The 56,697-nt window shown below is 61.9% G+C and carries 51 protein-coding genes and 1 pseudogene (2 of these 52 cut by a window edge); 35 read left to right on the forward strand and 17 right to left on the reverse strand.

Annotation, left to right across the window (positions count from 1 at the left end):
* A protein-coding gene (locus QQL85_RS17720; protein WP_284354587.1) for an ABC transporter ATP-binding protein crosses the window boundary here: on the reverse strand, nt 1–312 show its 5' portion. Its footprint begins 708 nt before the window's first position; 312 of the gene's 1,020 nt are visible here — the first part of the coding sequence; the start codon lies at nt 310–312; its stop codon lies beyond the left edge, outside the window.
* A 249-nt stretch (nt 313–561) separates the two neighbouring features.
* Here QQL85_RS17720 and QQL85_RS17725 point away from each other — a divergent pair, with 249 nt between their 5' ends.
* Nucleotides 562–1,389 (forward strand): IclR family transcriptional regulator, encoded by an 828-nt coding sequence (locus QQL85_RS17725; RefSeq protein ID WP_025753220.1) that lies wholly within the window; start codon nt 562–564, stop codon nt 1,387–1,389.
* A 3-nt stretch (nt 1,390–1,392) separates the two neighbouring features.
* Here the strand turns inward: QQL85_RS17725 and QQL85_RS17730 are convergent, their stop codons facing one another.
* Nucleotides 1,393–3,246, reverse strand: a complete 1,854-nt coding sequence (locus QQL85_RS17730) for an ABC transporter ATP-binding protein (protein ID WP_284354586.1) — start codon at nt 3,244–3,246, stop codon at nt 1,393–1,395.
* Nucleotides 3,247–3,983: 737 nt separating this feature from the next.
* On the opposite strand from QQL85_RS17730, the gene QQL85_RS17735 reads away from it, so the two are divergent.
* From QQL85_RS17735 to QQL85_RS17765, 7 genes are all read left to right on the forward strand, one after another.
* Complete coding sequence (locus QQL85_RS17735) at nt 3,984–5,315, forward strand: MFS transporter (protein ID WP_284354585.1); 1,332 nt, start codon at nt 3,984–3,986, stop codon at nt 5,313–5,315.
* 364 nt (nt 5,316–5,679) lie between these two features.
* Complete coding sequence (gene dapA, locus QQL85_RS17740) at nt 5,680–6,546, forward strand: 4-hydroxy-tetrahydrodipicolinate synthase (RefSeq protein WP_284354584.1); 867 nt, start codon at nt 5,680–5,682, stop codon at nt 6,544–6,546.
* A gap of 186 nt (nt 6,547–6,732) precedes the next feature.
* Nucleotides 6,733–7,776, forward strand: a complete 1,044-nt coding sequence (locus QQL85_RS17745; protein WP_110742469.1) for an aliphatic amidase — start codon at nt 6,733–6,735, stop codon at nt 7,774–7,776.
* Between the two features lie 54 nt (nt 7,777–7,830).
* Nucleotides 7,831–8,952 (forward strand): AAA family ATPase, encoded by a 1,122-nt coding sequence (locus QQL85_RS17750; protein WP_284354583.1) that lies wholly within the window; start codon nt 7,831–7,833, stop codon nt 8,950–8,952.
* A gap of 21 nt (nt 8,953–8,973) precedes the next feature.
* Complete coding sequence (locus QQL85_RS17755; protein WP_284354582.1) at nt 8,974–10,131, forward strand: transporter substrate-binding domain-containing protein; 1,158 nt, start codon at nt 8,974–8,976, stop codon at nt 10,129–10,131.
* On the forward strand, nt 10,128–10,712 hold the full coding sequence (locus tag QQL85_RS17760) for an ANTAR domain-containing response regulator (protein ID WP_284354581.1): 585 nt from the start codon (nt 10,128–10,130) through the stop codon (nt 10,710–10,712). Before QQL85_RS17755 ends, QQL85_RS17760 begins: the two co-directional genes overlap by 4 nt.
* Before the next feature lie 12 nt (nt 10,713–10,724).
* On the forward strand, nt 10,725–11,237 hold the full coding sequence (locus tag QQL85_RS17765; protein ID WP_284354580.1) for an AmiS/UreI family transporter: 513 nt from the start codon (nt 10,725–10,727) through the stop codon (nt 11,235–11,237).
* Nucleotides 11,238–11,312: 75 nt separating this feature from the next.
* On the opposite strand, the gene QQL85_RS17770 is transcribed toward QQL85_RS17765, so the two are convergent.
* Nucleotides 11,313–11,546 carry a hypothetical protein gene (locus tag QQL85_RS17770; RefSeq protein WP_284354579.1) on the reverse strand — a complete coding sequence of 78 codons (234 nt, stop codon included), beginning with the start codon at nt 11,544–11,546 and terminating at the stop codon, nt 11,313–11,315.
* A 325-nt stretch (nt 11,547–11,871) separates the two neighbouring features.
* Between QQL85_RS17770 and QQL85_RS17775 the strand changes: the two genes are divergently transcribed.
* Nucleotides 11,872–13,830, forward strand: a complete 1,959-nt coding sequence (locus QQL85_RS17775) for an ATP-binding response regulator (RefSeq protein ID WP_284354578.1) — start codon at nt 11,872–11,874, stop codon at nt 13,828–13,830.
* Here QQL85_RS17775 and QQL85_RS17780 read toward each other — a convergent pair.
* On the reverse strand, nt 13,758–14,528 hold the full coding sequence (locus QQL85_RS17780) for a response regulator transcription factor (protein ID WP_284354577.1): 771 nt from the start codon (nt 14,526–14,528) through the stop codon (nt 13,758–13,760). The two genes, QQL85_RS17775 and QQL85_RS17780, sit on opposite strands and share 73 nt — an antisense overlap.
* Nucleotides 14,529–14,760: 232 nt before the next feature.
* Here QQL85_RS17780 and QQL85_RS17785 point away from each other — a divergent pair, with 232 nt between their 5' ends.
* From QQL85_RS17785 to QQL85_RS17795, 3 genes are all read left to right on the forward strand, one after another.
* The gene (locus QQL85_RS17785; protein ID WP_284354576.1) at nt 14,761–15,297 is read left to right on the forward strand and encodes a sigma-70 family RNA polymerase sigma factor; all 537 of its coding nucleotides are present in this window, start codon (nt 14,761–14,763) and stop codon (nt 15,295–15,297) included.
* A complete protein-coding gene (locus QQL85_RS17790; protein WP_284354575.1) occupies nt 15,294–16,235 on the forward strand; it encodes a FecR domain-containing protein in 942 nt (313 codons plus the stop codon). Before QQL85_RS17785 ends, QQL85_RS17790 begins: the two co-directional genes overlap by 4 nt.
* Nucleotides 16,236–16,329: 94 nt before the next feature.
* The gene (locus QQL85_RS17795) at nt 16,330–18,864 is read left to right on the forward strand and encodes a TonB-dependent siderophore receptor (protein WP_284354574.1); all 2,535 of its coding nucleotides are present in this window, start codon (nt 16,330–16,332) and stop codon (nt 18,862–18,864) included.
* 109 nt (nt 18,865–18,973) lie between these two features.
* Here QQL85_RS17795 and QQL85_RS17800 read toward each other — a convergent pair whose 3' ends face one another.
* On the reverse strand, nt 18,974–19,873 hold the full coding sequence (locus QQL85_RS17800) for a LysR family transcriptional regulator (RefSeq protein ID WP_284354573.1): 900 nt from the start codon (nt 19,871–19,873) through the stop codon (nt 18,974–18,976).
* Nucleotides 19,874–20,013: 140 nt separating this feature from the next.
* Between QQL85_RS17800 and QQL85_RS17805 the strand changes: the two genes are divergently transcribed.
* Complete coding sequence (locus QQL85_RS17805) at nt 20,014–21,003, forward strand: zinc-dependent alcohol dehydrogenase family protein (RefSeq protein WP_284354572.1); 990 nt, start codon at nt 20,014–20,016, stop codon at nt 21,001–21,003.
* A gap of 207 nt (nt 21,004–21,210) precedes the next feature.
* On the opposite strand, the gene QQL85_RS17810 is transcribed toward QQL85_RS17805, so the two are convergent.
* Nucleotides 21,211–21,609, reverse strand: a complete 399-nt coding sequence (locus QQL85_RS17810) for a hypothetical protein (protein ID WP_284354571.1) — start codon at nt 21,607–21,609, stop codon at nt 21,211–21,213.
* A 550-nt stretch (nt 21,610–22,159) separates the two neighbouring features.
* Between QQL85_RS17810 and QQL85_RS17815 the strand changes: the two genes are divergently transcribed.
* Complete coding sequence (locus tag QQL85_RS17815; protein WP_284354570.1) at nt 22,160–23,149, forward strand: alpha/beta hydrolase; 990 nt, start codon at nt 22,160–22,162, stop codon at nt 23,147–23,149.
* Between the two features lie 239 nt (nt 23,150–23,388).
* Here QQL85_RS17815 and QQL85_RS17820 read toward each other — a convergent pair whose 3' ends face one another.
* Nucleotides 23,389–24,309: a LysR substrate-binding domain-containing protein gene (locus QQL85_RS17820; protein WP_284354569.1), complete on the reverse strand. Its 921-nt coding sequence runs from the start codon at nt 24,307–24,309 to the stop codon at nt 23,389–23,391.
* A gap of 135 nt (nt 24,310–24,444) precedes the next feature.
* On the opposite strand from QQL85_RS17820, the gene QQL85_RS17825 reads away from it, so the two are divergent.
* Together QQL85_RS17825 and QQL85_RS17830 are read left to right on the forward strand one after the other, a co-directional pair.
* Entirely contained in the window at nt 24,445–25,746 is a 1,302-nt protein-coding gene (locus tag QQL85_RS17825) for an NAD(P)/FAD-dependent oxidoreductase (protein ID WP_284354568.1), read from the forward strand.
* Between the two features lie 41 nt (nt 25,747–25,787).
* Nucleotides 25,788–26,876: a polyamine ABC transporter substrate-binding protein gene (locus tag QQL85_RS17830; RefSeq protein ID WP_284354567.1), complete on the forward strand. Its 1,089-nt coding sequence runs from the start codon at nt 25,788–25,790 to the stop codon at nt 26,874–26,876.
* Between the two features lie 203 nt (nt 26,877–27,079).
* Here the strand turns inward: QQL85_RS17830 and QQL85_RS17835 are convergent, their stop codons facing one another.
* Complete coding sequence (locus QQL85_RS17835; protein ID WP_284354566.1) at nt 27,080–28,768, reverse strand: NAD(P)H dependent flavin oxidoreductase family protein; 1,689 nt, start codon at nt 28,766–28,768, stop codon at nt 27,080–27,082.
* A gap of 78 nt (nt 28,769–28,846) precedes the next feature.
* Here QQL85_RS17835 and QQL85_RS17840 point away from each other — a divergent pair, with 78 nt between their 5' ends.
* Nucleotides 28,847–30,334, forward strand: a complete 1,488-nt coding sequence (locus tag QQL85_RS17840; protein ID WP_284354565.1) for a PLP-dependent aminotransferase family protein — start codon at nt 28,847–28,849, stop codon at nt 30,332–30,334.
* A gap of 82 nt (nt 30,335–30,416) precedes the next feature.
* Here the strand turns inward: QQL85_RS17840 and QQL85_RS17845 are convergent, their stop codons facing one another.
* Both QQL85_RS17845 and QQL85_RS17850 read right to left on the reverse strand, forming a co-directional pair.
* Nucleotides 30,417–31,658, reverse strand: a complete 1,242-nt coding sequence (locus tag QQL85_RS17845; protein WP_284354564.1) for a DUF1835 domain-containing protein — start codon at nt 31,656–31,658, stop codon at nt 30,417–30,419.
* Between the two features lie 241 nt (nt 31,659–31,899).
* On the reverse strand, nt 31,900–32,298 hold the full coding sequence (locus QQL85_RS17850; protein ID WP_284354563.1) for a tetratricopeptide repeat protein: 399 nt from the start codon (nt 32,296–32,298) through the stop codon (nt 31,900–31,902).
* A 258-nt stretch (nt 32,299–32,556) separates the two neighbouring features.
* Between QQL85_RS17850 and QQL85_RS17855 the strand changes: the two genes are divergently transcribed.
* Complete coding sequence (locus tag QQL85_RS17855; protein ID WP_284354562.1) at nt 32,557–34,182, forward strand: methyl-accepting chemotaxis protein; 1,626 nt, start codon at nt 32,557–32,559, stop codon at nt 34,180–34,182.
* A gap of 78 nt (nt 34,183–34,260) precedes the next feature.
* Here the strand turns inward: QQL85_RS17855 and QQL85_RS17860 are convergent, their stop codons facing one another.
* From QQL85_RS17860 to QQL85_RS17880, 5 genes are all read right to left on the reverse strand, one after another.
* The gene (locus QQL85_RS17860; protein ID WP_284354821.1) at nt 34,261–35,487 is read right to left on the reverse strand and encodes an MFS transporter; all 1,227 of its coding nucleotides are present in this window, start codon (nt 35,485–35,487) and stop codon (nt 34,261–34,263) included.
* Between the two features lie 153 nt (nt 35,488–35,640).
* The gene (locus QQL85_RS17865; protein WP_284354561.1) at nt 35,641–36,351 is read right to left on the reverse strand and encodes a TetR/AcrR family transcriptional regulator; all 711 of its coding nucleotides are present in this window, start codon (nt 36,349–36,351) and stop codon (nt 35,641–35,643) included.
* A gap of 89 nt (nt 36,352–36,440) precedes the next feature.
* Nucleotides 36,441–37,316 carry a universal stress protein gene (locus QQL85_RS17870; RefSeq protein ID WP_284354560.1) on the reverse strand — a complete coding sequence of 292 codons (876 nt, stop codon included), beginning with the start codon at nt 37,314–37,316 and terminating at the stop codon, nt 36,441–36,443.
* A 159-nt stretch (nt 37,317–37,475) separates the two neighbouring features.
* Nucleotides 37,476–37,778 carry an AzlD family protein gene (locus QQL85_RS17875; protein WP_284354559.1) on the reverse strand — a complete coding sequence of 101 codons (303 nt, stop codon included), beginning with the start codon at nt 37,776–37,778 and terminating at the stop codon, nt 37,476–37,478.
* A complete protein-coding gene (locus QQL85_RS17880; protein WP_284354558.1) occupies nt 37,775–38,494 on the reverse strand; it encodes an AzlC family ABC transporter permease in 720 nt (239 codons plus the stop codon). Before QQL85_RS17880 ends, QQL85_RS17875 begins: the two co-directional genes overlap by 4 nt.
* Before the next feature lie 119 nt (nt 38,495–38,613).
* Between QQL85_RS17880 and QQL85_RS17885 the strand changes: the two genes are divergently transcribed.
* Nucleotides 38,614–39,078, forward strand: a complete 465-nt coding sequence (locus QQL85_RS17885; RefSeq protein WP_284354557.1) for an Lrp/AsnC family transcriptional regulator — start codon at nt 38,614–38,616, stop codon at nt 39,076–39,078.
* An 18-nt stretch (nt 39,079–39,096) separates the two neighbouring features.
* On the opposite strand, the gene QQL85_RS17890 is transcribed toward QQL85_RS17885, so the two are convergent.
* Nucleotides 39,097–39,948, reverse strand: a complete 852-nt coding sequence (locus QQL85_RS17890; protein WP_284354556.1) for a LysR substrate-binding domain-containing protein — start codon at nt 39,946–39,948, stop codon at nt 39,097–39,099.
* A gap of 275 nt (nt 39,949–40,223) precedes the next feature.
* Between QQL85_RS17890 and QQL85_RS17895 the strand changes: the two genes are divergently transcribed.
* From QQL85_RS17895 to QQL85_RS17925, 7 genes are all read left to right on the forward strand, one after another.
* On the forward strand, nt 40,224–41,063 hold the full coding sequence (locus QQL85_RS17895) for a transporter substrate-binding domain-containing protein (RefSeq protein WP_284354555.1): 840 nt from the start codon (nt 40,224–40,226) through the stop codon (nt 41,061–41,063).
* Nucleotides 41,063–41,797, forward strand: coding sequence for an amino acid ABC transporter permease (locus QQL85_RS17900; protein ID WP_284354554.1), 735 nt, complete (start codon nt 41,063–41,065; stop codon nt 41,795–41,797). The genes QQL85_RS17895 and QQL85_RS17900 overlap by 1 nt, the downstream gene beginning before the upstream one ends.
* A complete protein-coding gene (locus QQL85_RS17905; RefSeq protein ID WP_284354553.1) occupies nt 41,787–42,467 on the forward strand; it encodes an amino acid ABC transporter permease in 681 nt (226 codons plus the stop codon). Before QQL85_RS17900 ends, QQL85_RS17905 begins: the two co-directional genes overlap by 11 nt.
* Nucleotides 42,457–43,275, forward strand: a complete 819-nt coding sequence (locus QQL85_RS17910) for an amino acid ABC transporter ATP-binding protein (RefSeq protein WP_284354552.1) — start codon at nt 42,457–42,459, stop codon at nt 43,273–43,275. The genes QQL85_RS17905 and QQL85_RS17910 overlap by 11 nt, the downstream gene beginning before the upstream one ends.
* A 29-nt stretch (nt 43,276–43,304) precedes the next feature.
* Nucleotides 43,305–43,895 (forward strand): cysteine dioxygenase family protein, encoded by a 591-nt coding sequence (locus QQL85_RS17915; protein ID WP_284354551.1) that lies wholly within the window; start codon nt 43,305–43,307, stop codon nt 43,893–43,895.
* A gap of 160 nt (nt 43,896–44,055) precedes the next feature.
* On the forward strand, nt 44,056–46,746 hold the full coding sequence (gene metC, locus QQL85_RS17920; protein WP_284354550.1) for a cystathionine beta-lyase: 2,691 nt from the start codon (nt 44,056–44,058) through the stop codon (nt 46,744–46,746).
* Between the two features lie 167 nt (nt 46,747–46,913).
* Nucleotides 46,914–47,699 carry a 2-keto-4-pentenoate hydratase gene (locus QQL85_RS17925; protein ID WP_284354549.1) on the forward strand — a complete coding sequence of 262 codons (786 nt, stop codon included), beginning with the start codon at nt 46,914–46,916 and terminating at the stop codon, nt 47,697–47,699.
* Here the strand turns inward: QQL85_RS17925 and QQL85_RS17930 are convergent.
* Nucleotides 47,689–48,348, reverse strand: a pseudogene (locus tag QQL85_RS17930) (helix-turn-helix domain-containing protein); the annotation flags it as partial. The gene QQL85_RS17925 and the pseudogene QQL85_RS17930 overlap by 11 nt on opposite strands.
* Before the next feature lie 169 nt (nt 48,349–48,517).
* On the opposite strand from QQL85_RS17930, the gene QQL85_RS17935 reads away from it, so the two are divergent.
* From QQL85_RS17935 to nosP, 9 genes are all read left to right on the forward strand, one after another.
* The gene (locus tag QQL85_RS17935) at nt 48,518–48,751 is read left to right on the forward strand and encodes a hypothetical protein (protein ID WP_284354547.1); all 234 of its coding nucleotides are present in this window, start codon (nt 48,518–48,520) and stop codon (nt 48,749–48,751) included.
* Nucleotides 48,752–48,891: 140 nt separating this feature from the next.
* A complete protein-coding gene (gene pstS / locus QQL85_RS17940) occupies nt 48,892–49,923 on the forward strand; it encodes a phosphate ABC transporter substrate-binding protein PstS (protein ID WP_284354546.1) in 1,032 nt (343 codons plus the stop codon).
* Between the two features lie 70 nt (nt 49,924–49,993).
* The gene (pstC, locus tag QQL85_RS17945) at nt 49,994–50,962 is read left to right on the forward strand and encodes a phosphate ABC transporter permease subunit PstC (RefSeq protein WP_284354545.1); all 969 of its coding nucleotides are present in this window, start codon (nt 49,994–49,996) and stop codon (nt 50,960–50,962) included.
* Nucleotides 50,959–51,852, forward strand: coding sequence for a phosphate ABC transporter permease PstA (pstA, locus tag QQL85_RS17950; RefSeq protein ID WP_284354544.1), 894 nt, complete (start codon nt 50,959–50,961; stop codon nt 51,850–51,852). Before pstC ends, pstA begins: the two co-directional genes overlap by 4 nt.
* Nucleotides 51,853–51,927: 75 nt before the next feature.
* Nucleotides 51,928–52,689: a phosphate ABC transporter ATP-binding protein PstB gene (gene pstB / locus QQL85_RS17955; protein WP_017148287.1), complete on the forward strand. Its 762-nt coding sequence runs from the start codon at nt 51,928–51,930 to the stop codon at nt 52,687–52,689.
* A gap of 94 nt (nt 52,690–52,783) precedes the next feature.
* On the forward strand, nt 52,784–53,482 hold the full coding sequence (locus tag QQL85_RS17960; protein ID WP_284354543.1) for a hypothetical protein: 699 nt from the start codon (nt 52,784–52,786) through the stop codon (nt 53,480–53,482).
* The gene (locus QQL85_RS17965) at nt 53,482–54,081 is read left to right on the forward strand and encodes a hypothetical protein (RefSeq protein WP_284354542.1); all 600 of its coding nucleotides are present in this window, start codon (nt 53,482–53,484) and stop codon (nt 54,079–54,081) included. The genes QQL85_RS17960 and QQL85_RS17965 overlap by 1 nt, the downstream gene beginning before the upstream one ends.
* Before the next feature lie 356 nt (nt 54,082–54,437).
* Complete coding sequence (locus QQL85_RS17970) at nt 54,438–55,625, forward strand: porin (RefSeq protein ID WP_284354541.1); 1,188 nt, start codon at nt 54,438–54,440, stop codon at nt 55,623–55,625.
* A gap of 141 nt (nt 55,626–55,766) precedes the next feature.
* On the forward strand, nt 55,767–56,697 hold the 5' portion of the coding sequence (gene nosP, locus QQL85_RS17975; protein WP_284354540.1) for a nitric oxide-sensing protein NosP. 233 nt of this gene lie beyond the right edge of the window; only the first 931 of its 1,164 coding nucleotides appear in the window; it begins with the start codon at nt 55,767–55,769; its stop codon lies off the right edge, out of view.

Consider the following 56,697-nt stretch of genomic DNA (forward strand, 5'->3'; position numbering starts at 1 on the left):
CTTGCGCATGCGCAGGCCGAAGGCAACGTTGTCGCGTACGGTCATGTGCGGGAACAGCGCGTAGCTCTGGAATACCACGCCCAGTCCGCGGCTGGCTGGTTTGGCGTGGGTGATGTCGCGGCCATCGAGCACGATGCGGCCACTGGTGACCTCGACGAAGCCCGCGATCATCTGCAGGGTGGTGGTCTTGCCGCAGCCGGAAGGGCCGAGCAGGGAGACAAACTCGCCTTTTTCGATGGCCAGTGACGAACTGGCCACGGCCTCCGTGGCGCCATAGCGCTTGCAGAGTTTGTCGATCAACAGAAAGGTCATGGCTGTGCTCCATCGCAAACGGAACCGGGGTAAACCGGCAGTTTCAGGGTGGGCAGAGCGCCAGCGGCGAAAAGCAATGCTTTTACGGACGTTGGCGCTCGCTTCTGTGGCGGCGGCCGATGTTGTGATATCGCCCTATGGACCGGAGAGTAGGGCAATGATTAGGATGGCGACAAAGAGTAATTTCACTGAGTGACAGCTATTTTGAAATTATTCCACTCAATGAAATTTTTAAGGGTTTAGCGAAAAATGGATTCCGATAAACGAAATGAGCAGGCCAGGGAAGTGGGCGTCAGTGCAGTGTCCCGTTTGTTCGCCGTATTGCGTGCGCTGGGCGACTGCGGTGGCGAAGGCGAGAAGGTCAGCCAGTTGGCGCAGCGGGTTGGGCTGGCGCAGCCCACCACTCACCGCCTACTGCGCAGCCTGATCGAAGAGGGCATGGTCGACCAGTGTGCGACCAGCAAGCGCTACCGCCTGAGCCTGGATTTTTTTGCTCTGGCAGCCAAAGCCGGGCAGGCTGGCAACCTGCGCGATGTGGTGCGCCCGAGCCTGTTGCGGCTGTCGGCATCGTTGGGTGATTCGCTGTTTCTACTGGCGCGTTCGGGGTTTGATGCCGTGTGCCTGGACCGCAGCGAAGGGCCTTACCCGATCCGCACCTTTACCGGCGACATCGGCGGCCGTGTGGCCTTGGGCGTGGGGCAGGGCAGCCTGGCTATTCTGGCCTTCCTGCCTGAGGAAGAGCGTGACGAGGTGATCCGTTACAACCTGCCGCGGCTCAAGGACTTTCACCACTACGACGAAGTGCTGTTGCGTGCCGAAATCGACAACGTGCGCAGCCTGGGTTATGCCGGGCGCAACACCGGGGTACTCGATGGCATGGCCGGCCTGGCAGTGCCGATCCTGGACCGTAACGGCCATGCGGTGGCGGCCTTGAGCGTGGCGACCATCAGTGACCGCCTTGGGCCTAACCGCATGCCGACCGTGGTGGCCTTGCTCAAGCGCGAGGCGGCGGCGATCGGCGAACGGGTCAACCCGTTCGACCCGGTGCTGCGCCGGCCTTCGCATGTGTTTGGCTAAGGCCTATTCCACCGCCTCGGCCACGCCTTGGTCTTCACCCAGGAACCCACCACTCTGGTGCTGCCAAAGCCGTGCATAGGTACCGTTCTTCGCCAACAGTTCGGCGTGGGTACCTTGCTCGATGATGCGCCCTTCATCCATCACGATCAGCCGGTCCATGGCCGCGATCGTCGACAGCCGGTGGGCGATGGCGATGACGGTCTTGCCTTGCATCATTTCATCCAGGCTTTCCTGAATGGCCACTTCCACCTCCGAGTCCAGCGCACTGGTGGCTTCGTCCAGCAGCAGGATCGGCGCATTCTTCAGCATCACCCGGGCAATGGCGATGCGCTGGCGTTGGCCGCCGGATAGCTTGATGCCGCGTTCACCCACCAATGTGTCGTAGCCGCTGCGGCCTTGGCGGTCACTGAGCTGGCTGATGAACCCATCGGCTTGAGCATTGGCCGCCGCAGCGCGTATCTGCGCCTCGGTGGCGTCCGGGCGGCCATAGGCGATGTTGTCGCGGATGGACCGGTGTAGCAGCGAGGTGTCCTGGGTGACCATGCCGATGGCGCTGCGCAGGCTGTCCTGGGTGACCTTGGCGACGTCCTGCCCATCAATGCGGATGACACCGCTGTCCACGTCGTAGAAGCGCAGCAGCAGGTTGATCAACGTGGACTTGCCGGCGCCGGAGCGGCCGACCAACCCGACCTTTTCACCAGGGCGAATGTGCAGGCTCAGGTCGTTCAGCACCTGGCGCTCGCCGTTGTAGTTGAAGCTGACCTTGTCGAACGTTACTGCGCCGCCCTGAGTCGCCAGTTCGCCTGCATCGGTTGCATCCTGCACCTTGGGGCCGCGGGTGAGGGTGGCCATGCCGTCCTGCACGGTGCCGATGCTCTCGAATAACGAGGTCATCTGCCACATGATCCAGTGCGACATCCCGTTGATACGCAGGGCCATGGCGGTGATTGCCGCGACTGCACCGGTGCCGACCTGGCCTTGGTGCCATAGCCACAGCGCATAGCCGCCGGCGCCAAAGATCAAGCCCACCACCAGCGCCTGGTTGACGATTTCGAACTGGCTGACCAGGCGCATCTGGCGAAAGCCTGTCTGCTTGAAGTCCTCCATGGCCGCGCGGGCGAAGTGCGCTTCGCGCCTGGAATGCGAGAACAGCTTTACCGTAGTGATGTTGGTGTAGGCATCGGAAACGCGCCCGGTCATCGACGACCGCGCATTGGCCTGTTCCTGCCCGACCTTGCCCAGGCGTGGCACGAAATACAGCATGGCCAGCCCGAACAGTGTGAGCCAGGCAATGAACGGCAGCATCAGCTTCAGGGCAAAACCACCCGCCAGGGCGATGATCGCAATGAAGTACACGCCGATACCGGGCAGTATTTCGATGACGGTGAACAGCACTTCGCGTACCGCCAAGGCTGTCTGCATCACCTTGGTGGTGACCCGACCCGAAAACTCGTCAGAGAAGAACGACAAGCTCTGGCGCAGCATCAGCCGGTGAAAGTCCCAGCGCAACCGCAGCGGCAGGTTGATCGCCAGCACTTGGTGCTGAACCATGGTGCGCATTGCCACCAGCCCGATGCTGGCCACCAGGACGATACCGATGCCCCACAACACACGGCTTTCCTCAGCACCTACGGTTCCCCCGGCCTGCCAGTTTGAGAGCAGGTCGACCACCTGGCCGAGGAAGGCAAACAGCCAGGCTTCGTAAACCGACACCCCGGCACTGAGCAGGGCAAGGGCAAGGATGTAGCCGCGGGCGCCCCGGGTGCAGGCCCACATGAAACGCAGCAGGCCCACCGGTGGTGGCGGCACTTCGTCAGGGGGGAAGGGGTCGAGCCAGCGTTCAAAAACACGAAACATGTGGGTCTCCGCAAATCAGGTTTTGCTTACCGGGTAACCATACCGCACATCCAGGCATTCGCATGCCGGCATAATCTTTTCTCATCAAGTCATCGCCCGATGAGGTCGCGACATGCGCGGTGAACGAAAGTTCAGGCTTTTGCACAGAGCCGGCTAACGCCCAGGCGGTCAGCCTCTTGTATGCGAGTCGTAAACAGGCATTAAAACGCACTTTTAAGACAGGCGCGTGGCGCCGCCATGCCAATGCTGACTTTCGACGACACTTGCTGCTGAAAAAACGACAGCAACACACAAAATAAAGAGTGACGCCGGCATGAATAAGTTGGCGTTTCAGAACCCTCCACCCGCGCCGGTAAACGGCCTGATCACGACATGGGCCAAGCCGGTTTCTGATCTTTTTTTCATATTCAGGCGTACGGGATACTTGACACGGATAAAGGATGTTTTAGCGCGCGTGTCAGCCGCATCAGGAACTGTCAGGCACATGCCCCGGCAGCGTTGACCACCGTTCAATCCCTCGCCTATGCTGTGTCTACACATAGTAGACAATAGATCGTTGCGCCGTTTTCATCTGCGCAGCGGGCCTGCAAACGTGCGCGTCAATCACCACCAGCGGATGGCGTCAGTCAGCCTGCCGGTAGGTTTCCGCCGATCTATTACTGCAATGGCTTGCTAATAAGCGAGTGCCAAACGTCTTAAGTATCCAACAATAATTAATACCACAGGGGACACGCGCGGTGACGAGCAGTACTGTTTCAATCGAAGATGTACCATTGAACCGATTCCACCAACTCATGACCTTGCGCGCCGGCGGTGGCTGGATTCTCGACGGTTATATCCTGAGTATTATCGGGGTGGTGATCGTGCAGTTTTCCGATTACCTGAAACTGGACTCATTCTGGCAGGGCCTGGTGGCCGCGTCGGCCATGCTGGGGACCTTCTGCAGTGGCTTCCTGGGTGGCTGGCTGACCGACAAGGTCGGGCGTCGTCGCCTGTTCTTCGTCGGGCCCATCCTGTTCATCGTTGGTTCGGTCGGCACCTTCTGGGTGGAGTCGGGCTTTGCGCTGTTCGTGCTGCGCTTCCTGGTGGGCGTTGGCGTGGGCCTTGAATACCCTGTCGCGGGTTCGTTGCTTACCGAATTCCTGCCGCAAAAGCACCGTGGCCGTCGCTTGGCCGGGCTGACCATCCTGTGGTTCGCGGGTGCTGCACTGTCCTACATGGTGGGCAATTTCATTCTGGCGCGTGGCGGCGATGATGCCTGGCGCTGGGTGCTGGCAAGCGCCGGGGTGCTCGGCGTGTTGCTGTTCATCATCCGCCTGAAGACGCCTGAATCGCCACGTTGGCTGATGAGCAAGGGGCGCTTCGACGAAGCGGATCGCATCATCAAGCAGGTCTACGGGCCGTCATTCTCGCTCGCCAACATGCCTGAGCAAGCGACGGAGCAAAAGGTGTCGCTGAGCGCGCTGATGCGCTCGGGCTACGGCAAACGCATGTTGTTTGTCGCGGTGTTCTGGAGTGCCGCAGTGGTGCCGATGTTTGCGGTGTACTCCTTCGCCCCGGTGGTGCTGCAGGCACTGAACCTGAAAGGCGATTGGGCCTCGTACGGCTCAGTGCTGATTACGCTGTTGTTCGTGGTCGGCTGCATTGTGGCCACCCGCATGATCGACACCCTTGGGCGTCGCCCGCTGATCATCCACAGCTTCTTGTGGTCCACCCTCGCACTGCTGGGGCTGGGCGTATTCTCCAACGGTTCGGAGGTGCTGGTACTGGTGCTGTTCGGTGCCTATGCGCTGTTTATCGGCGGGGCGCAAGTGCTGGAACTGGTGTACCCCAATGAACTCTTCCCCACCGAAATTCGTGCGTTTGCGGTGGGCATGGGGTCGTCCATGTCGCGTATCGGCTCTGCCGCTGGTACATGGCTGGTGCCCGTTTCGTTGCAGAGCATCGGGATCGGCAACACCATGCTGGTCGCGGCACTGGTTTCGCTCGCCGGGTTGATCGTGTCGGTGTGGTTGGCACCTGAAACGCGTGGCATGAGCCTGGAGGCAGCTTCTTCGCTTGAGCGTTGAGACTGTCCTGTGCTGCAAAGACGCCCCCGCAGGCTTGCCTGTGGGGGCTTCGAGCGTTGCGATGCTTCAGCAAGGTCGAGGGTTGACACCTCGCGTGTCGCTCCACCATTATCCAGCCTAATCCACGCAACGGGCTTCCCCTATGTCCCTGTCCAACCACGCCATCTTCGCTTCGGGCTTCATCGCCCAGGCAGGCGCGTGCGTTGCCGTTGCCAAGAAATCCAAGAAACAGCCGCTCATCTGACCGAGGCGCGCTGTCTCGTCAGGTGGGCTGACGAGACAGAAGGCGCCAGGTATCCCTGCCAGACCACTTCGACTCTTCACCCTCTGACGCTGACTTTCGGTCAACATCAGGAGTTTTTGCATGTCGAATTTCCGTGGTATCTGGATCGCCCTCGTCACGCCAATGCGCGCCAATGAAATCGACTTTGCCGCCTTGGAAAAGCTGGTGAAGAAGCTGCTTGAAGACGGCGTGGCCGGTTTTGTGGTGTGCGGTACCACGGGGGAGGCGGCGGCGCTGTCCAAGGCCGAGCAGCTGGCGGTGCTGGATGCGGTGCTGGCCTGGGTGGAACCGGCCAGGGTGGTGATGGGCTTGTCGGGTTACAACCTGCGTGAGCTGCTGGCCTTCCAGGCTGAAATTCAGCAGCGTGACATTGGCGGGCTGCTGGTCCCCGCACCTTGCTACATCCGCCCTTCGCAAGCCGGCCTGGAAGCCTTCTTCGCCACGGTGGCAGGTGCTGCCAGCGTGCCAGTGATCGTCTACGACATCCCCTATCGCACTGGCGTGCGCATCGAGCGTGAAACCCTGCGCCGTATCGTGCGCCACCCGCGCATTGCGGCTGTCAAGGATTGCAGCGGCGACAGCGAGACCACCATGGCCCTGATCGAGGATGGCCATGCCCAGGTGCTGGCTGGTGAAGACCTGCAGATCTTCAACAACTTGTGCCTGGGTGGCGCTGGGGCCATCTCAGCCTCCGCACATGTGCGCGCCGACCTGTATGTGCGCATGCTGCAGCAGGTCGACAGCGGCGATTGGGTGGCCGCGCGTGGCACGTTCTACCAGTTGTTGCCCTGGATCAAGGTGGCTTTTGCCGAGCCCAACCCGGCAGTGGTGAAGGCGGCGTTGCAGTTGCAAAACCTGATTGCAGACGAGCTGCGCGAGCCGATGCAAGCGTGCACGGACACGACCCGAGGCACGCTGCAACGCGTGCTGGGCTCACTCGGCGCCTGAAGCGGCAACGGCTGTTGGCGGGTTGACAAGCCGCCACACCCGGCATATACCGTTGGTTGTCAGGAGCTGCGCATCAATGGCGATGCCGCTGCCTCCACCCCGAACCCCAAAGAGCAAATGAGCTCTCTCCGCCTGCGGAGAGGGCTTTTTGTCGTCCCTGAAAAATAACAACAAGAGGTGTTCAACATGCGTCATGGTGATATTTCCAGCAGCAACGACACCGTCGGCGTGGCCGTGGTCAACTACAAGATGCCGCGCCTGCATACCCGCGATGAAGTGCTCGAAAACGCCAGGAAGATCGCCGACATCATTGTCGGCATGAAGCAAGGGTTGCCGGGCATGGACCTGGTGATTTTTCCGGAGTACAGCCTGCAGGGCATCATGTACGACCCGGCGGAAATGATGGAAACCGCCGTGGCCGTGCCCGGCGTGGAAACCGAAGTGTTCGCCCAGGCCTGCCGCAAGGCCAATGTCTGGGGCGTGTTCTCGCTGACCGGCGAGCGCCATGAGGAGCACCCGCGCAAGTCGCCCTACAACACCCTGGTACTGATCGACAACAACGGCGAGATCGTGCAGAAATACCGCAAGATCATCCCGTGGTGCCCGATCGAAGGCTGGTACCCGGGCGGCCAGACCTATGTTGCCGATGGCCCCAAGGGCCTGAAGATCAGCATGATCATCTGCGATGACGGCAACTACCCGGAAATCTGGCGCGATTGCGCCATGAAAGGCGCTGAGCTGATCGTGCGTTGCCAGGGCTACATGTACCCGGCCAAGGACCAGCAGGTGCTGATGGCCAAGGCCATGGCCTGGGCCAACAACTGCTATGTGGCGGTGGCCAACGCCGCCGGATTCGATGGTGTGTATTCCTACTTCGGTCACTCGGCGATCATCGGTTTCGATGGCCGTACCCTGGGCGAGTGCGGTGAAGAGGAGATGGGCATTCAGTACGCTCAGCTGTCGATTTCGCAGATTCGCGATGCGCGGCAGAACGACCAGTCACAAAACCACCTGTACAAGATCCTGCACCGCGGCTACAGCGGCATGCATTTGTCCGGCGAGGGTGACCGCGGCATCGCTGAATGCCCGTTCGAGTTCTACCGCACCTGGGTGCTGGATGCCGAGAAGGCCCGCGAAAATGTCGAGGCCATTACCCGACGCACCTCGGGAGTGGCGCAGTGCCCGGTTGGCAGCCTTCCCTACGACGCCAAGGAAAAGGAAGCCCGCTAAAGGGCGTGCCCAGCGTGCCTGCGGGCACGCTGTTTCACCGTTGAGGGGAAGACCATGCCGTTCTTGAACGACCTGCTGGAGCAGACGCGCCGCGATGCATCCTCCAGCGCTGCACTGAATGCCGAAAACTGCCACACCCGGACAATCATCGAAACCCACCTGCGTAGCGAAGACACCCTGCAGTCGCGCTTTCGCTTCGATGTCGCCGCTGTCATGCAGGTGTTACGCAACGAAGTACTGGGCCAGGACGAAGCCCTGCAGGCCATCGAAGATGTGCTCACGGTGGTGCGAGCGGATATTCTCGACCCGCGCCGGCCACTGTTCACGGCGTTGTTCCTCGGCCCGACCGGGGTGGGCAAGACCGAGATCGTGCGTGCTCTGGCCCGCGCACTGCACGGTGACGCCGATGCCTTCTGCCGGGTCGACATGAACACGCTGGCCCAAGAGCATTACGCCGCTGCTCTGACTGGCGCGCCGCCGGGCTATGCTGGCGCCAAGGAGGGCCGCACGCTGTTCGATCAGGCGCTGCTGGACGGCAGCCAGGGGCGCCCGGGGATCGTGCTGTTCGATGAGCTGGAAAAGGCCAGCAAGGAGGTGTCCCAGGCGCTGCTCAATGTGTTCGACAACGGCCTGCTGCGCTTGGCTTCCGGGGAAAAGAGCTTCAATTTCCGCAATACCCTGGTGTTCATGACCAGCAACCTGGCGGCAGACGAAATACGCCAGCACAGGCTTGGCCCGCTGGCTTCGCTGCGGCGTTTGCTGGGGCAGCGGGCAGGGCAACGCGAACGTTTGCTGGGCCTGGTCCGGCGACGCCTGGTGAAGCGCTTTTCTGCCGAGTTCGTCAACCGCATCGACAGCACCGTGGTGTTCAACGCCATCGAGCAGGAAGTGAGCGAGCGCATCGTCGAGCTGGAGGTGTCGCGCCTGAACCGCCGTCTGGCCAAGCACCACTGCCGCCTGCAACTGGATGCGGCCGTGGTCGGCAAGCTGGCCCGCGAAGGGCATGACGTGGAGTTCGGTGCCCGCGCGCTCAAGCGCTTCATCCGCCATGAGCTGGAGGTGCCACTGGCCGAGTACTTGCTCGGCAACCGTATTCCATGCCGGGCCGAAGTGGCCTGCATGACAGTGGCCGGCCACCTCGAACGCGGGCGTATCCGTTTTTCGGTACCTACATGATGGTTGCCACAGGACAGCGTGATGAGTAGACAAGACAGGCAATTGAAAGTGGGCTTGCTGTTCGCAGAGACCGGCGTTACAGCAGCCATCGAGCGCTCGCAGCGCTGCGGTGCGCTGCTGGCGGCAGAACAGGTGAATCGCGAAGGCGGTGTGCTCGGCAAGCCGGTACTGACCCTGGTCGGCGACCCCGGGGGCGACCCGGACCGGTATCGCAACCTGTGCGACGACTATGTGCGCAACCACGGCGTGCGGCTGATGCTCGGCTGCTACATGTCGCATACCCGCAAAGCCGTGATGCCGGTGGTCGAGCGTGCCGATGGCTTGCTGTTCTATCCCACGCCGTACGAGGGCTTCGAGTACTCGCCCAACATCATCTATGGCGGGCCGGCACCCAACCAGAACAGCGCGCCGCTGGCGGCCTACCTGACCCGCCATTATGGTGCAAGGGTCGCTTTCGTCGGCTCGGACTACATCTATCCACGCGAAAGCAATCACGTCATGCGCCACCTGTACAAGCAGCATGGCGGCGAAGTGGTGGAGGAGGCGTACATGCCACTGTATCCCTCGGCCGATGACTTGGCCCAGGTGGTGGAGCGGGTGGTTCGCTCTGCCCCGGATGTGGTGTTCTCGACCGTGGTCGGCACGGGTACGGCAAGCTTCTATCAGGCATTGGCGCAGCGTTACGGTAATGGCCCTCGACCGCCCATTGCCAGCCTGACCACCAGTGAGGCGGAAATCGCCGAAATGGGCGCCAAGGTGGCCCGTGGCAACATCGTCGTGGCGCCGTACTTCACCAGCGTCGAGTCGCCGCAAAGCCACGCTTTCGTCAGCGAATGTCGGGCATTTTTCCCGGCCGATGTGCGCATCACCGCCTGGGCCGAGGCAGCCTACAGCCAGATGCGCATGCTGTGTCAGGCGGTGAATGTCACCGGCAGCCTAGAGGTAGAGGTGATCCGCAACCACCTGTACCACACGAGCATGGACAGCCCTCAGGGCAGGGTGCATGTGGAGCAGCAGAACAACCATTCGCACCTGTTCGCGCGCATAGGCGAGATCGATGCGAGCGGGCAGATCTGCATCAAATGGCAGTCGCCTGCGGCTATTCGGCCCGACCCTTATGTGGTGATGCACAACCTGGATGACTGGACCGCGAGCATGGCGGGAGGCGGCCCTTCATGAGCACTTCGAGCATCCTGAATACGCTGCGCGAACTGCATGTAGGCATTGTTTGCCCGCCCAGTGAAATCACCGATGCCCTGGTGTTGCAACTGATGCGTATCGGTTGCTCGGTGAGGCAGTGCTGGCCACCGCCCAAGGCGTTCGACACCCACACCGACCTGGTGTTTTGCGGGGTGTTCGAAGGGCGCCACCATGGCGAACTGGGCAAGCTGCTGGCCCAGGGCGGGGGGCGCCTGACCGCTATCGCGCTGGTGGAGTACGAAAGCCCGACCATCCTCTCGCAGATTCTGGAGCTGGGGTGCCATGGCGTGATTGTGCTGCCGCTGGACAGCCACAAGGTGCTGCCGGCGCTGGTGTGCGCCAGAAGCAATAGCGAAGCCCACGCCCGTCTGATGCAGAAGAACGCCCAGTTGCAGGAGCGCCTGGAACACCAGGCCGACATCAACAAGGCCAAGGTACTGCTGATGGCGGCTCAGGGCTGGCAGGAGCCTGAAGCTCATGCCTACCTGTCGAAAGAGGCAATGAAACAGCGGTTGTCGATGTTGGAAATGGCAAGAAAAACCCTAAAACAATTCGAATGAGAAGAGGTTGCCATGTTGTACGGACTGGTTCTGCTGTATGTGGGTGCGGTGCTGTTCATCAACAGCATCTGGCTGATGGGGCGTATCACCGACCGCGAAGTGGCGGTGATCAACCTGTTTGTCGGCTTGCTCAGCCTGCTGGTAGCGGTCTACCTGATTTTCGTGGTGGGCGCGGCCGAAGGCATCAAGGCGGGCGCCTTGACCATCCTGTTCGCCTTTACCTACCTGTGGGTGGCCGCCAACCAGTTGCTGCAGGTCGACGGCCGCGGGTTGGGCTGGTTCTGCCTGTTCGTCAGCGTGACGGCGCTGGTGGTGACGGTCAGTTCCATCCCGGGCGCCGAGGGGCTGATGAAGGTGTGGGATGTGCTGAACTGGGCTGCATGGACAGTGTTGTGGTTCAGTTTTTTCCTGATGCTGGCCTTGGCCAGGAAGATTCAGCGGCTGGTGGCGGTGATGACCCTGGTATGCGCAATCTTCACCGCCTGGGTGCCTGGGCTGCTGATCTTGTGGCAGCAGATGGGCTAAGGGCTACGCGACCACCCTGAACGCTGATTCGATTCCTGTGGGAGCGGGTAAACCCGCTCCTACAGGTCTCAGCCTTCAGAAGCCCTTGCTTACCGCTGTCTGGGCATCGGCCCTTTGCTGCGCTTGCTTGGCTTGCACCTGGGCGATCTGCTGTTTCTGTACTGCTGCGTCATTGCCCCACAGCCGGGCCTGCTCGGCCACGAAGTTCTGCTTGAACTGTTGAGCCCGCATGGACCCGTCTTCAGCGTGAACAGCGCCGGCCAGACCAAGCAGCATGCTGCCTATCGCGATGGTATTTACCCGTTTCATGATGCACCTCGATGATCGCCCGCTTGTTTGCGGCAACGGTCTGGCCACTTGGGCGCAGTGGGCCATGCCAGGTCCGATTCAGCAGCCGCGCGTGTGATGCCCGGTTGCACGAATGCCAGCTTCGATGGCGGGTTTGCCGGCAGGTGCTTTACTTTCAGTGTTGGTGTTCATGATGCCTGCTCCCGCTGTTTCGAAGTTGACGTGTTTCGAGGGGTTCAGCTTCTCACCGAAGGCCTGTTCGGAAAATACAACGGCAGTGGTGCAACTTGGGTGGTGCTACAGGCGTGGTGCAACAGCCGTAGTATCAGCAGCGTGAGTGGCCAACATGACCAGATGGCGTGAGTTTCAGGAGGCAGCAGTTGAACTTTTCGGCTTGCCGCAGCCATTCGCCAATGCGCAAGACGAACAGGGCTTTCTCGATACGCAAGCCGCAGAAAACCTTCGAAGACGGCGCTTGTTCATGTTTGTTGCCATTGCCGTTTGGGCCGGTTTTGGCTATTGGGATTATTACCACTACATCCGCCATGAGCAGGCGCTTTCGCGCATGGACTTTTACTGGATTCTGGTATGGCGGCTGGCCGGTACCCTGGCGGTAGCCACGGCAACCTGGGTATCACTCACCACGCGCTTTGATAACGAGCGCTGGGTGAATGGAACCGTGGTGATTACGGTGTGCTTCGCCCAGACATGCCTGGTGGCGATGATTCAAATTGTCCCGGCGCCGTTGAATTACAATTATTATTTTGTCGGTATTGTCCTGGTTATCTTCTTTCAGCACGGCACCTTGGCACTGCTGGCGCGCTATTCCTTGTTCAGTACCGGCTATTGTGTGCTGCTGCTCTGTGTGCAGGAAGTAACGACTGGCGCTTTACATATCAATTTTTTCCCGGCCATGTTCTATTTGCTGGCGTTTGCATTGGTCGGCTGGACCATCAGTGTGCGCGCCGAGAAAGTTGCGCGGGAGGGCTATCTCAAATCCCTTGCCTTGAACAGGAAGAACGAAAGCCTTGAGCAAGCCAACTTCCGTGTCCGCCGCGAGAAACAAAAAGCGGACGATGCCCTGAAGGCCTTGTTTGACCAAGAAGCAAAAAAAGCCGTGGAAATCCGCGAAAAGGCCGAAGCCAGCACGCGCTTCGTCCGCGCGGCCTACCACGACACCATGCAACCCTTGGCCTCGATTGCTTCCTTGGCCTATGTGGGGGAGCGTATGGTCGAGCAGGGCCAGCATCAACGCCTGCAGGAGATTTTCCACGATATCGACGTGTCGGGCCGGGAAATCAGCACCTTGTTCGCCGGCCTGCGGGAAGTGTTCACCAGTGGCGAATCGCAACCGGCCATCGCGCCGTTTTCCCTGAATGCGCTGATGAGCGAACTCGAATCCCTGCATCAGCCGTTGGCGCAAGCCAAGGGCCTGCGCCTGAAACTGCTGCAGCGCCGGCAGGATGCCGTGCTCAATTCTGACCGGGCGATTTTCAAGCGCGTGCTGGGCAATCTGATCTCGAACGCCGTCAAGTACACCGAGTGCGGCGGCGTAGTGGTCGGCAGCGTGGCGGGCAGGACCACCGTGCGTGTCGATGTGGTCGATACAGGCATCGGCATCCCCGATGCGTTCAAGAGCAAGGTCTTCGAGGCGTTCTTCCAGGTCGATAACCCTAACCATGACGCCCGACGCGGGTTGGGGTTGGGGCTGTCGATCGTGAAGAATTTCATCGACCGACTGCCGGGGCATCGGCTGAGCTTCAGCAGTCGCCCTGGGCGTGGTAGCCGCTTTTCGGTCGATTGCCCGTTGTTCCAGGGTGACGGGCTGCCGACGGGCGTCAATGCGCCAACGCTGCAGGTCAATGGGCAACGCGTCGACATCGCCGGTGCCTATGTACTGCTGGTCGATGACGACAAGCGCATCCTCGACAGCTTGTCGAAGTCGCTGAGCCTGCAGGGCGCCATTGTCGCCACGGCCGAGGACCGAAGCACCTTGCAGGAAGCGCTGGAGCGGGCGCCGGACCGCTACCCGGACCTGCTCATCTGCGACTATAAATTGCGCGATGGTCTGATTGGCGTGGCGCTGATCGACCATGTCCGGGCGTTCTACGACTGGGCCCAGGTGCCGGCGATCCTCTACACCGCCGAGCTGTTGCGCCAACCGCTGCAGGACGACAGCTTGTCACAGGCGGTCAGCAAAGGCGAAAGCGCGGCCACCTTGATGGCTGCCGTTCAACTGCTCTTGTCACGCGGTCGGCTGGCCAACGCTGGCGAGGCCGGTGAAGACAGCACCCCCAGCACCTGACCCGTCTTGGCGAACAGGCCTTGCAGGCCATACAGGTCGATCACCCCGAACTTGCCATAGAGCCTGCTCAGGTACTGGCGAACATTGACCGGGTTGATCTCCAGGATCGCTGCAATCTTCCATGGCGCATTGCCTTGCAGCGCCAGGCGCAGGATGTCGAATTCGCGCGGTGTCACGCCCAGGTCCTTGGGGCCGAGCGGGGTAGCGGGCTGTGCGTAGAGCGAGGAGGAGGGTGCCTGGCCGCCTTTGCCAATCGCCTCGCTGGGCAGGTAAACCCCGCCGCTGAGCGCGCGGTTGATGGCTTCCAGCATCACTTCATGGGCACTGGCCTTGGGCACGAATGACGAAGCGCCACGGCGCATCACCTCATCCACGAAGCGCCGCTCTGACTCCGCTGACATCACGATTACGGGGGCCGTCACGCACTTGGCTGGGTCGGGGTCGGCCGGCGCCTCGCGGCTGGACTTGAACAGCGACAGCAAGCTGAGGCCATTGTCGGGCGTGAGGTCGTTGCTGGTGGTCGAGGTAGGGATGCACAGGTCGAGGAAGATCACGTCGAAGGCCTGGCTACGTACCAGTTCCAGGGCTTCTGCGGTACACGAGGCTTCCAGCACCTGGGCGTCGCGGTGCACGGCCTGGATAAGGCTCTTGACCCCGGCCCTGAGGATGCCGTGGTCGTCGATCAGCAGAATGCGCATCAGCCGGCTCCGGGTGGGGGGATGTGCATGCAGTATTGCTGAGAATGGGGCAGGTGTACCTACTACGGCTGTAGTGGGTCTGCTTCACGCCCTGAGCAAACATTCACAAGCGCGTTGTTTATGTCGCTGGGGTTCGGGCTCCCCCAGCGGCGTCCGGCAACTTAGACTAGTTGCCATCTACTCGAACATTGATTACATTGCGAGTAATTCTCAATCGCAAGATGATTCATCCATGTCCCGCTGCAATCCTTCGGTCGCAGTCCCCAGCGCGTTAACCGATCTCTACGATGTTCATCACAGCTGGTTGGTATGCTGGCTACGTAGTCGGCTGGGATGTTCGCATGAGGCCGCGGATCTCGCTCAAGACACATTCGTCCGACTGTTACTCAACGAGAAAACTCACCCGAAGAAGCTCCAGTTGCATAATCCCCGGCCATTTCTCGCCACCGTCGCGCGTCGGGTGTTGATCGATAGCTTGCGCCGCAAAGCCCTGGAACAGCGCTACCTCGACGCACTGGCTGAACAGGCGCAGACGCTGGCCATGTCGGAGGAAGACAAGCTGCTGATCATCGAGCTGCTCCAGGCTGTCGACTGCATGCTCGACGGCCTGGGTCGGAAGGTGAAACGGGCCTTCTTGCTGTCACAGTTGCAGGGCCTGGGATACAAGGAAATCGCTGCTGACCTCGGGGTCTCGGTGAGCGCTGTCACCAAGTATGTGGCCAAGGCCACCGAACACTGCCTGCTGTTCGCCCTGGACAACGACCTATGACGCGCGACGAACAACGCCAGGCCCTGCGCGACGCCGCCGGCTGGTTGGCCCGCCTGGCCGAGGCGCCACAAGACCCGCAGGTGAACCAGGCCTGGCAGCACTGGCATAGCCAGAGGCCGGCCAACCTGTGGGCCTGGCAACGGGTCGAGTCCATGCAGTCGAGCCTGCGCCGTTTACCGGCCAGCCTCGCTTGCCAGGTACTCGACTCACCTTCAACCTCGCCCAACCGGCGTGCCGTGCTCAAGGGCCTGCTGTTGCTCGCGGGCAGCGGCGCTCTGGGCTGGTCGGGCTACCGTCAGGCGCCGATCTGGCTGGCGGCGCACCACACGGTCACCGGCGAACGCCGCTCGCTGACGCTGGCCGACGGTACCCTCCTGGTGTTGAACACCGCCAGTGCAGTGGACATCGAATTCACCGCAGGTGAAAGGCTGATCCACCTGCGCGCCGGAGAGATATTGCTGCAGACCGGCAATGACCCGCGCCCCCTGAGCGTCATCAGCGCCCAGGGCCGTCTGCGGGCGCTGGGCACCCGCTTCAGTGTCCGACAGCTTGACGGGCTCACCCAGGTGAAGGTGCTGGAACATGCGGTAGCCGTACGCCCTGTGCAGCTTGATGCTGAGCAGGTGGTCCCGACAGGTATGGCCATGGACTTCAGTGGTGATCGATTCCAGACGCCATACCCCGTGACGCCGGCCGCCGACGCATGGGTAAGCGGGCACCTGGTGGTTAGTGGCTGGCCGCTGCAACGCCTGCTGGCGGAGCTGTCGCGCTACCGCAACGGTTTCCTGAGCTGCGCTGACGACGTGGCGGCATTGCAGCTCTCCGGCGCCTTCCCCCTCGATGACATCGACAAGGCCTTGGCCTCGGTGGCCCGTGCCCTGCCGGTACTTATCGTACGCCGCACCCGTTTCTGGACCCGGGTGGTTGCCACGGCCTGAATAAAATAGATTCGCAGTCACTGTCGAATTCCGATTTCCCGCTCGACCTATTCCTGAATCTCTTCAACACCTCTGCGAAGGACCAGGAGTCAGCATGCAATCCAAGCAACAACGCCGCGCCGTTCAACCCGTACGACACCCCCGCCCCTCCGCCATGGCCCTTGCGGTGTTCTCGTCGACACTTGCTTTGCAATACACCGTGCTGGGCCCGCTGCTCAGCGATGCCAGCCAGGCGCGTGCGGCCACGGTGCAAAAGCGCTATGCCATTGCCGCAGGCCCGATGGAACTGGCGGTCACCCGCTTTGCCGGTGAAGCCGGCGTGGCGCTGTCGTATGACACCCGCCTGACCGCAGGCCGTATGAGCCCTGGCCTGGAGGGCAGTTTCAGTGTCGAGCAAGGCTTCGCCCGGCTATTGCAAGGCAGCCCGCTGAGCGCGGTGTTGAACGGTGATGGCAGCTACTCCCTGGTTGAGGCTGGTGCCGGACAAGGCGTAATGCTGACGCCGACCGCCGTGATCGGCCAGGGCCTCGAGCCGGACGCCAACAGCTACAGCGCAGGATCCGCGGCCGTCGGCAGCAAGGTGGCGACCTCACTGCGCGAGGTGCCGCATTCGGTGTCGGTCATCACCCGCCAGCGTATCGAGGACCAGAACCTCAACAACCTGACCGAGGTGATGAGCAAAATGACCGGCGTCAGCCTGCAGAAAGGTGGCATCTCCCAGGCGGCCATGGGCAATGAAAGCAATTTCTTTTCGCGTGGTTTCGCGGTGTCCAATACCACCATCGACGGCGGCGCACCCTTGACCACGTCGATCGCCGGTTACGGCTCGCTCAGCCAGCTGGACATGGCCCAGTACGAGCGCGTGGAATTCCTGCGCGGGGTCGACGGCCTGTACTCGAGCACCGGCGACCCTGGCGGCACCATCAACCTGGTGCGCAAGCGCGCTTTGCACGACAGCCAGCTGGCCTTCTCCGCCTCGGCCGGCAGCTGGGACAACTACCGCAGCGAGTTCGACGTGACCGGCCCACTCGTGGAGAGCGGCGCCATCCGCGGCAGGCTGGGCATGGCGTACCAGGACAGCAAGTCGTTTCTGGACTATGTCGACACCCAGAATTCGTTGACCTACGGCTCGCTTGAGGTCGACCTCAACCCCGCCACCACGCTGACCCTTGGCGGCAGCTACCAGGACAATGACGGCGTTCCCTATTTCGCCGGGCTGCCGCGCTACTCCAATGGTGATGACCTGGGGCTGCCACGGCACACCGCGTACACCGCCAGCTGGAACACCGTGCGCGAAAAAACCACCCAGCTCTATGCCAAGGCGGAGCACGCCTTCAACGATGACTGGGCACTGACCACCGACCTTTCCTATGTGGACATCGATCGCGACTCCGCAGGCCTCTACTTTTTCGGCGCCGTGGACCCGGTCAGTGGAACCGGGCCTACCTGGAACAACTTTCCGAACAAGAGTGGCAGCGTGCGCAAGTCGGTCAACAGCTACCTGAAGGGTGGTTTCGACGCCTTCGACCGACACCATGACCTGCTCGTAGGGGTGGACTACACCGATACCATCGGCAGCGTCATCCAGCGTCGCGGCCTGCTCGGCGTGCCACTGGACCTGGGCGGTCGTACACCACCGGACGACCAAGGCAGCGTAGCGGTCAAGAAACAGGAATTGCCGGAGATCCGCCGCTCTGCCTATGGCATGACCCGGCTGGCGCTGACCGATGAATTCAAGCTGATCCTCGGGGGGCGCCTTTCCGACTACAGCTACCAGAACAAGCAGGTCTTCTACAGCAACGACACGCAGTCGCGGCCACCGACCGAGCACAAACGCGGTGTGACCACGCCCTACGCCGGCCTGACCTACGACCTGAATGATCAGTGGACCGCCTACACCAGCTACGCCGAAACCTTCACGCCGCAAGCCGGTTTCACCGACACCAGCGGTGCGCAGATTGACCCGGCCACCTCGAAGAACTACGAGATCGGCTTGAAGGGCCAACTGTTCGACGGACGTGTGAATACCTCGTTCGCCGTCTACCGCATCGAGCAGCAGGACTCGGCGGTGTATGACGAGGAGGGGACTGGGCCGGTGGGCAGCGAAGCCACCTGTTGCTACTTCAACGCCGGTGAGGTGGTCAGCAAGGGCTTCGATGCAGAGGTCAGCGGTGAGGTTGCCAAGGGCCTGCAACTGATGGCCGGATACACCTACAGCCGCCTCGAGGCCAAGGACGCCGAAGAGGGCCGCAGTGCCTTCGAAGGGGTTACGCCCAAGCACCTGCTCAAGGTTTGGGGCACCTGGCAGTTGCCGGGCGGGCTGGAGGACTGGAAGGTCGGGCTGGGGGCTATCAGCCAGAGCGCCACGTCGAAGTCGGGCTCGGTGTCGACCTTCGATCCTGGCACCGGCACCTGGGGTGAGCCCTCGGTACCGTACAAGTTCATGCAGGCCGGCTACACGATCTGGAGCGCGAGCCTGGACTACAAGATCGACGAGCACTGGTCGGCCACCCTCAATGGAAACAACCTGTTCGACAAGAAGTACTACTCGACGGTAGGTACGTCGCAGTACAACAATTTCTACGGCGACCCGCGCAACTTCATGCTGACGATTCGCGGCAAATATTGAGTCATTTCCCCAGGTGCATGAAAGCGGTCAGTGCTGATCGACCGCTCTCGACCCAGTGCAGCCCTTCGTGGAGGGCTGCTTACGGCCAATAGCAGACATTGATCTTCCTCTATGAGAGAGGGCCTCGTTGCCCAAAAGCCTCACGTGCAAAATCCAAGAAGCTGCGCAGCTTGGGGGTCATTCTGCGGTCAGGGGCGTAGAGCATATGCATTGGGGAAGTCGGCACCGGATACTGCGGTAACAGGCGTACCAACGTCCCATCACGCAGGGCATCACCCACCAGCTCTATCGGTTGTAGAACTACACCTAGACCCGCTACAGCTGCCGCCAGCAGCGGGTCGCCCTGATTGATCGTCAATTTGCTTGTAATCGGTACATCGAGACGCCCTTCCTGGCTATCGAAACTCCAGTGCGAGCGACCATCAGAATAGGTAAACCCCAAACACTCCTGTTGCTGTAGATCCCACGGATTCGTGATGGGAGGGCGGCGTGCAAGGTAGGACGGCGCAGCGCACAAAACCATCTGATAAGGCTCTAGTGGCATTGCCTTCAATCCACTGCTCATCAGCTCGCCGATGCGGAATACCACGTCGTAACCATGATCGACGATATCGACCAGTTCGTTCGACAGCGCTAGGTCAACAGACACTTCGGGATACCTAACCATGTACTCCAGCAGGCGCGGTGAAAGTACGCGAATCCCGAATGTAACTGGTGCGTTGATGCGAAGGCGACCGCTTGGTGTGCCGCGCGTGGCAGCGGCCAGACTCTCGGCAGCGTGCATGTCTGCAAGGATCAGCTTTGCACGCTGATAGAAGGCGCGACCGAAGTCGGTGAGGCTTTGCCTGCGCGTAGTCCGATGCAGCAAGGAAACACCCAGGTGGTGTTCGAGCATTTTCACCTGCTTCCCCACCAGTTGAGGGGACAAGTTGAGATCGTCCGCAGCGGCGCTGAATGAACCCGACTCAACCGCTTTGACGAACGTAGCCATCTGGGTCAGACGATCCATTGAAAACATCCTGTTTCTAGTTCTGTGTCATCGTAGGCCTTTATCCTCCACCTGCCAACGTCTAAATTTTCGTCACCCTTTGAGTGTCCGGAGACTTTCCGGATGCACATCGAGGCCCACTCAAAAACGAGGTATCCACGATGTCACGCATTGTCAGAATCCATGAATACGGTGACGCCAGCGTTCTGAAACTGGAAGATTTGGATGTACCGGCACCGGCAGCAAACGAGGTGCAGATTGGCGTCAAAGCCATTGGCTTGAACCGAGCCGAAGTGATGTTTCGCAATCACGCCTACTTACAGGAGGCTGAGTTCCCCAGCCGCTTAGGCTACGAGGCTGCAGGCATCGTGGTTGCAGTAGGTAGCGACGTAACCGAGATCAAGGCTGGCGATGCAGTCGCGCTGATCCCGCCTCTGGACATTGCTCGCTGGGGCACCTACGGAGAGCTGGCCAATGTGCCGGGCCACCTAGTCGTGAAGAACCCCAAGAATTTGTCCTTTGAAGAGGCGGCTGCGTCCTGGATGCAGTACGTCACCGCTTGGGGCGCACTGATCGAACAAGCGAAATTGCGGCAAGGAGACTTTGTCATTGTCACCGCCGCATCAAGCAGTGTTGGTCTAGCCGCCTTCCAAATCGCTCGTATGGTTGGCGCCACATCGATTGCGATCACTCGAACTCGCGCTAAGAAACAAGCCCTGCTGGATGCCGGCGCTGCCCACGTTATCGTCAGTGATGAAGAGAACATCGTCGAGCGCGTAATGGAGATAACTGGCGATCAAGGCGCCCGCGTAGTGTTCGATCCTGTGGGTGGGCCGTCCTTCGAACCTCTGACGCAGAGCATGGCCCGAGGCGGAATCTTGCTGGAGTACGGCGCACTCAGTACGGAGCCGACACCATTCCCGTTGTTCACCGTGCTTGGCAAAAGCCTGACCCTCAAGGGCTATCTCTACGCAGAAATAGTGGCTGATCCGGAAGCCCTGGCGCGGGCCAAGGCCTTCATCCTAAAAGGGCTGGAGTCTGGTGCGTTGCGTCCGATCATCGCCAAGGTCTTCCCCCTGAGCGACATCCAGAATGCCCACCGTTTCCTTGAGGCCAATCAGCAGATCGGCAAGATCGTAGTTACTGTCTGATTAGTGTTTACGGGGGCTGAGAGCAAATTCTTTCCGCCCCGAACTAACCCTCAGCCCAATGACCGCTTCTGGCTGATAGCCGCCCCTCACGAATGGCTACTATGGGTCGAAAGCAGCCTGCCGCGACAGACCGCTGTCGGCCCAAGCAGGAAGTGCGTATTGCGTGATCCCCTGCTCATCGTGAATGCGACTACTGCGGCATCGATTTCATCCATCGACCGATGTGCTCTGATAACCCGACTGGATAAACGGAAAAACGGCTGCAAATTCCGTACGAACACTCGGGTTTTGATGCAATGCCTGTAACGCTCGGGCCTTATCTACGGATTCATAGACCTGGCGATCACGGAGGTACGCAATGCCATAAATCGCATCGCTTTCCTCGGCTGAAAATGTTCGGCCAGGGCTAAAACCCAAGGTTTCATAAACGTGGAAGCGCGGAGCGTCAAAAGTAGTCAAATCTAGTAAGTAGTCGGGTTGGGCTGCCCCTGACCCTGCAACATCAGCCGCCCACGTTTGTAGCTCCAGCGTACTGATCGCGTTGCTCAGATAGCAATTCACTACGAAGGCAATGGTCGTAGGGTTTTCTCGCGTAAGCCCAGTCATGATCAGCCTCTCCATTACGCTTCATGCCCATTCATTATCAGGATGGATAATTTGCAGTTCCCAGTCCAGTGCAGGGCTATTTTTGGGAACCTTTTGCTTGTAGTTAAACGTCCGTTTCGGGTCGATTTCTGCCTGTCGCGAAGGGCAGCAATCGCCTCGTAGCTGCCTTTTTGTGAAAGCGTGATTTGGCCAGAAGCATCCCATCTAAGGATCTATCGACACTCGGCCAAGTCGAGCGCTCAGCCCAACCACTTGAAGCGCTATGACCTGCTACCCTCGTTCTAGATGGCTCGGTGCCATACCTCGCTGTTCGATTACTCAGTTGGGGGGATAAATGATGGTGGGATCGATCGAAAAATACTTGAGAGGGTCTGGGATATTCATAATTTGCTCAGGGATAAATGCGTGCACGACGGTCCCCGACAGGCCGTATCAAGAGGCCTGGGCTGCATCGCTGCTGGCGAATCCGCCCCAGGAGAAGGCGGTCCCACCGCTTGGAACAAGCAGCCCACTAGTCGTCGAGTTTGATGATGCTGGAACAGTAAACGCAGTGCAGCGCCACGCGTTGCTTGAAACGGTTGATCGCCAAGCCGCTGCGGACACTCTCCTGATTTTCGTACACGGCTGGCATAACAACGCCAAGCCAGGCAACGAGAATCTCAAAGGCTTCACGAGCTTCCTGCAGGAGATGAATTGTAAGAAGCCACCCGAGGATCCGAGTGCTAAATGCGAAAGTTCTAACCCGTACACCGGCGTTTACATCGGCTGGCGTGGTGACTCCCAGAACCTCCTTGGAATAGAACACGGCATTGCGGACTTTTTGACGTTTTGGGATAGACAGAGCACCTCGGTAAAGGTCGGCGAAAAGGGTCTGAAGTCCTTGCTGGAGGACCTGGACGCTCGGGTAGCCTCAAAAAAGATCCATCGATACGCGGTTATTGGCCACAGCTTGGGCGGCTCCGTGGTATTGCACGCCGTAAAGGATCGCTTGAAGCATGACGACGCCATTGATGACAATTTGTATGTGTTGATCAATCCCGCTGTGGCGGCTACAGAATACCTGCCTTTCCGCCTTTTGAAGAACAAAGGGCGAATTCCGAAGCTGGTGACGCTACAGGCCAAGAACGATTATGCAGTCCGCTATGGTTTCCGTGTCGCCACGCTAACTGCTCCGATGGGCGATACATCTACCAACAAAAGCCACGACCTCAACGCCTGTGACCCGAGGGCGACTGGCTGTGCTGACACGTTGGCAAAGCGTTGGAAAGAAGCGAACGTCAAAGACAGCTGTTTCACTATGCTTCAAGGTCATAACTGGGTCATTACAACGCGAAATGATAATGGAAAGGGAAGAGAGACCTGCGAGGAGAGCAATCACTTGTTAGGTTGGGTAGTTTGGGCCAAGGATGGATCAGTCGAGGCACACAACGGGATTCTGACCTCTGCCCAAGCGCGTGCGTTGCACGGCCTCCTTGAGATCAACCGTAAGCGGGATGAAGCCTATGTCGCCGCCCCACCCGTCAAGCGGAATGGAGAGTGACCTCCAGCTCATATAGATGCTGCCAAGCGGAGTGCGGAGGGAGGCCATAGTCAGGTGACGTGAAGGTGTCAGCCTGACAGACCTGCGCAGCTGAATGGCGGTTTTTGGGGCCGGCAACAGGACCACTCCAGCGATTCATTGAAGGTGAGGCCTGGCCCCATAGCAGACGGTCAGTTGCTTACTTGAACGCACGGCTTCAGGCGGGTGCTCACGCGCCAGCTCGGCGTTGGCCCGAACTATTACCGTGGAGGCATTCCCGGCTGCACGGTCTGTTCCACCTGCTCCTCAAACCACTTCAACACTGCCTGGCACGCGGGATGAGCAACGCCGCTGTCGCGTAGCCACAGGGCATACACGCCGCCGGTCTTCAGTGCTTCGCCGAAGGGCACCACCAGATCGCCGCGCACCACCGCGTCGTGGGCCAGCATGCGGTCGGTCATGGCGATGCCCAGGCCACGCGCGGCGGCGTCCAGGGCCAGGTCGTCGAGGTTGAACAGCAGGTGCTGGTAGCTGCGCTCGGGCAGGTCCTGCTGCGCCTTGAGCCACAGGTTCCATTCGTAGCGCGAGGTGGAACCGTGGATCAGCGAATGCCCGGCCAGTGCCTCGGCAGAGCGGGGTGGGGCGCGGCCGTCGTCTAGCTGCGCAGCGCACACTGGGATCAGGTATTCGTCGAACAGTGGCGTCAGGCGGCGATCATCCAGGCCACCCGGCAGGTACAGCACATAGGCATCGCAATCGCCGCCTTCGTCCACCAGCTCCCCGCTGACGGTCTCGATGGACAAGGTCAGCCCGGGGTTCACCGCATAGAACGAACTCAGCCGCGGCAACAGCCAGCGCACCGCCAGGGATACGAAAATGCGGATACGGAAAGGGCGGTCCTGGGGCGCCGGTGCCAGGCGCTGTTCCAGCGTGCGCAGGGACTTGAGCAGGTCCCGCGCCACCTCGTATACCTCGCGGCCGTGCTCTGTCAGCGCGACCTTGCGGCTGGTGCGGTCGAACAGCACGGTCTGGTAGTGCTCCTCCAGTTGCTGGATCTGCCGACTGATCGCGCTCTGGGTCAGGTGCAGTTGGCGAGCGGCTTCGGTGAAGTTGCGGGTGTCCGCCACCCGGACCAGCGCCTGCAGTGCTTGCAGCGAGGGCGTGCGAAGGTTTTTATCCATGCAAATTCCGAATGGATGGATGAATTATTAGCGTTAGAAAGCTAGGTGTCGTGCCCGTAAATTAAAGGCATGCAGCGGGCTTCCGGGTATCTGGTCAATCACGCCTGTGCATCAATTGTGAAGGAGTGACGGACAATGAACAACCACTGTGGCTGGATCGCCTTGGCTGGAGAGTCGCCGGTAAAGCCGCGCCTCGAAGGCACGCAACAGGTCGACTGGCTGATCATCGGCGGCGGCATCACCGGCCTCTCGGCGGCCCATACCCTGGCGCGGCGATTTCCCTCGCAACGGGTGGTGCTGCTCGACCGCCAGCGTGTTGCCCAAGGCGCGTCGGCGCGCAATTCCGGGTTTGTGGTCAGCCATGAGTTGCCTGGCGCTGGCGAGCTGATCGGCACTGCGGGGTTCGCCGGTTACCAGGTCGCGTCGCGCATTGGTGTGGCGGCTGGGGAGGAGGTGCGTCGACGTATCGCCGAGCTTAAGCTGGACTGCGAACTCAGTGAAAACGGCTATCACTTCGCGGTGCATGAACCGGCGCACCTGCAGAAAGTCCAGCAGACCCTGGAAACCCTAACGTCCGTGGGCGCCCAGGCGCAGTTCTTCGAGGGCACACTGCTGCAGCAGCGCCTGGGCACGTCGTTCTATGCCCGCGCCGTCCACTGCGCGGGTGGCAACGGGTTGATGCAGCCGGCCCGCTACGTCAAAGGCCTGGCCGACAGCCTGCCGGAGCAGGTGGAAGTCTTCGAGCACAGCGCCGTCACCGACCTGCGCCGCCGCCCCGGAAAAGGTTGGGCCGCGCAGACCGAAGCAGGTGAAGTGCAGGCGCGACAAGTGCTGGTGTGCGTGGGCGCATTCCTGCCAAGGGTTGGCCTCAAGCGCAGCGGCACTTTCCCGCTGGAACTGAGCGCCAGCATCACCCGTCCGCTTACTGAAGGGCATTGGCAGCAGCTATTCGGCGATCAAGGTTGGGGCGTGCTGTCCACCCTGCCAGGCGGCTGCACCTTGCGCCTGCTGCCGGGGCGCCGGCTACTGATCCGCAACACCGTGGAATATCGCCAGCGCGATATCGATGCCGCCAGCCTGGCCGTGCGCCAGCGCGAGCACCTGCGGGGCCTGCAAAAGCGCTTCCCGGGGATTATGGCGCAAGACCTCGAATACACCTGGACCGGCCACCTCAGCGGCACCCGTTCCGGCGAGCCGTACTTCGCCAGGATCCAGGACGGCCTGCATGCCGTGGCCGGGTGCAATGGCTCCGGTGTCGCCCGCGGAACCTTGTGGGGCCGCTTGCTGGTAGAGATGGCCATTGGCGCCGACTCGGCCTTGCTGCGCGATGTGCTTAGCCAGGCCCGTCCGGGCTACCTGCCGCCACGGCCGTTCTTCGACTTGGGCGCCAGCGTGCGCATGGCCTGGGAAGTGCGCCGCGCCCAGGGCGAGCGCTGATTTTTCAATTACCTTGCAAACAAGAACAAGAGAGCGAATCCATGATCAAGCACACTTGCGTGGCCCTGTTGTCCTCGGCGTTGCTGGCCGCTGCGGCGCATGCCGAAGAACGGGTCAATATCGCCAACTGGAGCGGTTACATCGCCGATGACACCCTGGCCGAGTTTACCCGTCGCACCGGCATCAAGACCACCTACGACCTGATCGACAGCAACGAGACCACCGAAGCCAAGCTGATGACCGGCAACAGCGGCTACGACCTGGCAAGCCCGTCGAACCACTTCCTGCCGCGCCTGATCAAGGCGGGGGCCATCCAGGAGCTGGACCACACCCAGTTGCCCAACTGGCATAACCTCGACCCGAAGCTGATGAAGATCCTGGAGGCCAGCGACCCGGGCAACCGATACGCGATCCCGTACATGTGGGTGACCACCGGCATTGGCTACAACGTAGAGAAGATCAAGGCGATCTTCGGCAGCACTGAGGTGACGCAGTCCTGGGACCTGTTGTTCAAGCCGGAAAACGTCCAGAAGCTCAGCCAGTGCGGGGTGGCGTTCCTCGACAACCCGACGCAGATCATTTCCATCACCCTGAAGACACTGGGCTTGGACCCGCATAGCGAGAAGCCCGAAGACCTGAAGAAGGCCGAAGCGGCGTTGCTGGCGGTGCGGCCTTACATCAGTTACTTCCACCAGTCCAAGTATGTGAGCGACCTGGCCAACGGCAATATTTGCGTGGCCATCGGTTTCAGTGGCGACGTGTTGCAGGCCATGGGCAGTGCCAAGCAGGCCGGGAATGGGGTGGAGGTGGGCTACAGCATTCCGCGTGAAGGTTCGACCGTGGCGGTGGATATGGTTGTGATGCCCAAGGGGGCACCGCACCGGGAAAATGGGTACGCGTACCTCAACTACCTGTTAGAGCCGAAGGTGATCGCCAACATCAGCAATGCTGTGAAGTACCCGAATGGGAATGCGGCGGCGCTGGAGTACATCACGCCGGATTTGCGTGACAATCCGGCAATCTACCCGCCGGAATCGGTACTCGATGCGCTGTTCCCGATCAAGACCCTATCGCCGGCGGGGATGCGCTTGAGTACCCGGCTATGGACCAGAGTGACAAGTGGGAAGTGAGGCCGCGACCGGTGGGAATAGTTCACTGAGGGGGGCTACTCTACGATAGCGATCAGCGCGGTTGCTGTTGGCGAGCGTTTGATGCAGTTGATACCTGACGCCAGCCTGGCGGTGTTTCCCGAGGCCGATCATGACTTGGGCCACAGCCATGCCGAAGCGGTTGCGCGCCTGATTGACGCGCACCTTGCTTCCTGATGGTCGTTTCAAGCTGCCGTAGACACGACTGGCCTGGCTTCACCAATCAGGATGTCTTCAAAGAACGCCCCGACCGGTTCGGTAGGGTGGCACAACTGTATTTCCAGTACCCATACGACCTCGCTAGGAACGATCTCTACCTCGGCCAGTTTGTCCTGCCCATACAGTACATGCGGGAAGTCGGCGATGCGGTGCCCGGCCAGGTTGCGCTCAAGCTGCCAGCCTTTGGCCTGGGCACTGCGCTCGGCGAAGTCATACAATTCACGTCCGGTCAGCCCACGGCCCCAGGCCTGACGGGTTTCGTCGAACACGTCATGCAATGCCTTGACGCAGGCGTGGTGCAGTTCGTGCTGGCCGAACACGAAGGTGTCGCCATAGTCGCCTTCGTAGCCATCCCAGACCGGGCCGACGTCGACCACGACAATGTCCGTAGTACGTAATACGCGCTGCAGATCAATACCTTGTCGCGGGGTACGCACGGTGTCATCGCCGAAGCGGATGTAGGTGGGGTGCCAGGTGTGCGACGCGCCCATAGCCTGCAGGGTTTGCGCGGCCATCTCAAGCGCCTGGGCAGTGGTCATGCCGACCTGCAGTTGGCTGGCAATCGCGGCCACGGACCGTACCGACTGCTCGCGGGCCGCAAGCATGCCGTCCAGCGAATAGCGCGGGCCGACCTTTTCCAGCGCTGGGTGCAGTGTGCTGGCCGAGGAAGCCTGCGCTGCCAGTGCGCCACTGGCGACAAAGGCTTCAGCGACGAAACGATGGGGGGGAACGCCTGCCGCAAGGCACTGTTCGCGGGCCTGGCTGATCATCGTGGCATTGCCGCAGGCGTAGACCTGGGCCTCGTCCCAGCGATGTGCGTGGGCCAGCGCCGCCTGCTGCACCCGCGCCTGGTCCGAGCGTACCGGGTACCAGCGAAAATGTGGGTGCATACGGCTGGCCTGTTCGAGAAAATCATGGTCGTAGAAGTCCGCTGTCGATGAACCGCCCCAATACAGCGTGACCTCGGCATCGCGTGCCAGGGCAGTCAGCAGCAAGGGTTTGATGCCGGCATAACCTGTGCCGGTGGCGAACAGCACCAACGGGCGTTGGTCCTCGTGTTGCCAGGTGCAGGCGCCCAGCGGGCCTTCGAGCGTTACTGATGCGCCGGCCTGCAGGGCGGGCAGCAAGCCTTCTGTGAACAGGCCACCGCTGACCTTGCGAATATGAAACACCAGTTGCCCCTGTTCCTGGGCCGGTAGGTTGGCAATGGAGAAGCAGCGGCTGTCGCCATTGCCCAGCTGGAACCGCACATATTGGCCAGCCCGAACGTCCAGTGGCTGGGCAGGCTGCAGCACGAGCTCGACGATATCTGTACTGAGCGCGCGCTGGCCAGCCACCTGCGCGTGGACTTCCAGTGCCGGGGTATCCAGTGACCAGCCGGGTATCTCCAGGCGCATGTCACTGCAGGCGTGGCTCTGGCACAGCAGCATCTCGTCGGTGGCCAGGGGGTAGGAGGCGGGCGGTGTATCCGCATCTCGCTGCTTGTCGTGATACTGCCCCGACACCACCTTGACCTTGCACGAGCCACAAGCACCGCGGCGGCAGGAGAAGGGGACCGGCAGGCCGCTGGCGAGCATGGCATCGAGCAGCAACTCGTGGCTGGCTTCGAAGGTTTTGCCCGAGGGCGACAATTCAATGACGTGGCGGCTTTGCATGAACACCTCGGCTCAAATGGAGGTTTGATTGTTGCTATAGTCCAGGACCAGCAGAACCTCCAGATTTGGATAATTCATATGGTCCAGCTTCGTAAATGGCAGCCGCTGCTCAAGCTCGAAGGGGCGCAAGCTTCGTACCGGCAGATTGTCGAGGGATTGGTGGCCGCGATCAGCGAGGGCCGCCTGCGCCCCGGCACGCCCTTGCCCGGCACGCGGGAGATGGCGCAATTGCTGAACGTCAACCGCAAGACGGTGATCCTGGCCTACGAGGAAGCCGAGACCAAAGGCTGGCTGCAAAGCGTGCAGCGCCGGGGCACCTTTGTCAGCCAGCAGCTGGCGGCCAGCGCACGGGCCGAACCTGATGCCACCCGACGCTTCGCCCTGGCGCTGCCAGAGGAACCCGCTGTTGCCTATTTCGCCGCGAACGAACAGGCCGCCGCACAGCAGGGGCGGCCAGGTGCGTTGTTTTTCGACAACGGTGCCTGTGACCACCGCCTGCTGCCGCAGGCTGTACTGCACCGCTATTACCGCAATGCCTTGCGCAGCAGTTTCACCAGCAACAGCGTGCGCCACGGCAGTGAATGCAGCAGCCACTCCCTGCGCAGTGCCCTGGCCGACATGCTGCGGCACAATCGCAGCCTGAACGTTGGTGCCGAGCATATCTGCCTGACCCAGGGGGTGCAGATGTCGCTGTCGCTGGTGGCCAGCGTGTTGCTCAAGCCGGGCGATGTTGTGCTGGTCGAGCGCCTCAGTTATCCGCCTGCGTGGGAGATCTTCCGTCAGCTGGGTGCCCGGCTGGTCACCGTGGAGCTGGACCATGAGGGCTGCCGTGTCGATCAGCTCGATGCCCTGTGCCGGCAGCACAAGGTACGGATGATGTACATCACGCCCCATCACCAGTTCCCCACCACGGTCAGCCTGCCGGCCGGGCGCCGGCAGCAGTTGCTGGAGCTGGCGCGTCAGCACGACTTTTGTGTGGTCGAGGAAGATTACGACTACGAGTACCACTTCTCCGGGCGGCCCTACCTGCCGTTGGCCAGTGACCGCCAGCAGCGGCATGTGATCTACATTGGCACGATGTCCAAGCCCTTGGGCAGCACGTTCCGCTGCAGTTATATCGTGGCACCCGTGGAGGTGATTGCAGTGCTGGAGCGCAGGGCGACGCTGACCTTGGGGCAGGGCGATGCGGTGATGCAGTGCATGCTGGCGGACTTGATCAATGATGGCGAGCTGAAGAAGCACTTGCGCCGGGTCAATCGTGAGTACCGTCGACGCCGGGAGACGCTTTTGGCGTGTCTACACGAAGCCTTTGGCGAGCACATTTCCGTACAGGAGCCTGAAGGGGGGCTGGCGCTGTGGGTGCGCTTTGCCGACGTGATCAATGTGGATGAGTTGGTCGAGAAAGCGCTGGAGCTGGACCTGGTGGTGCGCAGTGGGCGGCAGTTTTCGCCGTTTGGCCATGCCGAGAATGCCTTGCGCCTGGGGTTTGCTTCGCTGGATGTGGATGAGATCCGGCTGGCCACGCAGCGCCTGGCACAGGCGGCGAGTGCTATTGCCGCGGGGTAAGATGAAGATGCAAGTCCGGATGAAAACCCTGTAGGAGTGGGTAAACCCGCTCCTACAGGGTGGTTGCCATGCTGCGGAACTGCTAACGCCGCCACACCTCACCTTGTTCGGTCACTACCCAAGGCCTGTCAGCCGCATCGATCAGCACCCCGCCAACCCAACGCGGTGCCGGGTTGCAATCGAGCCAGTGTACCTTTCCGGCAAGCACCTGTTCGGCAAGCGGGGTCAGTTGCAACTGCCGCTGCGCCCAGGCCTCTCCAGGGCCTTCCAGCAGTAATGGCTGCGGCCCATGGATCAGGGGCTGCAGCAGGGCATGGAACATCATGTCGCCCAAGTAAGGCAGGGGATCATCCTGCATCGTCAACTGGCCAAATACGCGCCCGGCCGGCAGTTCGCCGCGCAACGCCAGCACGCGTAGCAGCAGGCGTTCGGTAAGGCTCAAACCATCATTCGCCCCCGGCAGCTCTTGCAGCTGGCGGGCCAATGCGCGGCCCAGCAACGGCAGGGCCGTATGCTGGCAGCCAGCCAGGCTTGCCCAGGCCTGCGGATCAGGTGCGGTGTAGGCCGCCCACGCCTGGCGCGCCAGTGCCAGTGCATCCTCGCCCAGTGCGCGACGTTGTGGCCACAGCCAGGCCAGCAGGTCGGGGGCCAGTTGGCCGATGCCGATGAAGCGCTGGATACCGGGCACCTGGTCAATCTCGATCAGTTCCAGCCGACGGGGCAGGCCGGGCAGGCTGGCGAGCACGCGAATCAGGAACAGTTGGTCGTAGGCGTCGGCCTCGCACCACAGCACAATCTGGCTGTCGGGGCTCAGCCTGGCCAATGCACTGCGCTGTACCGCCTGGCGCTGCTCAAGGTCTTGTGGGGTCAGCTTGAACGCCTGCTGCACATAGGCACCCCGCACCTGCCAGTACTGCGCCTCGGGCAATGCCGGTACCGGCCCCATGACCATCGGGTCTTCGAACATCTGGAAGGCGCCGTTGAACCCGGCGGTGCGCAAGCTGTGGGCGATGTCGTTGCCGCAGCGCCAATGCTCTACGGCAGCCTCGTCATCAGCAGAAAAACCGGGGTGGCGCGCGGCGAAGGCCACGGCATCGGCATGGGCCTTGAGCTTGGGCCAGCTGGCAAACCCGGCCTCGCGGGCTACCAGCCATTGGGTATCGGCAAGCCGGTAGTCGGGGCCGGTCAGGCCAAGCGTGCGCAATTGCTCGCGGACGTCGTCGGCTTCGTGGTTTTTCAGTGCAGTCAGCAGGCGCTTGGCGCGTTTGCGCAAGGCGGGTAGGTCGAGCAGGCCGTGGTGGCGGGATGCATTGATGGCGGGCATGCCAACTCCTTTGGGGCTCGGTCCGCCGACAAGCCGGGAGCTGGTATGAGAATGTATGGGTGCATGGCTCGGGCAACCCCTTCGCGCGGACCGCAGGCGCAGCCGGCGCCCAGGTCCCGACTTTAACGGTGTAGCGTACCGGGTTGCAAACGATAGTTTTCCCATGCCTTGTCGCACGCCTTGCACGGGTAGAGGTCGTGTATGCCTGGGCCGCTGAGTGTTGCCAGCGCTTGGCCGATCATCAATGCGCAGCCGTCGGCAGCATGCCTGAGCGTTGGGCGTTGTGTGCGGCTTCAATCAACTGCAGGTTGCGATTGCGCAGCGCGTGGTTGGCACCGACACGCAGGTTGGAACGCAGCGCCAGCGTCTCTGCCTGTTCAAACTGCCCTTGCTGCAGGCGCAGAACGCCAAGGTAGTGCAAGGTCGCCGGGTTGTTCGGCTGTATGTGCAGTGCTCGCTCAAGCGTGGCCGCAGCCTGGTCCAGTTGGCCGTCGGCATACTGCTGCGAAGCCTTATCGATCAGCACGGTCGATGCATTGTTGCTGCGTGCGGGCGCCGAGCGCTCGCCGGCCAGCGCGTGTGTAGCCGCCACTACGCTGAACAACAGAAGCATGGCTGACAGGGCAGGTGTGCTGGGCATCGGCAGTAAACTCGACAGGTCTTTGGCAAGCCACTCGCGGGTAAGGGGCGAGGGGGTGCTATCGACCGGGAAGTCGGGATGAAGTTCCCGCCTGGGCGGCGCACTGCCTCCGCTCTCGGCCTTCGACTGGCAACATCTGTTCGGTTACCGCCCATAACCGCCTCCACGCACCTCAAGCCTGCGCTGGCACCTCCGATAGCAGCACACCCACCGTCGAATCATCGATCAGAAGTGGTGCCAACAAGGAGTACTGCCCGCATGCTTGCCAACCTGAAGATACGTACCGGAATGTTCTGGGTGTTGTCGCTGTTCAGCCTGACGTTGCTGTTTTCTACCGTCAGCGCCTGGCGGGCAGCGGTGGGCAGTGACCAGCAGATCACCGAGCTGGACCAGACCGCACACCAGTCGGACCGGTTGAACAATGCGTTGCTCATGGCGATTCGTTCCAGTGCCAATGTGTCCTCGGGCTTCATCGAACAGTTGGGTGGCCATGACGAGAGCGCAGCCAAGCGCATGGCGTTGTCGGTCGAGCTGAATGACAAAAGCCAGAAGCTGGTCGACGCGTTTGTCGAAAACGCTCGCGAGCCCGCCCTTCGCACACTGGCGATCGAGCTGCAGGCTACCTTTGCCGAGTACGCCAAGGCTGTGGCCGGGCAGCGGGAAGCGACCCGCCAGCGCTCGCTGGAGCAGTACTTCAAGGTCAACAGCGACGCCGGCAATGCCATGGGCCGGTTGCAAGCGTTGCGCCAGCAACTGGTTGGCGCACTGAGTGAACGTGGCCAGCAGATCATGCTTGAGTCCGACCGGCGTCTGGCCCGTGCGCAATGGCTGAGCCTGGGGCTGCTGGGTGTGACCTTGCTGTTGGCCGTGCTGTGCTGGGCCTTCATTGCCCAGCGTGTGCTGCACCCGCTGCGTGAAGCCGGTCGGCATTTCCAGCGCATTGCCGGTGGCGACCTGAGCGTGCCGGTGCAAGGGCAGGGCAACAATGAGATCGGCCAACTGTTCCATGAGCTGCAACGCATGCAGCAGAGCCAGCGCGATACCCTTGGGCAGATCGACAACTGCGCCCGGCAGCTGGACGCTGCTGCCACGGCGTTGAACGCGGTCACGGAGGAAAGCGCCAACAACCTGCGCCAGCAGGGGCAGGAGCTGGAGCAGGCCGCTACCGCCGTGACCGAAATGACCACGGCTGTGGAGGAGGTTGCGCGTAATGCCATCACCACTTCGCAGACCACCAGTGAGTCCAACCAGCTGGCCGCACAAAGCCGTCGCCAGGTCAGCGACAATATCGACGGCACCGAGGCCATGACCCGCGAGATCCAGACCAGCAGTGCGCACCTGGAACAGCTGGTTGGGCAGGTACGGGATATCGGCAAGGTGCTGGAGGTGATCCGCTCGGTGTCCGAGCAAACCAACTTGCTGGCGCTCAATGCCGCCATCGAGGCTGCCCGCGCGGGTGAGGCCGGTCGTGGCTTCGCGGTGGTGGCGGATGAAGTGCGCACGTTGGCCTACCGTACGCAACAGTCGACCCAGGAAATCGAGCAGATGATCGGTCGCGTGCAGGCGGGCACCGAGGCGGCGGTGGCTTCGATGCAGGCCAGTACCAGCCGTGCCCAGTCAACGCTGGACGTGACCCTGGCCTCGGGGCAGGTGCTGGAGGGCATCTACAGTGCGATCGGCGAAATCAACGAGCGCAACCTGGTGATTGCCAGTGCGGCCGAAGAGCAGGCCCAAGTGGCGCGGGAGGTGGACCGTAACCTGCTGAACATTCGCGAGCTGTCGAACCACTCGGCGGCGGGCGCACAGCAGACCAGTGAGGCGAGCAAGGCGCTGTCGGGTTTGGTCGGGCAGATGACGGCGTTGGCGGGTCGGTTCAGGTTGTAACGTTCAGTGCAGAGGTGTGCCTGCCTTTAGGCGCGGGCTTGCCCGCGAAGGGCTGCAAAGCAGCCCCGGTAATGCAACTCAGCCCGCCTGCGCCGCCAGGCTGTTGCTGACATTGCGCCCCAGCACCAGCACGGTGACAAAGCCACAGCCCACCAGCGCTGTGGCCAGGCTCAGCAGCACCGCTGTGCCCATGTGGTCGACCACCTGCCCGCCGAAGAACGAGCCCACTGCAATGATCACCTGGAACAGGGCGACGAACAGCGGCATGCCACGCTCGACATCCTTGGGTGCCACGACAAACATCCAGATGTTGGCGCAGGCCGGGAACGCACCGAAGGCGAAGCCCCACAGTGCGATCAGCATCGCCGCACCGGTCATGCTGGTGGCGAAGTGCGGGAACAGGGCAGTGCTGATGGCGATCATGAGCGCGACCAGCATCAGGGTATGCCGCACGCTACGGTTGGCTGCAAAGCCGGCGAAGATATTGCCCATGAAGCCGGCCACGCCATACAGCAGCAACAAGGAGCTGATCGTAGGCCCGTCGAAGCCGGCATTCTGCTTGAAGAATGGTGCAACATAGGTGTACGCGGCAAAGTGCGCCAGGCCAATCAGCAACACGGCGATCAAGCCGACCCGCGCTTGCGGGTTGATGAACAACGCCGGCAGGTCACTGATGCGAATGGCCTTTTCCGGCATCAGCCGTGGCAGCAGGAACACTTGCGCCAGCAGCACGGGGACGCCCACCAGTGCGGTCACCAGGAAGGTCATGCGCCAGCCCATCAGGCCACTCAGCCAGGTGCCCACAGGTACACCCACGACGGTTGCCAGGGTTACGCCAGCCATGATGATGGCGTTGGCCTTGGCTACGCCCATGCCGTCAGGTGCCAGCCGGCCGCTGAGCGCGATGGCGGTCGCCCAGAAGCCACCAATGCTGACACCCAGCAGCACGCGGCCGACCAACAGCAGGTTGAAGTCGCCGGCATAGGCCACGATAGCGTTGGCGATGATCATGATCAGCGTCAGGCCGATCAACAGGTAGCGCCGGTCCAGCGCACCTACGCCCACGGAAATCAGGGGCGCGGCCAATGCGGCCATGATGCCGGGCAGGGTCACCATCAGGCCGGCAAGGCCTGCACTGATGCCCAGGTCGCTGGCCACATCGTTGAGCACCCCCACCGGGAGGAACTCACTGGTGACCAGGGCGAAGGCGCCCACGGCGACCGAGAGGATTGCCAGCCATTGCTGCGTGATGCTCTGTTGGCTGTGTTCGGGAAGGCCGCGAGGGGCCTGGCGGTTGCTTGGCATGGGGTTCGGTTCCATGAGGGATGTCGCCTGTAGCAGGCGCAGGAGCGGGGAGATTTGCAGGCGAGTATAGGGACGGCCTTGTCAGGCCAACAGGCAGGCCGCTTGATAGTAATCATCAGCGCAATCGATGAAACGCCTTGCGTAGAGTGTTGGTTATGGCAGTGTCACTGTAGGTTGCGGTTTCGGGACGACACCACTCAGCACCATCCGGGTGACTGTTCGGGTGGCGCGATCAAAGTCCGATTTGTCAGGTTGGGCCACGCCTCTGATCTGCGACATTTGCCAGGCCAGGTTGGTATAGGTGCGCGTTGCCGACCAGATGAAGATCATCAGGTGCTCAGGGTCGCAGGGCGCCAACCGGCCATGATCGATCCAGTTGCGCAGGCAGGCAACGTTGTGCCGGGCTTCCTCGTGTAGCACGTTCTTGCATGCCTCAGGCAGGCGCCTGCCCCCAGAGAGCAATTCCTGGCTGAACACTGCAGCGCTGAACGGGTGCTCCCGAATGATGCGGATGCGGGCTTTGATATAGGCCCGCAACCCCGCTATCGGGTCGTCGTTCTTTCGCAGTGCTGCCGAGGCCTTCACCAACGGCTCGACAAAACTCATCAGCACCTGGACGTACAGGTTCTCTTTCGTCTGGAAGTAGTAGTAGAGGTTGGCCTTGGGCACCCCGGCACGTTCGGCAATTTCGTGCGAATGGGTGGCGGTGAAGCCGGTTGCGGCAAACGATTCGCTGGCTGCCTTCAGAATCAACTTCTGATTCTTGCGTCGTATGCCGGGATTGCCCAGCGATTGATCAATCACGCCGTACAGGGCGTTGGCGTCTTCATTGGCAGTGTCTGGCGTGTCGGGCTGAGCGTACATCACGGCATCATTCAGGCTTTATGGATTCGCTGTATATAAAAGTATATAGCGAATTGACGTGTGATGTCCGCTCAGCATCCTCCAGAGGTTTACGGTGCCACCAGCACATCACACTGCGATTCGCTCAGTACATGCTTGGTGACGCTGCCAACCAACAGCTCTTCCAGCGCGTTTGTACCCTGCTTGCCGACCACGATCAGGTCGCATTCCAGCTCCTGTTCCTGTTCGACAATGCGCCAGCCAGGGTCGCCATGCACCACGAGCTGCCGTGCATCGGCCATGCCGGCTGCCTTGCTCAAGGCGGCGAGTTGTGTCACTGCATCCTTGCGGATCACATTGCGGTAGTGGGTGAGGGTGTCGTGGTCGATATGGGCGAAGCGCACGCTGCTTTCGAACGGGGCTTCGTAGACGTGCAGCAGAATGATCTCGGCCTGCGGGGCAATGCGCTTGGCCAGTTCGAGGGCGCGCAGCGATACGGGTGAAAAGTCGACGGGAACCAGCACGGTGCGGTAGGCATCGCGAGGGGCAGGCTTTACCACCAGCAAAGGGCAGGGCATGCGGTTGAGCATTTTTTGCACGGTCGAGCCCAGCAGCAGGCGCCGCGCCACGCTCTGGCCCTTGGCGCCGCACACCAGCAGGCTGCTGTGCTTGTCCTGCACCACCCGGGTGATTTCCGTGGTCACCGTGCCGTTGGCAACCTGCACGCCCGCAGAAATGTCGTAGCGCTGGAACAGCAGTGCCGCCAATGCACGGATTTTTTCGCCGGCGCTATCCAGTACGCGCTTCAACAGGTCGTCATCAGGCGCTACCAACTGCTTGAGGCGCTCGAAGGGTGCCGGATTGGCAACGTAAAGCAGGTCAAGCGAGGCCTGCTGCGCCTTGCTCAGGTAAGCAGCGCGCTCCGCTGCGTTGCGGGCATGGGGGGACAGGTCGGTGGCGACCAGTATGTGTTTCAGCGGGCTCATGTGGGGCTCCTTATCCAAGGCCGCGCACAGTGCTCGACGGCAAACCTTGAGCACTGTGCGCCTGGCGGTGCTTGAGTCATTCCTTGCGTGCAGCCATGGTCGCGCGAACCCGGCGCGAGGGCTTGATGTGTGTCAATGGAATGTAGCTGCAGCGGCGGATCATGCCGACAACAGCCCGCGCAGCAGCCCCGTGACGACAATGGCAAACACCACCACCGGCAAGAGGGGAAACCGCGTAGCTGCGTATACCGTAAGCCCCAGCGCAATCAGGTCGGCCGGCTGCCCGGAAACGAACTTCGGCGCGATCACGGCAATCAGCACACAGCCTGGCGCGGCGTTCAGCACTTGGGCCAGCTGCGGCTCCAGGGTGCGGTTGCGCAGCAGTAAAAAGCCCAGCACACGCGTAAGGTAGGTCACCACCGCCATGCCCACGAGGGTGACCAGCGTAGCAACGTCAATCATGGCTTGGCCCACAGGTAAGCGGTCACCAAGCCGGCCACGGTGCCCGCGAGCACATACCAGCCACCCGGAATCAGCAGGTAGAACAGCGCTGCGGTGAGCAGGCTGAACAGCCACGGCAGGGCGGCGTGTACACCTTTCCACATGCCTTTGAGCAGCACCAGGAAAACGGCGGCGAAAGCCATGTCGAAGCCATAGCTGCGCAGGTCGCCGAGCAGCGGCCCGACTTGTGCACCTAGGCTGGTGAAAGCAACCCAGGTGGCCCACAGGCACAACGATATGCCCATGAAGTAACGCAGGCTGAAGGCACCGCGCTGGCGCGTATCGGCCAGGGCCATTGCCCAACTCTCGTCGCACATGAAGAACAGGGCGCCGAGCGCTTTTGGCAGTGGCAGGTGGCGCAGGTACGGCGCCAGCGTCGCGCCCATCAGCAGGTGGCGGCTGTTGATCAGCAGGGTCATGGCGACAATCACCAGGATTGCCGGCGGTGAGGTCCACAGCTCGATGGCGGCGAACTCCGAGCCGCCGCCGAAGTTGAGCCCGGTCATCAGTGCCACTTCTCCTGCTGCCAGCTGGTGTTGGGACGCTTGCGCGCCGAGTACGAGGGCAAAGGGGATGAACCCCAGCAGCACCGGCACGGCGGCGATGGCGCCACGGCGCAGATCACTTTGCGGTGCGGTGGCGGGGGGATCGTTCAGTACAGGTTCAAGGGTATTCATGGTCACCTCCAGTGGAGGAAAATTATTCCAATGAATCGCTGAAATTGGCTTGCGTAGTTGCACTGATGCGCAGAGCATTTGGCATCTGCTACCGATAATATCGAAAAAGAGGTTTATCAATGCCAATCAAGCTCGATGCCATCGACCGGCGCATCCTGCGGGCGCTGCAGCGCGATGGCAGGTTACAGAACCAGGAACTGGCCAAGCAGGTGGGGTTGTCTGCCTCGCCGTGCCTGCGACGGGTACGCCTGTTGGAGGAGGCCGGGGTGATCGAGCGCTATGTAGCGTTGCTGGACCCGGCCAAGGTAGCGCTGGGCCTGACACTGTTCGTGCGGGTATGGCTGAAACGCCAGGACCAGGAGACCACTGACGCGTTTGTCGAGGCCGTGCGCCAGTTGCCCGAAGTGGTGGAATGCCATGTGATGGCGGGCGATTGCGACTTGCTGTTGCGTGTAGTGGCGGCAGACCTGGAAGCCTATCGGCGCTTCCAGATCAAGCACCTGACCAGCCTGAGCGTGGTGCAGAACGTGAAGACTGAAGTGCCGATGGAGAAGATCAAGCTGACCACCGAGCTGCCGGTGTAGCTGCAAGGGCTGTGGGTGTCAAAGCCCTGCGCTGGCGCGCACCATCGCGTAAGCCTGGCGCACCAGCGGGTTGACGGTGTTGGCCCGTACCCACAGGTGGTAGGTCACGTCGGGTAGCGCTGGCAGGCCATCGCTTTGGCCGAGCACGCGCATGTCTGGCCCAACCATTTCCTGGCTGCGTGCAGTAATGCCCAGGCCAGCGCGCACTGCGGCCTTGACGCCGATCAGGTTCGACGCCAAGTACGCCTGGCGCCAGGCGATACCGGCTTGCTCCAGCGCCTCCAGGGCCAGTTTGCGGTACAGGCTGGGCTCATCTACCAGCACCAGTGGTAGGGGCTCGCCGGGCATGTGCTGAAACTGCGCCGCGCATATCCACCACACCGGCGAGGTGCGCAGCGCAAAGCCTTCAAGGCCGGGTGCGGTGCGGGTAGAGATGACCATGTCGACCTTGCCGCGCTGTAGATCCTCCATCAGGAACGGGCTGCGGCCAACGTCGATTTCCAGGCGCAGATTGGGCGCCGAGCGGGCGATGTGGCTGAGCAGCGGTGGCAGGATAGTGTCGGCGATGTCATGCGGCGAACCGATCCGCAGCACGCCGCTGGGGCCATCCAGGCGTAGCCCGGCAAGTGCTTCGTCGTTGAGCGCGAGCATTTGCCGGGCGTGGCGCAGCAGCTGGCGGCCCGCATCGGTCAGCGACTTTTGGCGGCCTTGCTTGCGCAGCAGGGGTACACCCACCTGGTGTTCCAGGCGCTGCATGTGCTGGGTTACGGACGCTTGAGTGCGCCCCAGCATGCGGCCGGCTTCGGCAAAGCTGGCGTGGTCGGCAATAGCGACGAAAGTGCGAAGCAAGTCGAGGTCGAGGGCGCTCATGGGGTGGGCCAGGCAGAGAATGGGGAAGGGCGCAGCGTTTTTACATTACTGGCGCACGAAGAAAGATAATGAATCTTTATCGATTGGTCGATGCTGCTTCAAGGGGGAATGAGCTAAACCCAGTTATTTCGGTGCTTATGCCCGGTTTAACATTTTTCTGACGCTTCAGAGTTATAACGATAGGCAATATTTGAATTTCCCCTCATCCCTGCAACTTCCTAGGATGCGCCCTCATTGGCCGGGTGTTCCGGCTGCCGGGATGAGGAACCCCCACCATGTCGCTGTCCACCGTTGCCCGTCGCGGGCTGTTCGCATCGTTGCTCGCCACTGCCACGCTGGCAGCCAGCGACCTGGCCCAGGCCGATGCCACCCTGGACAAGGTCCAGCAACGCCACAAACTGGCCGTGGGTGTGGTGCTGTCCGGCGGCCCGTTCGGCGCCATCGACCCGGCCACCCGTGAACCGATCGGTTTCAGTGTCGACCTCGCGCGTGACCTGGCGCGCCAGCTGGGCGTGGCGGTCGACCTGGTAGCGGTGCAGCCGGCCAACCGCGTGCAGTTTTTGCAACAGGGCAAGGTTGACCTGCTGATTGCCAACATGGAGTGGACCCCCGAGCGCGACAAGTTGCTGGGCCATGTGCCTACGCCGTTCTACCGCGTGGGCGGTACCGCAGCGCTGGCCAAGGACAGCCCGGTCAAGACGTGGGCCGAGCTCAAGGGCCAGCCGGTGTGCACCTCGCAGGGTAGCAGCTACACACAGGCGCTGATTGAGTTGGGCGCCGACCTCAAGGCCTTCAAGACCTCCGCCGAGTCGCTGCTGGCGCTGCGCGGCAACAACTGCGTGGCTGCCGTGCACGATGCCACCCTGATCAACCCGCTGCTGGCCAAGGGCGGTGAGTGGAGCGCTTACCGCGCCCTGGCCCCCGAGCTTAACCCGGCGCCGTCGGTGATCTGGACGCGCCTGGGCGAGACTGACACCCAGCAGCGGCTGGACCCGTTCGTCAAGCAGTGGCACCGCAGCGGCTGGCTGATCGAGCGTGAACAAGCCAACCACATCACCCCGGCCTCGCCTGCGCTGGTAGAGCTGCGTGCCAAGCTGCAGGGCGAAGGCGCCTGATGAGCGAGGTTTTGCACTGGCTGGTCGGGCAGCTCGCCCGGGTTGGCCTGAACTACAGCTTCCTGTTCGACGCCTACGCCAGCGGCAAACTGCTTGAGGGCGCGCTGACCACCGTCTGGCTGTGTCTGTTCAGCGTGGCCGGCAGCCTGCTGATCGGTGTGCTGCTGGCGGCGGCACTCACGTCCGGCCGCCGCTGGTTGGCCTGGCCGGCGCGGGCCTTCATTGAAGTCACGCGCAACACACCCACACTGGTGCAGTTGTACTGCGCGTTCCTGGTGCTGAACATGCTGATCAACCAGAGCCTGGGCAATGCCAACCCGATGACGCCGTTCGCCTGGGTGGTGCTGGTGATTTCCCTGCACAAGGGCGCCTTCCATGCCGAGGCCTTGCGCGCCGGTATCGAGGCGGTGCCGGCGGTGACCCTGGAAGCAGCCAGCTCGCTGGCCTTCAGCCGTCGCCAGCAACTGCTGCAGGTGCAACTGCCACTGGCCGTGCGCTTTGCCTTGCCGGCGCTGGTCAACAACCTGATCGACCTGGTGAAGATGACCGCAGTGGCATCGGCGATTGCCGTCAACGACATCACCTATGCCTCGATCATGATCTGGACCCAGGGCGACACTGTCATCGAGCTGATGATCCTGATTCTGGCCTTTTTCGGCCTGCTCAGCTTCGCCGTCAATTGTGCCGGTCGTGCCCTGGAAGCGCGCCTGAGGATGCCTGGCTATGGCCATTGAAAACCTCGCCACGCTGTGGCACTGGTCACCGACCCTGGGGGCGGGCCTGTTGCAAAACATCCAGATCAGCGTTGGTGCCATCGGCCTGGGCACGTTGCTGGGCTTGCTGGTGGGCATTCTGCTGCTGTCGCCCTTGGCGCCGATGCGCGGTATCGCACGGCTTTGGGTGCAGGTGTTTCGCAATGCACCTTGGCTGGTGCTGATCTACTTCACCTCGTATGTGTTCCCGTTCGATATCCAGGTTGCCGGCACCTGGTTCACGTTTCCCGACTGGCTGAAGGTCACGATCGGCCTGGCCCTGCCGGCCAGTGCCAACGTGGCCGAGATTTTCCGTGGCGCCGTGGCTTCGATCCCGGCCACCCAGTGGGAGGCTGCGCGCTCGCTGGCCTTCAGCCGCGCGCAGATCTTCCGCTCGATCATTCTGCCGCAGTGCCTGCGGCGCATGCTGCCGCCATGGATGAACCTGTACGCGGTGGTGACCATGGGCACCGCTCTGGCTTCGCTGGTGGGCGTACACGACGTGATCGACAGTGCGCAGATCGCCGCCAACACCGTCAACCGCAGCGGCTTCACCGTGCTGGTGTACTTCAGCGTGCTGGCGCTGTTCTTCGCCTACTGCTACCCGATTGCCCGCCTGACCCAACGCCTGGAGCGCCGCTATGCCTTCTGAACCCTTGATCCAGCTGCGCGACGTGCACCTTGCCTTTGCCGACAACCTGGTGTTGCGCGGCATCGACCTGGATGTGCAGGCCGGCCAGGCGGTGTCGATCATCGGGCCGTCCGGCTCCGGTAAGTCGACCATCTTGCGCTGCATGACCGGCCTGCTGCGCCCGCAGCGGGGCAGTATTCGCATTGGTGATACCCAGGTCGAACAACTGCGCGGCGAGTCCGGGCTGACTGCCCTGCGCAAGCAGGTGGGCTTTGTATTCCAGCAGTACAACCTGTTCCCGCACCTGAGTGTGCTGGATAACCTGCTGATCGCCCCGACCAAGGTCCTGGGCCGTGACCGTGGCGAAGCGCGCGACCAGGCCTTGGCACTGCTCGACAAGGTACGTCTGGGCCACAAGGCTGCGGCTTTTCCAGGTGAGCTGTCGGGTGGACAGCAGCAGCGCGTGGCCATCGCCCGTGCCCTGGCGATGCGGCCTAAGCTGATCCTGTTCGACGAGGTGACCTCGGCGCTGGACCCGGAAATGGTCGGCGAGGTGCTGGCGGTGATCCGCGAGCTGACCGAGGAGGGCATGACCTGCGTGCTGGTCACCCATGAAATGCGCTTTGCCGAAGAAATCAGCGATCGGGTGTATTTCACCGAGCATGGCCGCATCGTCGAGCACGGCAACGCCGAACAGCTGTTCCGTGCCCCGCAACACGAGCGCACCCGTGCCTTCTTGCAGCATGCGCTGGGCGAGGGCAGCCAACGCCCGAGCCGCCCGGCGCCCGATGTATTCAGCAACCTGGGGCGCTACAGCCTCAGCGTTTGATCTCCGTTAGCCAAGAAGAGAGACCTGCAATGTCCCGTGACTCCGTGATCCAGCCGTTCCTGGCGCAAGTGCGCGCCATCCATGAGCGTGGCGTCGACCGTGCCGCACTGCAACAAATTGTCGTACTGCTCGAAGGCTTGGCCAAATGCCGCGAACTGTTCAATTTCGAGCGCTTCCCGGCGCCGGATGCCGCGACCGGTGAAACCCAGTTCCGCTACCGGCTGAACGACGATGGCGAGTCGCCGACCCTTTATGTGAACTCGCTGCTGCCGGGCAAGGCGACTTTGCCGCACAACCACGAGACCTGGGCGATCATCGTTGCGGTCGAGGGGCAAGAGTTGAACCGGGTGTACCGCCGCGAAGATGACGGCAGCGACCCTGCCCGCGCCCGCCTGGCGCTGGAGCAAGAGATCGTGGTGCAACCGGGAACTTCGGTGGCGTTCCTGGGCGAGGACCTGCATGGCATTCGTGTCGAGGGCGATCAGCCGACCTTGCACTTCCACCTCTATGGTCGGCCGCTGGAGTCGCTGGAGAACCGCTACGGCGTGAAGGACGACGGCAGCGTGGTGAACTACAACAAATCGCAGATGGCACCTTCGATCAAAGCTTACGGCCTCTGATTGTCGTTGCCTGTACTGGCCCCTTCGCGGGCAAGCCCGCTCCCACAGGGATCGCATAATGCTCAAGGCCCGCGCAGTACCTGTGGGAGCGGGCTTGCCCGCGAAGGGGTCGGTACAGGCATTGCAATTTTCCAATCCAATCGACCACGGACTGCGTCCCATGACCCCCAGCATCACCCCTGCGCACCTGCATGACTGGCTGTTCGACGGCCAGGAGATCGCCCTGTTCGACCTGCGTGAGCACGGGCAGTACGGCGAGGCTCACCTGTTCTACGCCGCAAACCTGCCGTACAGCCGGCTGGAAATCGAGGCCCCGCGCCTGGCGCCCAACCCGGCGGTGCGCCTAGTGGTCTACGACGCAACGGGTGGCGAACTGGCCCAGCGCGGCGCGCAACGCTTGCAGGCGCTGGGCTACTACGCAGTGCATTGGCTTGAAGGCGGGAGCATGGGCTGGCAGGCCGCCGGCTTCGAACTGTTCGCCGGTGTGCACCTGCCGTCAAAAGCCTTTGGCGAGCTGGTCGAACATGCCTGTCATACCCCGCGCATCAGTGCCCTGGAGCTGGCTGAATGGCAGCGCCAGGGTAAGCCGCTGGTGCTGCTCGATGGCCGTCCACTGGATGAGTTCGCCAAGATGAACATCCCCGGCGCCACCTGCTGCCCCAATGGCGAGCTGGGTTATCGCCTGGAAGACTTGATACAGGACTCGCACACCCCGGTGGTGATCAACTGCGCAGGGCGCACCCGCAGCATCATCGGCGCGCAAACCTTGATCAACCTCGGCATCGACAACCCGGTCTACGCCCTGGAGAACGGCACCCAGGGCTGGTACCTGGTCGACCTGCCACTGGAGCACGGTGGACAATGTGGGTATCCACCGCACAGTGGCCAGGCACTGGGGCGTCAACGGGCACGCGCCACGCGGTTGGCACGCAAGGCCGGGGTGCAGTGGGTGGCAGCGGCGCAGGTGCAAGCCTGGCAGCAGGACGCACAACGCACGCTGTTCCTGTGCGATGTACGCACGCCTGAGGAATTTGCCGCGGGCAGCCTGCCCGGCGCGCAACATTGCCCAGGTGGGCAGCTGGTGCAGGGCACCGACCTTTACCTCGGCGTGCGCAAGGCACGGGTGGTACTGTTCGACGACGATGGCGTGCGCGCCCCGGTGGTGGCCAGCTGGTTAAAGCAGATGGGGCATGATGCCTATGTGCTTGAAGGCGGCCTGAGCAGTGGCCTGGCATTGCCGTCCAAGCCTGCGCTGGCAGTGACCTTGGCCGAAGCGAGCGCCGAGGAGCTCGACGGCGCCTTGCTGCTGGACCTGCGGCCGAGCACGGCCTATCGCAAGCGCCACCTGCGCGGCGCGCAGTGGGCGATTCGCCCTCTCCTGGCCGAGCAGGTACAGCAGCAACCCCGACGCCTGGTGTTCATTGCCGACGACACTCGCGTCGCCGAGCTGGCGCTCAGCGAGCTGCCCGATGACCAACGAGTGGCCGCGCGTCTGTTCCCCAAGGCCTTGCTGGCCGAGTGGCCGCACGTTGAAGACGATACTTCGCTGGCAGACACCGCGTGCATCGACTTCCTGTTCTTCGTCCATGACCGCCATGCTGGCAACAAGGAGGCGGCACGCCGCTACCTGGCCTGGGAAACCGGCTTGATCGCACAAATGAGCCCCGCCGAGATCGCCAGTTTTGCGCCACTGACCCACAGCGAGCCGGTCGCCACACGGTTGGTCCACGCCGGGCGCGGCGAGCCGGGCCAAGGCGCGCATGGCGTCAACCCGCCGGTCAGCCGGCTGAGCACGGTGCTGTTCGACAGCGTCGCCGACCAACGCCAGGCGCGCAGCGTTCGCGACCAGCAACGGGTGCTGAGCTACGGCGCCCGTGGCAACCCTACGGCGTTCGCCCTTGAAGACCTGGTCAGCGAGCTGGAGGGCGGCTACCGCACCAAGTTGTTCGCCACCGGGCTGCAGGCCATCACCCAGACGTTTCTTGCCTACCTGCGCCCCGGCGACCATGTGCTGCTCAGTGATGGCGTATATGGCCCGGTGCGGCGTCTGGCACGCGAGCTGTTGCAGCCGTTTGGCGTGCAGGTCAGCTATTTTGCCGCAGACGGCCAAGGCCTGAAGGCCGCGCTGCAGCCGAACACGCGCATGGTCTACAGCGAAAGCCCTGGTTCGTTGCTGTACGAGCTCAACGACCTGCCCGCCATGGCGGCGCTGTGCAAGCCACGCGGGATTCTGCTAGCGGTAGATAACACCTGGGGGTCAGGCTACCTGCACCAGCCACTGGCGCTGGGGGCGGACATTTCAGTGATGGCCCTGACCAAATACCTGGGCGGGCACAGCGACGTGATGATGGGCAGCGTATGCACCACCCGAGAGGCCTTCGCCGCGTTGTCGCGCAGCAGTGATACCTGCGGCTGCACGGTCAGTCCGGACGATGCCTGGCTGGTGCTGCGTGGCGCGCGCAGCCTGGCCAGCCGCATGGCGGTGCATGAGCACCAGGGTCTGGTCATTGCCCGCTGGCTACAGGCCCGTGAGGATGTGGCGCGGGTGTACCACCCGGCGTTGCCGGAGCACCCGGGCCACGCCCTGTGGCAGCGCGACTTCAAGGGCAGCAATGGCCTTCTGAGCATCGAACTGGCCGATGCCAGCCTGGCGCGGGCAGAAACATTCGTCGATCGCCTGAGCCTGTTCGGCATCGGCGCCTCCTGGGGTGGCTACGAGAGCCTGGTGACCCTGGCCGAGCTGGGGGAACGCAGCTTCGCCACCCCCGTGCGTGGCGCGTTGGTGCGCCTGCATGTGGGCCTGGAAGATGTCGGCTCGCTGCAGCGCGACTTGGACCAGGCACTGCGCTGATCAGGCTCAGCCGCTCATTGGGTTTGTCCATGGCCAAGGTCGCCGGGTGGCCTACGAAACGGGTCATAACAATTTGTGATGCGTTGCATCATGACAATATATTTATCCTTATCAATGTCAGGCCCTAGCATCTGTCGTCCGCCATCACCCATCCTCATGAGGTCTTGATGAACAGTCCGCTCTTCGTACACCAACGTACCGCAGCCTTGCTTCTGCAGCACTGGCACAGCGGTGACCTGCTGACGGAACTGCCCGCCAGCCTCAAGCCCGAGACGCTGACGCAAGGCTACGACAGCCAGGACCAGTTTTTTGCTGCCGCCGGTGGCCCGCGCGCTGGGTGGAAGCTGGGTGTCGGCAGCCCCGCAGGCATGCGTGCAGCCAATTTGACCCGGCCCCTGATTGGCCAGCTGGAAGCCAAGCGCTGCCATGCTGACGGTGTGCACATCGAACTGCCTGCCATAACGCCCGTCACCATCGAATGCGAGATCGCCTTCGTGCTTGACCGCGATATCCCCCCGCAAGCCGGGCGAGTGCCGGCCAGCGAAGATATCCGCGCCACCTGCGTCACCTTCGAAGTGGTGCGCTCACGCTTTGTCGACCGCAAGAGCGTCGGCTGGCCAAGCTTCGTGGCGGACAACGTGGGGTTTGAAGCCCTGGTCGTGGGCAGCAGCCTCGGCGCAGGCATCGACGTGCCTTTGCTGGCCGACCTGGCCGAGACCACCGAGGTGCATGTTGATGGCGAACTACGCGTGCGGGGCTTGACGGGCGATGCCGCAACCGACCCGTTGGTGTCGCTGGCCCACCTGTATGCCCATGCTGCCGAACGTGGCTTTACCCTGAATGCCGGGGATGTGGTAACCACGGGGGCCATGTGCCAGCCCTTCGACCTGAAGGCAGCAGGGCATCAGGTCAGTGCCAGGTTCCTTGGACAGACGTTGTCGTTCAGCCTGTAACCGCCGACCACTGTTCGAATGCCGCCTGCATCCGCTGCCGGGTCTGTGGGTCGGCAGGGATCAGGTGCTCGATGCGCAGCGATTGCACGGTAATGTCCTGCGGCATGCCGAACGTGGTGAAGGTGGACAGAAACCTCAGCACACCGTAGGGCGTGCATACACGCGTGAGCAACACGGGTGCAACCGCCGCCGTTTCAAGCGGGCTGACCGGGGCCGACAGGCCGCGCAAGCGCTCGGCCAGTGCCGGGTTGCCGGCGGCCTCCCTGGACGCGCGCTGCCAGGGAGCGGCGCGGATTTCCTGCGCATTGGCCAAGTGATCGCCCAGGCCACCCGGGCAGAGCAGTGTGTGCAGCAGGTTGAATCCTGTCACCGGCTGTGCCGTTACCCCCGCCATCGCCAACAGCAGGCCGGTACTGGTATTGGCGGCGATGACGTCCCAGTTGCTGTCGATGACGATCGCCGGCGCGGGGTTGTTCACCTGCAGGATATGGTCGATAGCGGTGTGTACCAATGCCAGTTCAGGCGCATCGAGTGGCGAGGCCGCGTAGCGGGGCGCGTAGCCGGCGGCGACGAACACTTCATTGCACAACGCCAGCGGCGCGCCGAGGGCCGAAAGCAGGGCATGCAAGGTGCTCGGGCTGGCCTTGGCGAACACTCTTCTATGGCATCGGCGTGCTCTGCCTGCTGGGCTTTTGCGTGCTCATCCTGATGAGGGTATTCAGCCTTTACCAGGCCTGATGAGCGCCCACGCCATTTTGCATGAGTCAGCTTGATGCTTTCCCTTAGCAGTACTAATACTAAAGAACTGCCGAAGAGGGATGATCATGCAGACGCGCTTCGTTGTGGTTCCTGCGGTGCCGCTCCAGAAAGAAATCTACCCACGCCGCCTCGGCTTTCCTGCCGTGTTGGGAGAGGGCTACGACCTTTATGACACGCAAGACAAGATGCGCCTGAGCCTCAACTTCCCGACCCGGGCTGCTGCGGAGTTCGAGTGCCTATGCCGTAACCGCTGCCTTGATACAGATGAGGGGGGTATTGCCGGCCTTGGTTGATGCCGGTGAGCCGCGCATGGCATCAATCTGCCGTGATGGCGCAACCAGAAAGCTCTACCGTGCGGCCTGCCACTCAATAGTCACAAAGCTGTAACACAGCTGATGCAAAGTGTGCCGGCCATCACACGGAGCACATTTTGATGAAACGCCTGATGAAGTCTGCTGCACTCGCCGTTGCCGTATCTCTCTGCGCCACTTCGGCAGCCTTTGCTTCCGAAAACGTTCGCCTGACCGGTTCCGGCGCCAGCTTCCCTGCACCGATCTACCTGACCTGGTTCAAAGACTTCAGCAAGAACACCGCTGGTGTTACGGTTGACTACCAGTCCAAGGGGAGCGGGGCGGGTGTCCAGGACTTCCTGAACAAGACCGTCGACTTCGCCGCCAGCGACTCGGCCATGAGCGAAGCAGACATTGCCAAGGTTGGCGAAGGCGTGCAGTTGCTGCCGATGACCGCCGGTGAAATCGTGCTGGCCTACAACCTGCCGGGCAACCCTAAAGGCCTGAAGCTGCCGCGCGACGTGTACTCCAACATCTTCCTCGGCAAGATCACCCAGTGGAACGACCCGCAAATCGCCGCGGCCAACCCTGAGCTGAAACTGCCTGCTACCCCGATCACCGTGGTCGTGCGTGCCGACTCCAGCGGTACCACTGCGGTCTTCACCAAGCACCTGTCGGCCATCAACGCCGACTTCAAGCAAGGGCTGGGTGAAGGCAACACCGTCAACTGGCCGGCCACTGACAAGTTCATCAAGTCGCCGAAGAACGATGGCGTGACCGCCACCGTGCGCCAGACCCCAGGCGCCATCGGTTACATCGAATACGGCTTCGCCAAGCTGGCCAAGGTCGACTTCGCCGTGCTGCAGAACAAAGCTGGCCAATACGTTGTGCCAAACGCCGAGAGCGGTGCCGAAGCACTGGCTGCGGTGAACATGCCGGAAAACCTGGTGGCTTGGCTGCCGGACCCGGACGGTGCCAAGTCCTACCCGATCACCTCCTACACCTGGATGATCTTCCGCAAGGACAACGGCAACCCGGCCAAGGCCAAGGCCATGCGTGAAATGGTCGAGTACAGCCTGACCAAAGGCCAGACCATCGCCGACTCGATGGGCTACATCCCGCTGCCTGCGTCGGTTGTCGACCAGGTGCGTAAAGCGTCGGCCAACATCCAGTAATACCCAGGCGCCCCCGGCATCGGCATGAAGCCATGCCGGGAGTGTTTGTCCCTTGTCCCGGAATTTGCCCATGAACACACCCTTTGCCATACCGGATAATCCCGACTCCGCGTGCCAGCCACCGTCTACGAAAGACTTCCTGGTCGATCGCACCTTCCGTGCGTTTGCACGTATCGGTGTGGTACTGGTACTGGCGCTGGTCGTCGCGCTGGTCTACGAAGTGGGCCGCAAGGCACTGCCAGGCATCGAAAAACACGGTTTTGACGTGCTGTTCGGCAGCGTCTGGGATGTTAACCAAGGCAAGTACGGTATTTTGCCAGCGATCTGGGGCACGCTTTACAGCGCCTTGATTGCCCTGTTGATTGCCGGTTTCTTCGGCGTCAGCATGGCCATTTTCCTGACCCAGGATTTCCTTCCGGCCAAGCTCGCCGCTGTTTTTCGTACCATTGTCGAGCTGCTCGCCGCCATCCCCAGTGTGGTTTATGGCCTGTGGGGCATCTATGTGGTCATCCCGGCCATTCGCCCACTGACGACCTGGTTGAACAGCGAGCTGGGCTGGATCCCGTTTTTCGGCACTTCCTTGAGCGGACCAGGCCTGCTGCCTGCGGCGCTGGTACTGGCAATCATGATCCTGCCGACCATTGCCGCCGTTTCCCAGGATGCGCTGACCAGCGTGCCGATGAAAACCAAGCAGGCTGCCTATGGCATGGGCACTACCCACTGGGAAGCCATCCTCAAGGTAATGGTGCCATCCGCGGCCACCGGCATCTTCGGTTCGCTGGTGTTGGGCCTTGGCCGCGCACTGGGTGAAACCATGGCACTGGCCATGCTGGTCGGTAACGCCAACACCATTTCCGTGTCCCTGTTCGCCCCGGCCAACACCCTGGCGGCGCTGCTGGCGCTGAACTTCCCGGAAGCCGGCCCGAACGAGGTCGAAGTGCTGATGTACGCGGCACTGGTGCTGATGTTCATCACCCTGCTGGTGAACGTGCTCGGCTCGATGATCATGCTCTATGCCCAGCGGGGTAACAAACAATGACAGACCTCAGCACCCCAACAACGGCTTTGCCCAGCCTGCAGCGCAAGCTGGAAGGCCGTGCCCTGCGTAGCCTGATACTGACCACGCTGGCCTGGTTCGCGGCACTGGTGGCCAGCGTGCCGCTGATCTCCGTGCTGTACATGCTGGTCACACGAGGCGGTGCACGTCTTAGCCTGGAAGTGTTCACCGAGCTGCCGCCGACCGGTTTCGAGATGGGCGGGGGCTTTGGTAACGCCATGGCCGGTACCTTCGTCATGGTCGGTATCGCCGCAGCCATCGCGGTGCCAGTCGGTATCATGGCGGCGGTGTTCCTGGCCGAACTTGGGCCGGACAGCAAGCTGGCCAACGCTGCGCGCTTTGCCGCCAAGATGCTCACCGGCCTGCCGTCGATCCTGGCTGGCGTATTTGCCTACGCCTTGGTGGTGATGACCACTGGTACCTATTCGGCGCCAGCAGGTGGCGTGGCCCTGGCGGTACTGATGCTGCCAATCGTGGTGCTGACCGCCGAAGAGTCGATGAAGATGGTGCCCAAGATCATGAAGGATGCCGCCTATGGCATGGGTTGCACCCGTGCGCAGGTGATCTGGAAGATCGTATTGCCCACCGGCCTGCCCGCCATCCTGACCGGCGTCATGCTGGCCGTGGCCCGCGCTGCTGGCGAAACCGCACCGCTGCTGTTCACCGCGTTGTTCAGCAACTACTGGATCTATCACGACGGCAGCCTGGCCGTCATGAACCCCACGGCCTCGCTGGCCGTACTGATTTACAACTTCTCCGGCATGCCGTTCGACAATCAGCTGGAGCTCGCCTGGGCGGCCTCGCTGGTACTGGTGATGATCGTGCTGGTAATCAACATTCTTAGCCGTGTATTCGGCAAGCCCAAGTATTGAGAAAGGGAGCATCCAAACTTGAACGTATCCACTGCGCAAAAGGTCGCTCCCGTGGTCAACGAAACCCCCATCGTCATGGACTGCAAGCTGGACAAGATCTTCTACGGCAACTTCATGGCCGTACGCGACAGCCATGTGCCGATCCGCAAGAACGAGATCACCGGCTTCATCGGGCCGTCCGGCTGCGGCAAGAGTACCGTGCTGCGTAGCCTCAACCGCATGAACGACCTGGTGAAGGGCTTCCGCTTCGAAGGCCATGTGCACTTCCTCGGCCAGGATGTCTACGGTAAGGGCGTTGACCCGGTAGTCGTGCGTCGCTATATCGGCATGGTGTTCCAGCAGCCCAACCCGTTCTCGATGAGCATCTTCGACAACGTCGCCTTCGGCCTGCGCCTGAACCGCTACAAGGGCGACCTGGGTGACCGCGTGAAGCACGCCTTGCAAGGCGCCGCGCTGTGGGACGAAGTGAAGGACAAGCTCAAGGTCAGCGGCCTGTCCCTGTCCGGCGGCCAGCAGCAGCGCCTGTGCATCGCGCGCGCCATTGCCACCGAGCCGGAGGTGCTGCTGCTGGACGAGCCGTGCTCGGCACTCGACCCGATTGCCACCCGCCGTGTGGAAGAACTGATGGTCGAGCTGAAAAAGGACTACACCATCGCCCTGGTGACCCACAACATGCAGCAGGCGATTCGTGTGGCCGACACCACGGCGTTCTTCTCGGTCGATATTTCCCAGGGCACTCGCACCGGTTACCTGGTCGAGATGGGCCCTACGGCGCAGATTTTCCAGAACCCGCGCGAACAACTGACCAGTGACTACATCAGCGGCAAATTCAGCTGAGTCAGGCATGCCCAAGGTGGCCGAGCGTTGCAGCCAGGGAGGCTGCAACGCTCGGCCGCGTTACCTTCCGTTAAAGTGTTACCCGGGATTTCCAATGCGAGCGATGCGTCGTCTTGATCTGTCAGCGGTAGAGCGCGCACTGCGCGAGGTGCAGGGCCGCTTTGCCGAACTCAGCCAGCACTTCACCGAACCGCGGGACCCGTTTACCGACGAGGTGCTGCTGAATGTGCTTGAAGGCTATGCCCTGATTGACGACTATGTCGCTCGCGGTATCGACCTGTTCGACCTGCAGCAGCTGAACCTGATGCTGGAAATCAATGCCACCGTGCTGTGCGGCAGCGACCCGGCTCGACGCCTGGAGTTCGCCCCGCACCTGGCAGCAACCGAGGCACACTTTTTCAACAACGTCGAAGGTGGCATCAAGGACCTGTACAACTGGTACTGCTCGTACCGCAGTGACTCCATCTGGAAGCGGGCAGCGGGTGTCTATGTCCGAATCCTCAGCAAGCCGCAGCTGTTCATCGAAGGCAACAACCGCACAGGTTCGCTCATCGTCAGCTACTTGCTGATGCGTGCAGGGCTGCCGCCATTCGTGCTGTCGCTGGACAACGCCGAGGGTTACTTCAACCCGTCTTCGGTCATACGCAACTCCGCTAAACACGGTGTCAAGGCATTGTACGAACTACCCAAGATCAAGAAAAAGTACGCCGCTTTCCTCGAAGCGAAGGCGCCTGAGCCTGGCAAGTTCTTCCTGAGCGGCACATCCGTGCCCGTCTGTGAGAGGAGCCGCTGATGCTGCGTTCATCCATGTTCCAGCGCGGGCGGCAAGCCATCGAACGCAAGCTCAAGCGTGGCCAGGTACGCATTTCGTTCGATATCGACGACACGCTTGCCTGCCTGCCCGAGCACGCCGACGCCGAGGCCAGCAAGTTGCCGAACTTCGTTCATCGCTGGTTGGGCGAGCCTTTGCGCAGCGGCACCCGCTCGCTGATCCGCGACCTGCGCCGCCAGGGTTGCAGCATCTGGATCTATACCTCTTCGGGGCGCACACCGGCCTACATTCGCCGCTGGCTGATGCTGTATGGCATCCATGTCGATGGCGTGGTCAACAGCGACCGGCACCAACACATCCTGGCCCAGAAGGGCCTGGAGAATTCCCCCTCGAAGTTGCCCTCGGCGTTCGATATCGACCTGCATGTCGATGATTCCGAAGGCGTCCGGCTGGAAGGTGTCGACCATGGTTTTCGCGTGGTGGTGGTATGCCCGAAGGATGAAAGCTGGGCGCAGAAGGTGATGGACGCGGCGGTCGATGTACAGGCACGACTGGCCTGGCAGCAACCGCACCGCTACCAAATGCCAGTGCGCCAGCGTTCGCAGGCGCTTGCGTCCTGACGCTAAGCGATTGCTCTCAGATAGTGTAATTGGGGCTGCTTTGCAGCCCTTCGCGGGCAAGCCCGCTCCCACAGGTAATGCACAGCCCTTGGCACGGTGCGGTCCCTGTGGGAGCGGGCTTGCCCGCGAAGGGCCGCAAGGCGGCCCCGGTTCGTTCGGGTGTATCAATACCCGCCAACCATTCATATGTACACCCTAAGTCTTGCATCCCGACCCAAGCAGGTACCAGCACCAAATCACCGCGCCACACCCGCCACCCCAAAGCACCCGCCACCCCGCCCCAAAGCAGCATATCTGGCACTTTGCCGCCTTCTGATAATCGCCTCCGACATCCAGTCCCACGTTTGGAGCGCGCCATGCACAACAACAATAAGCACCTGCCGCCTCGTTTTCTCGCAGCTGCCATCGCCAGCTTTTCTGCCCTTGGCCTGAGCGGCGTTGCCGAGGCCGAGATCATGCTGTACGACAAGGACCAGACAACGTTTTCCACTGACGGCTACATCAATGCCTTCTACGTCAACAGCAAGGTTGACCGCGAAGGCGAACAGTTCGATCGCCGCCAGTCGCGGGTGAAAATGGGCTTCTTGCCCAACTACCTGGGCTTCAATATGGGCAAGCAGGTAGATGACCTGAAACTCGGCGCACGTGCCTCGTTCTGGGTCACCATCAACGACAGTGAAACCAACGGCACCGACACTGCCATCGACGTGCGCCAGTTCTATGGCACGGTGGCCAATCCCGAGTGGGGCGAGGTGCTGATCGGCAAGGACTTCGGGCTGTTCGCCCGCTCCAACATCCTGCTCGACGAGCTGCTGGCCGGCTACGGCCAAGTCAGTGACACCCTTGGGCTGGTGGACGGCGGCGGGGTGTCGTTCGGCAACATCGGCAGTGGCTACCCGTACCCGTTCCCCACCTCGCAGATCACCTATCGCACGCCGGTAATGGACGGCCTGCGCGTGGCGGTGGGCATCATGGACCCGGTGGACACCAACGACAGCAGCCCGACCGGCAAGGCCTACCAGGAAAACCCGCGCACCGAGAGTGAGATTACCTACCAGTTCGACCTGGGCGGGGCGCAGATCTACAGCTGGGTCAACGGCAGTTACCAGACCTCTGACAACACCGACTCGACGGTGGAGACGATCACGTCCAAAGGCGTTGGCTATGGCGTGCAGGCGAAGATGGGCGGGCTGTCGCTGACCGGCTCGGGGTTCCAGGCCAAGGGTATCAACCCGTTTTTCACCAACAATGCCGGCGAACCGGTCTTGCGTAACGTCGACAGTGACGGCTATCTGTTGCAGGGTTCGTACAAGGTCGGCAAGAACCGCATTGCACTGTCGTATGGCAAGACCAAGGACGATGGCAACGGCGCGGTGGGAAGCGGCGCGGACTACGAGACCCGCGGCGTGGCGCTGTTCCATGATGTGAATGACAACCTCAAGCTGGTGGCCGAGTACAACCAGTTTTCCATCGATGGGCATGACACCAGCGCTCAAAACGAAGACACCGATACCTTTGCAGTGGGTGCTGTGCTGACCTGGTAGGCCATTGGGGCCGCAAAGCGGCCCCAAATGAAATGGCCATTTACGCCCATGGAACCGCCCACCCGCTACCCAAGTAGCATTCGTCCCCCGCAACCACCTTCGTAAACTGACCCCTCAGCCACCCCCGCGCCGGAGACCACGATGCAGCAGGCTCAAAACGACGGTGTGGTCAGCGCCATGTCCCAAGCCACCGACGCCCGGCTGGCCGCCCAGGACCTGGCGCGGCAGTTGCTGCACCCGCACCTGGGTTTCGTGCTGTTCTTCTGTTCCGCCGAATACGACTTGCAGGCCCTGGGCGAAGCCTTGGAGCAAGGGTTCGGCGGCATCCGCCTGGTGGGTTGCACCAGCGCCGGCGAAATCACGCCGCTGGGCTACGGCCGCAACTGCGTCACGGCGGTGGGCTTCGATCACCGGCATTTTTCCATCGCCACGGAACTGATCGATGAGATGGAGCGCTTCAGCCTGATCGATGCGCAGCAGATGGTCGAGCGCCTGGTCGGCACCTGCCGCAGCAATACCCTGGCACCGATCAAGGGCCACAGCTTTGCCCTGACCCTGCTCGACGGCCTGTCCAGCCGCGAGGAGATGGTGCTTGCCGCCCTCAGCGCGGCATTGGGGGATATCCCGCATTTCGGCGGTTCAGCCGGCGACGACAACTACCTGAACCGCACGCATGTGTACTTCGGTGGTGCGTTTCACAACGGTGCGGCAGTGGTGGTACTGGTCAATACCTGGCTCGATTTCGAAGTATTCACCACGCACCACATCCTGCCACGTCAGGAAAAGTTGGTGGTAACCGCTGCCGACAGCGCCCAGCGCCGGGTTTTCGAACTGAATGCCGAACCCGCCGCCGAGGAGTACGCCCGCCACATCGGCGTGCCGGTGGCTGCACTCGACTACCGGGTATTCGCCGCCCACCCGCTGGCCGTGCGCATTCACGACCAGTACTACGTGCGGGCGATCCAGCAAGTGCATGCGGACCTGAGCCTGAGTTTCTACTGTGCAGTGGAAAACGGCATCGTCCTCACGGCCATGACCCCAGGCCCGCTATTGCCGAACCTTCATCAACTGT

This window comes from Pseudomonas putida, assembly GCF_030159595.1.
Lineage (GTDB): Bacteria > Pseudomonadota > Gammaproteobacteria > Pseudomonadales > Pseudomonadaceae > Aquipseudomonas > Aquipseudomonas putida_AC.

Bases quoted from the DNA above. Each gene is read 5' to 3' on its own strand.
- QQL85_RS17885 (WP_284354557.1), top strand. From the start codon at position 38,614: ATGCCAATCAAGCTCGATGCCATCGACCGGCGCATCCTGCGGGCGCTG.
- QQL85_RS17745 (WP_110742469.1), top strand. From the start codon at position 6,733: ATGCGTCATGGTGATATTTCCAGCAGCAACGACACCGTCGGCGTGGCC.
- QQL85_RS17875 (WP_284354559.1), bottom strand. From the start codon at position 37,778: ATGATTGACGTTGCTACGCTGGTCACCCTCGTGGGCATGGCGGTGGTG.
- QQL85_RS17960 (WP_284354543.1), top strand. From the start codon at position 52,784: ATGCGAGCGATGCGTCGTCTTGATCTGTCAGCGGTAGAGCGCGCACTG.
- pstC (WP_284354545.1), top strand. From the start codon at position 49,994: ATGAACACACCCTTTGCCATACCGGATAATCCCGACTCCGCGTGCCAG.
- QQL85_RS17775 (WP_284354578.1), top strand. From the start codon at position 11,872: ATGACCAGATGGCGTGAGTTTCAGGAGGCAGCAGTTGAACTTTTCGGC.
- QQL85_RS17845 (WP_284354564.1), bottom strand. From the start codon at position 31,658: ATGCCCGCCATCAATGCATCCCGCCACCACGGCCTGCTCGACCTACCC.
- QQL85_RS17970 (WP_284354541.1), top strand. From the start codon at position 54,438: ATGCACAACAACAATAAGCACCTGCCGCCTCGTTTTCTCGCAGCTGCC.
- QQL85_RS17800 (WP_284354573.1), bottom strand. From the start codon at position 19,873: ATGGATCGTCTGACCCAGATGGCTACGTTCGTCAAAGCGGTTGAGTCG.
- QQL85_RS17905 (WP_284354553.1), top strand. From the start codon at position 41,787: ATGGCCATTGAAAACCTCGCCACGCTGTGGCACTGGTCACCGACCCTG.
- QQL85_RS17870 (WP_284354560.1), bottom strand. From the start codon at position 37,316: ATGAGCCCGCTGAAACACATACTGGTCGCCACCGACCTGTCCCCCCAT.
- QQL85_RS17785 (WP_284354576.1), top strand. From the start codon at position 14,761: ATGTCCCGCTGCAATCCTTCGGTCGCAGTCCCCAGCGCGTTAACCGAT.
- QQL85_RS17900 (WP_284354554.1), top strand. From the start codon at position 41,063: ATGAGCGAGGTTTTGCACTGGCTGGTCGGGCAGCTCGCCCGGGTTGGC.
- QQL85_RS17765 (WP_284354580.1), top strand. From the start codon at position 10,725: ATGTTGTACGGACTGGTTCTGCTGTATGTGGGTGCGGTGCTGTTCATC.
- QQL85_RS17965 (WP_284354542.1), top strand. From the start codon at position 53,482: ATGCTGCGTTCATCCATGTTCCAGCGCGGGCGGCAAGCCATCGAACGC.
- dapA (WP_284354584.1), top strand. From the start codon at position 5,680: ATGTCGAATTTCCGTGGTATCTGGATCGCCCTCGTCACGCCAATGCGC.
- QQL85_RS17915 (WP_284354551.1), top strand. From the start codon at position 43,305: ATGTCCCGTGACTCCGTGATCCAGCCGTTCCTGGCGCAAGTGCGCGCC.
- QQL85_RS17760 (WP_284354581.1), top strand. From the start codon at position 10,128: ATGAGCACTTCGAGCATCCTGAATACGCTGCGCGAACTGCATGTAGGC.
- pstA (WP_284354544.1), top strand. From the start codon at position 50,959: ATGACAGACCTCAGCACCCCAACAACGGCTTTGCCCAGCCTGCAGCGC.
- QQL85_RS17780 (WP_284354577.1), bottom strand. From the start codon at position 14,528: ATGCGCATTCTGCTGATCGACGACCACGGCATCCTCAGGGCCGGGGTC.
- QQL85_RS17770 (WP_284354579.1), bottom strand. From the start codon at position 11,546: ATGAAACGGGTAAATACCATCGCGATAGGCAGCATGCTGCTTGGTCTG.
- QQL85_RS17865 (WP_284354561.1), bottom strand. From the start codon at position 36,351: ATGTACGCTCAGCCCGACACGCCAGACACTGCCAATGAAGACGCCAAC.
- metC (WP_284354550.1), top strand. From the start codon at position 44,056: ATGACCCCCAGCATCACCCCTGCGCACCTGCATGACTGGCTGTTCGAC.
- QQL85_RS17790 (WP_284354575.1), top strand. From the start codon at position 15,294: ATGACGCGCGACGAACAACGCCAGGCCCTGCGCGACGCCGCCGGCTGG.
- QQL85_RS17895 (WP_284354555.1), top strand. From the start codon at position 40,224: ATGTCGCTGTCCACCGTTGCCCGTCGCGGGCTGTTCGCATCGTTGCTC.
- QQL85_RS17910 (WP_284354552.1), top strand. From the start codon at position 42,457: ATGCCTTCTGAACCCTTGATCCAGCTGCGCGACGTGCACCTTGCCTTT.
- QQL85_RS17860 (WP_284354821.1), bottom strand. From the start codon at position 35,487: ATGCCAAGCAACCGCCAGGCCCCTCGCGGCCTTCCCGAACACAGCCAA.
- QQL85_RS17795 (WP_284354574.1), top strand. From the start codon at position 16,330: ATGCAATCCAAGCAACAACGCCGCGCCGTTCAACCCGTACGACACCCC.
- QQL85_RS17880 (WP_284354558.1), bottom strand. From the start codon at position 38,494: ATGAATACCCTTGAACCTGTACTGAACGATCCCCCCGCCACCGCACCG.
- QQL85_RS17725 (WP_025753220.1), top strand. From the start codon at position 562: ATGGATTCCGATAAACGAAATGAGCAGGCCAGGGAAGTGGGCGTCAGT.
- pstB (WP_017148287.1), top strand. From the start codon at position 51,928: ATGGACTGCAAGCTGGACAAGATCTTCTACGGCAACTTCATGGCCGTA.
- QQL85_RS17835 (WP_284354566.1), bottom strand. From the start codon at position 28,768: ATGCAAAGCCGCCACGTCATTGAATTGTCGCCCTCGGGCAAAACCTTC.
- QQL85_RS17730 (WP_284354586.1), bottom strand. From the start codon at position 3,246: ATGTTTCGTGTTTTTGAACGCTGGCTCGACCCCTTCCCCCCTGACGAA.
- QQL85_RS17925 (WP_284354549.1), top strand. From the start codon at position 46,914: ATGAACAGTCCGCTCTTCGTACACCAACGTACCGCAGCCTTGCTTCTG.
- QQL85_RS17850 (WP_284354563.1), bottom strand. From the start codon at position 32,298: ATGCCCAGCACACCTGCCCTGTCAGCCATGCTTCTGTTGTTCAGCGTA.
- QQL85_RS17825 (WP_284354568.1), top strand. From the start codon at position 24,445: ATGAACAACCACTGTGGCTGGATCGCCTTGGCTGGAGAGTCGCCGGTA.
- QQL85_RS17820 (WP_284354569.1), bottom strand. From the start codon at position 24,309: ATGGATAAAAACCTTCGCACGCCCTCGCTGCAAGCACTGCAGGCGCTG.
- QQL85_RS17890 (WP_284354556.1), bottom strand. From the start codon at position 39,948: ATGAGCGCCCTCGACCTCGACTTGCTTCGCACTTTCGTCGCTATTGCC.
- QQL85_RS17750 (WP_284354583.1), top strand. From the start codon at position 7,831: ATGCCGTTCTTGAACGACCTGCTGGAGCAGACGCGCCGCGATGCATCC.
- QQL85_RS17840 (WP_284354565.1), top strand. From the start codon at position 28,847: ATGGTCCAGCTTCGTAAATGGCAGCCGCTGCTCAAGCTCGAAGGGGCG.
- QQL85_RS17855 (WP_284354562.1), top strand. From the start codon at position 32,557: ATGCTTGCCAACCTGAAGATACGTACCGGAATGTTCTGGGTGTTGTCG.
- pstS (WP_284354546.1), top strand. From the start codon at position 48,892: ATGAAACGCCTGATGAAGTCTGCTGCACTCGCCGTTGCCGTATCTCTC.
- QQL85_RS17805 (WP_284354572.1), top strand. From the start codon at position 20,014: ATGTCACGCATTGTCAGAATCCATGAATACGGTGACGCCAGCGTTCTG.
- QQL85_RS17810 (WP_284354571.1), bottom strand. From the start codon at position 21,609: ATGACTGGGCTTACGCGAGAAAACCCTACGACCATTGCCTTCGTAGTG.
- QQL85_RS17830 (WP_284354567.1), top strand. From the start codon at position 25,788: ATGATCAAGCACACTTGCGTGGCCCTGTTGTCCTCGGCGTTGCTGGCC.
- QQL85_RS17755 (WP_284354582.1), top strand. From the start codon at position 8,974: ATGAGTAGACAAGACAGGCAATTGAAAGTGGGCTTGCTGTTCGCAGAG.
- QQL85_RS17935 (WP_284354547.1), top strand. From the start codon at position 48,518: ATGATCATGCAGACGCGCTTCGTTGTGGTTCCTGCGGTGCCGCTCCAG.